Origin of the sequence: Acinetobacter sp. ANC 4648 (assembly GCF_002135345.1) — a bacterium.
GTDB lineage: Bacteria > Pseudomonadota > Gammaproteobacteria > Pseudomonadales > Moraxellaceae > Acinetobacter.
The window spans coordinates 576,717-626,119 of sequence record NZ_NEGI01000002.1 but is presented as its reverse complement, the minus strand read 5'-3'; the positions used below and the strand labels follow the sequence as shown (position 1 = coordinate 626,119).

The 49,403-nt window shown below is 38.2% G+C and carries 60 protein-coding genes and 1 rRNA gene (1 of these 61 only partly in view); 24 read left to right on the top strand and 37 right to left on the bottom strand.

The genetic code is table 11. The annotated features are described in order from the left end of the window. The first annotated feature begins 9 nt into the window (after nucleotides 1-9). Nucleotides 10-124 (top strand): 5S ribosomal RNA (gene rrf / locus B9T27_RS06060). A gap of 421 nt (nucleotides 125-545) precedes the next feature. Then, nucleotides 546-2,573, top strand: a complete 2,028-nt coding sequence (locus tag B9T27_RS06055; RefSeq protein ID WP_086205932.1) for an Ig-like domain-containing protein — start codon at nucleotides 546-548, stop codon at nucleotides 2,571-2,573. A 159-nt stretch (nucleotides 2,574-2,732) separates the two neighbouring features. On the opposite strand, the gene B9T27_RS06050 is transcribed toward B9T27_RS06055, so the two are convergent. Together B9T27_RS06050 and B9T27_RS06045 are read right to left on the bottom strand one after the other, a co-directional pair. Continuing rightward, nucleotides 2,733-3,155 carry a beta-lactamase hydrolase domain-containing protein gene (locus tag B9T27_RS06050; RefSeq protein WP_086205931.1) on the bottom strand — a complete coding sequence of 141 codons (423 nt, stop codon included), beginning with the start codon at nucleotides 3,153-3,155 and terminating at the stop codon, nucleotides 2,733-2,735. Beyond that, entirely contained in the window at nucleotides 3,148-3,483 is a 336-nt protein-coding gene (locus B9T27_RS06045; RefSeq protein WP_086205930.1) for a TIGR01244 family sulfur transferase, read from the bottom strand. Before B9T27_RS06045 ends, B9T27_RS06050 begins: the two co-directional genes overlap by 8 nt. A gap of 126 nt (nucleotides 3,484-3,609) precedes the next feature. Here B9T27_RS06045 and B9T27_RS06040 point away from each other — a divergent pair, with 126 nt between their 5' ends. Genes B9T27_RS06040 through B9T27_RS06030 form a run of 3 tightly spaced genes read left to right on the top strand, consistent with a single transcriptional unit; the run spans nucleotide 3,610 to nucleotide 5,382 of the window. Beyond that, nucleotides 3,610-4,506, top strand: coding sequence for an alpha/beta hydrolase (locus B9T27_RS06040; protein ID WP_086205929.1), 897 nt, complete (start codon nucleotides 3,610-3,612; stop codon nucleotides 4,504-4,506). Beyond that, nucleotides 4,507-4,938, top strand: coding sequence for a thioredoxin TrxC (gene trxC, locus B9T27_RS06035; RefSeq protein WP_086205928.1), 432 nt, complete (start codon nucleotides 4,507-4,509; stop codon nucleotides 4,936-4,938). A gap of 21 nt (nucleotides 4,939-4,959) precedes the next feature. Further along, nucleotides 4,960-5,382, top strand: coding sequence for an acyl-CoA thioesterase (locus B9T27_RS06030; RefSeq protein ID WP_086205927.1), 423 nt, complete (start codon nucleotides 4,960-4,962; stop codon nucleotides 5,380-5,382). A 96-nt stretch (nucleotides 5,383-5,478) separates the two neighbouring features. On the opposite strand, the gene B9T27_RS06025 is transcribed toward B9T27_RS06030, so the two are convergent. Next, entirely contained in the window at nucleotides 5,479-5,982 is a 504-nt protein-coding gene (locus tag B9T27_RS06025) for a DUF4442 domain-containing protein (protein WP_086205926.1), read from the bottom strand. Nucleotides 5,983-6,010: 28 nt separating this feature from the next. After that, nucleotides 6,011-6,499 carry a YajQ family cyclic di-GMP-binding protein gene (locus tag B9T27_RS06020; RefSeq protein WP_086205925.1) on the bottom strand — a complete coding sequence of 163 codons (489 nt, stop codon included), beginning with the start codon at nucleotides 6,497-6,499 and terminating at the stop codon, nucleotides 6,011-6,013. A gap of 90 nt (nucleotides 6,500-6,589) precedes the next feature. Between B9T27_RS06020 and B9T27_RS06015 the strand changes: the two genes are divergently transcribed. Then, nucleotides 6,590-6,904: a rhodanese-like domain-containing protein gene (locus tag B9T27_RS06015; RefSeq protein WP_086205924.1), complete on the top strand. Its 315-nt coding sequence runs from the start codon at nucleotides 6,590-6,592 to the stop codon at nucleotides 6,902-6,904. A 110-nt stretch (nucleotides 6,905-7,014) separates the two neighbouring features. Here the strand turns inward: B9T27_RS06015 and mnmC are convergent, their stop codons facing one another. Genes mnmC through B9T27_RS05995 form a run of 4 tightly spaced genes read right to left on the bottom strand, consistent with a single transcriptional unit; the run spans nucleotide 7,015 to nucleotide 10,446 of the window. Further along, entirely contained in the window at nucleotides 7,015-8,943 is a 1,929-nt protein-coding gene (gene mnmC, locus B9T27_RS06010) for an FAD-dependent 5-carboxymethylaminomethyl-2-thiouridine(34) oxidoreductase MnmC (protein WP_086205923.1), read from the bottom strand. 34 nt (nucleotides 8,944-8,977) lie between these two features. Next, nucleotides 8,978-9,484 (bottom strand): hypothetical protein, encoded by a 507-nt coding sequence (locus tag B9T27_RS06005; protein ID WP_086205922.1) that lies wholly within the window; start codon nucleotides 9,482-9,484, stop codon nucleotides 8,978-8,980. A 4-nt stretch (nucleotides 9,485-9,488) separates the two neighbouring features. Next, on the bottom strand, nucleotides 9,489-9,791 hold the full coding sequence (locus B9T27_RS06000) for a YciI family protein (RefSeq protein WP_086205921.1): 303 nt from the start codon (nucleotides 9,789-9,791) through the stop codon (nucleotides 9,489-9,491). A 31-nt stretch (nucleotides 9,792-9,822) separates the two neighbouring features. Next, nucleotides 9,823-10,446 (bottom strand): inner membrane-spanning protein YciB, encoded by a 624-nt coding sequence (locus B9T27_RS05995; protein ID WP_086205920.1) that lies wholly within the window; start codon nucleotides 10,444-10,446, stop codon nucleotides 9,823-9,825. 43 nt (nucleotides 10,447-10,489) lie between these two features. Here B9T27_RS05995 and B9T27_RS05990 point away from each other — a divergent pair, with 43 nt between their 5' ends. Then, nucleotides 10,490-11,341 (top strand): PHP domain-containing protein, encoded by an 852-nt coding sequence (locus B9T27_RS05990; RefSeq protein ID WP_086205919.1) that lies wholly within the window; start codon nucleotides 10,490-10,492, stop codon nucleotides 11,339-11,341. A gap of 84 nt (nucleotides 11,342-11,425) precedes the next feature. Here the strand turns inward: B9T27_RS05990 and B9T27_RS05985 are convergent, their stop codons facing one another. Together B9T27_RS05985 and radC are read right to left on the bottom strand one after the other, a co-directional pair. Further along, the gene (locus B9T27_RS05985) at nucleotides 11,426-12,337 is read right to left on the bottom strand and encodes a bestrophin family protein (RefSeq protein ID WP_086205918.1); all 912 of its coding nucleotides are present in this window, start codon (nucleotides 12,335-12,337) and stop codon (nucleotides 11,426-11,428) included. A gap of 52 nt (nucleotides 12,338-12,389) precedes the next feature. After that, nucleotides 12,390-13,100 carry a RadC family protein gene (radC, locus tag B9T27_RS05980; RefSeq protein ID WP_086205917.1) on the bottom strand — a complete coding sequence of 237 codons (711 nt, stop codon included), beginning with the start codon at nucleotides 13,098-13,100 and terminating at the stop codon, nucleotides 12,390-12,392. 112 nt (nucleotides 13,101-13,212) lie between these two features. Between radC and coaBC the strand changes: the two genes are divergently transcribed. Then, nucleotides 13,213-14,478, top strand: a complete 1,266-nt coding sequence (coaBC, locus tag B9T27_RS05975; protein ID WP_086205916.1) for a bifunctional phosphopantothenoylcysteine decarboxylase/phosphopantothenate--cysteine ligase CoaBC — start codon at nucleotides 13,213-13,215, stop codon at nucleotides 14,476-14,478. Nucleotides 14,479-14,627: 149 nt separating this feature from the next. Continuing rightward, nucleotides 14,628-15,005 (top strand): cytochrome b562, encoded by a 378-nt coding sequence (locus tag B9T27_RS05970; protein WP_086205915.1) that lies wholly within the window; start codon nucleotides 14,628-14,630, stop codon nucleotides 15,003-15,005. 68 nt (nucleotides 15,006-15,073) lie between these two features. Here the strand turns inward: B9T27_RS05970 and secB are convergent, their stop codons facing one another. The 4 genes from secB to rsgA all read right to left on the bottom strand — a co-directional run bounded on the left by secB (nucleotide 15,074) and on the right by rsgA (nucleotide 17,402). Next, nucleotides 15,074-15,526: a protein-export chaperone SecB gene (secB, locus tag B9T27_RS05965; protein ID WP_086203983.1), complete on the bottom strand. Its 453-nt coding sequence runs from the start codon at nucleotides 15,524-15,526 to the stop codon at nucleotides 15,074-15,076. 39 nt (nucleotides 15,527-15,565) lie between these two features. Beyond that, entirely contained in the window at nucleotides 15,566-15,829 is a 264-nt protein-coding gene (gene grxC / locus B9T27_RS05960; RefSeq protein ID WP_086205914.1) for a glutaredoxin 3, read from the bottom strand. A gap of 15 nt (nucleotides 15,830-15,844) precedes the next feature. Then, nucleotides 15,845-16,252, bottom strand: coding sequence for a rhodanese-like domain-containing protein (locus B9T27_RS05955; RefSeq protein WP_086205913.1), 408 nt, complete (start codon nucleotides 16,250-16,252; stop codon nucleotides 15,845-15,847). 91 nt (nucleotides 16,253-16,343) lie between these two features. Then, complete coding sequence (gene rsgA / locus B9T27_RS05950) at nucleotides 16,344-17,402, bottom strand: ribosome small subunit-dependent GTPase A (RefSeq protein WP_086205912.1); 1,059 nt, start codon at nucleotides 17,400-17,402, stop codon at nucleotides 16,344-16,346. A gap of 124 nt (nucleotides 17,403-17,526) precedes the next feature. Between rsgA and orn the strand changes: the two genes are divergently transcribed. From orn to B9T27_RS05925, 5 genes are all read left to right on the top strand, one after another. Then, complete coding sequence (gene orn / locus B9T27_RS05945) at nucleotides 17,527-18,087, top strand: oligoribonuclease (RefSeq protein WP_086205911.1); 561 nt, start codon at nucleotides 17,527-17,529, stop codon at nucleotides 18,085-18,087. Between the two features lie 194 nt (nucleotides 18,088-18,281). Further along, complete coding sequence (locus B9T27_RS05940; RefSeq protein ID WP_086205910.1) at nucleotides 18,282-19,016, top strand: Bax inhibitor-1/YccA family membrane protein; 735 nt, start codon at nucleotides 18,282-18,284, stop codon at nucleotides 19,014-19,016. A gap of 88 nt (nucleotides 19,017-19,104) precedes the next feature. Next, a complete protein-coding gene (locus tag B9T27_RS05935) occupies nucleotides 19,105-19,971 on the top strand; it encodes an enoyl-ACP reductase FabI (RefSeq protein WP_213033009.1) in 867 nt (288 codons plus the stop codon). Nucleotides 19,972-20,242: 271 nt separating this feature from the next. Further along, a complete protein-coding gene (locus tag B9T27_RS05930; protein WP_086205909.1) occupies nucleotides 20,243-20,746 on the top strand; it encodes a DUF6586 family protein in 504 nt (167 codons plus the stop codon). 109 nt (nucleotides 20,747-20,855) lie between these two features. Beyond that, a complete protein-coding gene (locus B9T27_RS05925) occupies nucleotides 20,856-21,134 on the top strand; it encodes a hypothetical protein (protein WP_086205908.1) in 279 nt (92 codons plus the stop codon). Between the two features lie 73 nt (nucleotides 21,135-21,207). On the opposite strand, the gene B9T27_RS05920 is transcribed toward B9T27_RS05925, so the two are convergent. The 5 genes from B9T27_RS05920 to B9T27_RS05900 form a co-directional block, all read right to left on the bottom strand. After that, a complete protein-coding gene (locus B9T27_RS05920) occupies nucleotides 21,208-21,432 on the bottom strand; it encodes a hypothetical protein (protein WP_086205907.1) in 225 nt (74 codons plus the stop codon). A gap of 172 nt (nucleotides 21,433-21,604) precedes the next feature. Then, the gene (locus tag B9T27_RS05915; protein ID WP_086205906.1) at nucleotides 21,605-23,323 is read right to left on the bottom strand and encodes a cation:proton antiporter; all 1,719 of its coding nucleotides are present in this window, start codon (nucleotides 23,321-23,323) and stop codon (nucleotides 21,605-21,607) included. Between the two features lie 148 nt (nucleotides 23,324-23,471). Continuing rightward, nucleotides 23,472-23,627 (bottom strand): 50S ribosomal protein L33, encoded by a 156-nt coding sequence (rpmG, locus tag B9T27_RS05910; RefSeq protein ID WP_001205031.1) that lies wholly within the window; start codon nucleotides 23,625-23,627, stop codon nucleotides 23,472-23,474. A 12-nt stretch (nucleotides 23,628-23,639) separates the two neighbouring features. Beyond that, a complete protein-coding gene (rpmB, locus tag B9T27_RS05905; protein WP_086203994.1) occupies nucleotides 23,640-23,876 on the bottom strand; it encodes a 50S ribosomal protein L28 in 237 nt (78 codons plus the stop codon). A gap of 164 nt (nucleotides 23,877-24,040) precedes the next feature. Beyond that, nucleotides 24,041-25,489: a coniferyl aldehyde dehydrogenase gene (locus tag B9T27_RS05900; RefSeq protein WP_086205905.1), complete on the bottom strand. Its 1,449-nt coding sequence runs from the start codon at nucleotides 25,487-25,489 to the stop codon at nucleotides 24,041-24,043. Between the two features lie 113 nt (nucleotides 25,490-25,602). Here B9T27_RS05900 and B9T27_RS05895 point away from each other — a divergent pair, with 113 nt between their 5' ends. The 5 genes from B9T27_RS05895 to B9T27_RS05875 all read left to right on the top strand — a co-directional run bounded on the left by B9T27_RS05895 (nucleotide 25,603) and on the right by B9T27_RS05875 (nucleotide 29,342). Beyond that, complete coding sequence (locus B9T27_RS05895; protein ID WP_086205959.1) at nucleotides 25,603-26,295, top strand: TetR/AcrR family transcriptional regulator; 693 nt, start codon at nucleotides 25,603-25,605, stop codon at nucleotides 26,293-26,295. Between the two features lie 97 nt (nucleotides 26,296-26,392). Beyond that, a complete protein-coding gene (purU, locus tag B9T27_RS05890) occupies nucleotides 26,393-27,259 on the top strand; it encodes a formyltetrahydrofolate deformylase (protein ID WP_086205904.1) in 867 nt (288 codons plus the stop codon). A gap of 208 nt (nucleotides 27,260-27,467) precedes the next feature. After that, complete coding sequence (locus B9T27_RS05885; protein WP_086205903.1) at nucleotides 27,468-28,292, top strand: energy transducer TonB; 825 nt, start codon at nucleotides 27,468-27,470, stop codon at nucleotides 28,290-28,292. Nucleotides 28,293-28,314: 22 nt separating this feature from the next. Then, nucleotides 28,315-28,938 carry a MotA/TolQ/ExbB proton channel family protein gene (locus tag B9T27_RS05880; RefSeq protein WP_086205902.1) on the top strand — a complete coding sequence of 208 codons (624 nt, stop codon included), beginning with the start codon at nucleotides 28,315-28,317 and terminating at the stop codon, nucleotides 28,936-28,938. Continuing rightward, the gene (locus tag B9T27_RS05875) at nucleotides 28,938-29,342 is read left to right on the top strand and encodes an ExbD/TolR family protein (protein WP_086205901.1); all 405 of its coding nucleotides are present in this window, start codon (nucleotides 28,938-28,940) and stop codon (nucleotides 29,340-29,342) included. The genes B9T27_RS05880 and B9T27_RS05875 overlap by 1 nt, the downstream gene beginning before the upstream one ends. 62 nt (nucleotides 29,343-29,404) lie before the next feature. Here the strand turns inward: B9T27_RS05875 and msrA are convergent, their stop codons facing one another. From msrA to thyA, 5 genes are all read right to left on the bottom strand, one after another. Beyond that, entirely contained in the window at nucleotides 29,405-29,923 is a 519-nt protein-coding gene (gene msrA, locus B9T27_RS05870) for a peptide-methionine (S)-S-oxide reductase MsrA (protein WP_086205900.1), read from the bottom strand. 121 nt (nucleotides 29,924-30,044) lie between these two features. After that, nucleotides 30,045-30,494 (bottom strand): META domain-containing protein, encoded by a 450-nt coding sequence (locus tag B9T27_RS05865; protein ID WP_086205899.1) that lies wholly within the window; start codon nucleotides 30,492-30,494, stop codon nucleotides 30,045-30,047. 103 nt (nucleotides 30,495-30,597) lie between these two features. Beyond that, nucleotides 30,598-31,656 (bottom strand): DUF4105 domain-containing protein, encoded by a 1,059-nt coding sequence (locus tag B9T27_RS05860; protein WP_086205898.1) that lies wholly within the window; start codon nucleotides 31,654-31,656, stop codon nucleotides 30,598-30,600. Between the two features lie 26 nt (nucleotides 31,657-31,682). Continuing rightward, nucleotides 31,683-32,201, bottom strand: a complete 519-nt coding sequence (locus tag B9T27_RS05855; RefSeq protein ID WP_086205897.1) for a dihydrofolate reductase — start codon at nucleotides 32,199-32,201, stop codon at nucleotides 31,683-31,685. 76 nt (nucleotides 32,202-32,277) lie between these two features. Then, complete coding sequence (gene thyA, locus B9T27_RS05850) at nucleotides 32,278-33,120, bottom strand: thymidylate synthase (protein WP_086205896.1); 843 nt, start codon at nucleotides 33,118-33,120, stop codon at nucleotides 32,278-32,280. A 171-nt stretch (nucleotides 33,121-33,291) separates the two neighbouring features. On the opposite strand from thyA, the gene B9T27_RS05845 reads away from it, so the two are divergent. Further along, complete coding sequence (locus B9T27_RS05845; RefSeq protein WP_086205958.1) at nucleotides 33,292-34,128, top strand: YwqG family protein; 837 nt, start codon at nucleotides 33,292-33,294, stop codon at nucleotides 34,126-34,128. A gap of 294 nt (nucleotides 34,129-34,422) precedes the next feature. After that, nucleotides 34,423-34,959 carry a CHAP domain-containing protein gene (locus B9T27_RS05840; protein WP_086205895.1) on the top strand — a complete coding sequence of 179 codons (537 nt, stop codon included), beginning with the start codon at nucleotides 34,423-34,425 and terminating at the stop codon, nucleotides 34,957-34,959. 76 nt (nucleotides 34,960-35,035) lie between these two features. Here B9T27_RS05840 and B9T27_RS05835 read toward each other — a convergent pair whose 3' ends face one another. The 3 genes from B9T27_RS05835 to lgt all read right to left on the bottom strand — a co-directional run bounded on the left by B9T27_RS05835 (nucleotide 35,036) and on the right by lgt (nucleotide 36,732). Next, complete coding sequence (locus tag B9T27_RS05835) at nucleotides 35,036-35,407, bottom strand: hypothetical protein (protein ID WP_086205894.1); 372 nt, start codon at nucleotides 35,405-35,407, stop codon at nucleotides 35,036-35,038. Nucleotides 35,408-35,416: 9 nt separating this feature from the next. Next, the gene (locus B9T27_RS05830) at nucleotides 35,417-35,791 is read right to left on the bottom strand and encodes a hypothetical protein (RefSeq protein WP_086205893.1); all 375 of its coding nucleotides are present in this window, start codon (nucleotides 35,789-35,791) and stop codon (nucleotides 35,417-35,419) included. Between the two features lie 116 nt (nucleotides 35,792-35,907). Next, on the bottom strand, nucleotides 35,908-36,732 hold the full coding sequence (lgt, locus tag B9T27_RS05825; RefSeq protein ID WP_086205892.1) for a prolipoprotein diacylglyceryl transferase: 825 nt from the start codon (nucleotides 36,730-36,732) through the stop codon (nucleotides 35,908-35,910). A 94-nt stretch (nucleotides 36,733-36,826) separates the two neighbouring features. Here lgt and B9T27_RS05820 point away from each other — a divergent pair, with 94 nt between their 5' ends. Further along, nucleotides 36,827-37,606, top strand: coding sequence for an NRDE family protein (locus B9T27_RS05820; protein ID WP_086205891.1), 780 nt, complete (start codon nucleotides 36,827-36,829; stop codon nucleotides 37,604-37,606). 112 nt (nucleotides 37,607-37,718) lie between these two features. On the opposite strand, the gene tatC is transcribed toward B9T27_RS05820, so the two are convergent. The 3 genes from tatC to tatA form a co-directional block, all read right to left on the bottom strand. After that, on the bottom strand, nucleotides 37,719-38,435 hold the full coding sequence (tatC, locus tag B9T27_RS05815) for a twin-arginine translocase subunit TatC (RefSeq protein WP_416224389.1): 717 nt from the start codon (nucleotides 38,433-38,435) through the stop codon (nucleotides 37,719-37,721). 68 nt (nucleotides 38,436-38,503) lie between these two features. Beyond that, entirely contained in the window at nucleotides 38,504-38,962 is a 459-nt protein-coding gene (gene tatB, locus B9T27_RS05810; RefSeq protein ID WP_086205889.1) for a Sec-independent protein translocase protein TatB, read from the bottom strand. 17 nt (nucleotides 38,963-38,979) lie between these two features. Further along, nucleotides 38,980-39,204 carry a Sec-independent protein translocase subunit TatA gene (gene tatA / locus B9T27_RS05805; RefSeq protein ID WP_086205888.1) on the bottom strand — a complete coding sequence of 75 codons (225 nt, stop codon included), beginning with the start codon at nucleotides 39,202-39,204 and terminating at the stop codon, nucleotides 38,980-38,982. Nucleotides 39,205-39,364: 160 nt separating this feature from the next. Here tatA and B9T27_RS05800 point away from each other — a divergent pair, with 160 nt between their 5' ends. Then, nucleotides 39,365-40,240 carry an AEC family transporter gene (locus B9T27_RS05800; protein ID WP_086205887.1) on the top strand — a complete coding sequence of 292 codons (876 nt, stop codon included), beginning with the start codon at nucleotides 39,365-39,367 and terminating at the stop codon, nucleotides 40,238-40,240. 79 nt (nucleotides 40,241-40,319) lie between these two features. Here B9T27_RS05800 and rdgB read toward each other — a convergent pair whose 3' ends face one another. The 7 genes from rdgB to B9T27_RS05765 form a co-directional block, all read right to left on the bottom strand. Beyond that, on the bottom strand, nucleotides 40,320-40,946 hold the full coding sequence (gene rdgB / locus B9T27_RS05795) for an RdgB/HAM1 family non-canonical purine NTP pyrophosphatase (protein WP_086205886.1): 627 nt from the start codon (nucleotides 40,944-40,946) through the stop codon (nucleotides 40,320-40,322). Between the two features lie 104 nt (nucleotides 40,947-41,050). Beyond that, nucleotides 41,051-41,644 carry a tetratricopeptide repeat protein gene (locus B9T27_RS05790; RefSeq protein WP_086205885.1) on the bottom strand — a complete coding sequence of 198 codons (594 nt, stop codon included), beginning with the start codon at nucleotides 41,642-41,644 and terminating at the stop codon, nucleotides 41,051-41,053. Next, entirely contained in the window at nucleotides 41,641-42,234 is a 594-nt protein-coding gene (gene metW / locus B9T27_RS05785) for a methionine biosynthesis protein MetW (protein ID WP_086205884.1), read from the bottom strand. Before metW ends, B9T27_RS05790 begins: the two co-directional genes overlap by 4 nt. Then, nucleotides 42,234-43,394 (bottom strand): homoserine O-succinyltransferase MetX, encoded by a 1,161-nt coding sequence (metX, locus tag B9T27_RS05780; RefSeq protein ID WP_086205883.1) that lies wholly within the window; start codon nucleotides 43,392-43,394, stop codon nucleotides 42,234-42,236. Before metX ends, metW begins: the two co-directional genes overlap by 1 nt. A gap of 102 nt (nucleotides 43,395-43,496) precedes the next feature. Beyond that, a complete protein-coding gene (leuA, locus tag B9T27_RS05775; RefSeq protein WP_086205882.1) occupies nucleotides 43,497-45,194 on the bottom strand; it encodes a 2-isopropylmalate synthase in 1,698 nt (565 codons plus the stop codon). 362 nt (nucleotides 45,195-45,556) lie between these two features. After that, nucleotides 45,557-46,240 carry a Fe2+-dependent dioxygenase gene (locus B9T27_RS05770; RefSeq protein WP_086205881.1) on the bottom strand — a complete coding sequence of 228 codons (684 nt, stop codon included), beginning with the start codon at nucleotides 46,238-46,240 and terminating at the stop codon, nucleotides 45,557-45,559. Between the two features lie 106 nt (nucleotides 46,241-46,346). Continuing rightward, on the bottom strand, nucleotides 46,347-48,578 hold the full coding sequence (locus tag B9T27_RS05765) for a TonB-dependent receptor (RefSeq protein ID WP_086205880.1): 2,232 nt from the start codon (nucleotides 48,576-48,578) through the stop codon (nucleotides 46,347-46,349). 413 nt (nucleotides 48,579-48,991) lie between these two features. On the opposite strand from B9T27_RS05765, the gene tig reads away from it, so the two are divergent. Further along, nucleotides 48,992-49,403: the beginning of a trigger factor gene (gene tig / locus B9T27_RS05760; protein ID WP_086205879.1), read on the top strand. Its footprint extends 920 nt past the window's final position; only the first 412 of its 1,332 coding nucleotides appear in the window; the start codon lies at nucleotides 48,992-48,994; its stop codon lies beyond the right edge, outside the window.

Sequence of the window (49,403 nt, the reverse complement as noted above, 5' to 3'; positions counted from 1 at the left end):
AACAGTTGTGCTGGCGACAATAGCAAGAGTGAACCACCTGATCCCTTCCCGAACTCAGAAGTGAAACCTCTTAGCGCTGATGGTAGTGTGGGGTTACCCATGTGAGAGTAAGTCATCGCCAGCTCATTATTCCTAAAAACACCCCTTACAATGTAAGGGGGTGTTTTTTTATGCGCGGAAGTTAAGAAAATTAAGAAATATGTAAACTTATCGAACTTATTTTAAATTTAGAAGCATCATTTTTGAATTTTATATATCAATGGTCTAATTGCTAAGTATTTTTAAGGTTAAGTTGGATAAATTGCTATTGTCTAGAAGCTAAAGTATAACAATTCTAGAACAGCTAATAGATAATAACTCACCGTGAATTGTGAATGTACTAGTAGTAGTGATACTAGATATAATGAATTTTATTATTTTAAGTAACATTTTTAAAACAGTTTTATATTGAATATTTACACAGAGATAGAACTGTGTTTTCATAGCGATTATTAATTAATCACTAAAACAAATTTATTGGAAAAAAATAAAGTTTGGGGACTTTTATGAAAAAAAATTTTACTCTTAAGTTATCTGCTATAGCAGTTTCTACGCTTTTAGCGAGTTGTGGTGGTGGTGATGGCTACTTTGGTCAAAAGGATAACTCATCAGGTTCAGGAAATCCTAGTACTGAAATACCACAGATTAGTGCTGAACTATTATCTATCGGGCAAAGTAAAAGTAGTTTAAATGCAGGTACTAAAGATAGTTTAACTCTAACAATCCGTACTCTTGACAAAAATGGTGGTATTGTTCCAAAGTCAAATGTAAAAGTTGAAATTGTAGATGCACAAAATTCTGGTGCTAGTTTAAGTACGCTTACTAATATGATTAGTGATGATAAAGGATTTGTATCGACAGACGTTAACTTGGCAGAAAATTCGAATTTAAATTCTAAACTGAATCGCACTATTACAATTATTGTAACTTCGGGTAAAGTTAAGCAGGAAATTTTGATTCCAATTAGTGGTACAGTCGTTGCAATTTCTTCTGATGTAACCTTGTTAGAGGAAGGGCAAAGTGCAACACTGACTGTGAAGGCAGTAGATGCAGCTGGTAAAGCATTGGAAGGTGCAAAAGCTTCTCTTGTAAATGCTGCTGGTGTAGAAGTTTTTGCCTTTGTTACAACGGATAAAGATGGCAATGCAGCTTTTAAGGTTCCTTACTCTCAGGTCAGAAATTCTGTAAATCAGAAACTTGAAGTAATTGGAAAAATTACAGTTGATGGATTGAACCAATCTGTAACAAATTTACTATCATCAGGTGGTATCACATTAGTTGCAAATGTTGCGAATAATGTAATTCAGACGATATCTGATTCGACTCCTGTTGGTGTTGGAATTAATAAAAATATAACGGTTAAGGTTTCCGCTAGTACACAGGCGGAATTAATAGGTCAGAGTGTTAATTTTGAAACAACAAATGGCACAGTGACTGCTTTCTCTCCAATTACTAATATTCGTCAAGAAAATGGTCAATGGGTAGGTGAGGCTAGTACTACACTTGTTGGTAAAATTGCTGCTGTAGCGACAGTATCTGCTCAGTTTGGTAATAACGTTGCATATATTTCACAGCAAATAAGTGCTGGGGCACCAAAAACTATTTCATTGCAATCAGATGCAAGTGTACTTGCTCCTGGTACAAATACTAAAGTGATTGCGCTTGTAAAAGATAAAAATGGTACGCCAATCCCAAATACTAAAGTAAATTTTACTATACTTAAAGATACCTCACTAAGTGGGCGAATCTCACAGCCTTCAGCAATGACTGACTCCGCAGGTCGTGCTACGGTTATTTATACAGCGGGTTCTGCACAAACATTAGGTGGTGGTGTTGAAATTCAGGCATCAGCAGGAGAAGCAACTGCTCCTGCACCAGTATATTCAGAAAATCTATTATTAACTGTATCTATGCAATCTGCATTTATTACCGTTGCGCAGAATCACGAAATTTTAAAAGTTGCTGGTGATGAAACGAATTACTATAAAGAGTTTTCAGCTTCTGTTGTAGATACCGCAGGAAATCCAATTGCAGGGCAAAAAATCAGTATTTCTTTGGATTTAGCAAGTTTTTATAAAGGTAAATTTAATTGGGTACGTGATTATAGTTATGGTCAGGATAGCAGTGGTTCTTGGGCTTGGCTAAGTAGTCTGCGATGGTCTCGCGATTATATGACTTATATTAATGGCGTTTCAAAGCCCGTAGTGACTTATGTAGAATGTCCGAGTAATGAATTTCCAAATCCAATTTCGATTTTGGGTTCAGATAATTCTATTCTTGGTACTCAAGGTAGTTTTGTGACAGATGCTCAGGGTAAATTCTCATTCAAAGTACGTTATGGACGTAATTACTCGAATTGGTTACGTGTTAATTTAAATGCCTCTACAAATGTGTCTACAAAAGACAATATGACAGCATTATCTTTCATGCCTCCAGTAGCATCAGATGATGTCGATGATACTGATGGTAAATGGCGTCCAGACCGTGAAAGTCCTTACGGTATGGATATTTCTACATGCCTGAATTATAAATAATTTGATGTAATAAAAAATCGCAGTTACAACTGCGATTTTTTTTATTATTTGAGTCTATTAAATTAAATAGCTGAGCTAATTGATACACCTACAGTCGGTCTAACATTCATTGAACTACAACCCGAAATGGAAAAACAACACACTAAAATCAACATTAATTTATTCATTCAATAGACCTTGAGATTTTGCATTATTAAAAAGCGTGGTTGATCGAGAACCTGTTTTACAGACCATCAAAATAGGCTTGGGTAGACTATTATAATATTTTGAAAATTCAATAATATCGGATTGAGAAATTTGACCACTGCTAATTGGTTGATAGATTAGGCTTATTTTTGATTTTTCAGCAATACTCCTAAGCTGATGCGCAGTAGTCACATTACCTTGTTCATCATCAGGACGATTGACAACAACAGACTTAAAACCCTGAATAATCAGTTTTTGAAATTTATCAGTTGTCATTTGGCCAGAAACACTGATATTTGTTGCTAGTACTTGGCTTAAATCGGCATCATCTGCATAAGTTAGATTGGTATAAATTAAACAACAACACAATACTAAGCCGAGGGTGCTTTTAGTCATCCAAAAGATCCATTTGTTTGGCCAGTTGGAATAAATTATTTGAACGATTACCTGTACGACAGAACATTAAAATAGGTTTTGGTAGTTGATTATAATGATTCGCAAATGTACGTACATCGATTTCTGAAATCTGACCCGCAATGATAGGTTGATATACGTAGTCTAATCCCGCAACTCGTGCTGCTTCTTCAATTTGAGCACTGGTGGGCTGTTCTGCACCACCTTCAAAATCTGGGCGGTTATTGATGATCGATTTAAAACCTTTTTCAACCACTTGAGAGATATGCTCAGGACTAATTTGACCAGCAAAACCTACATTTTCACTCATGTTGCCACTCCAAATACGATAAAAATATTCTATGCTAATATAATAACACTAAGCTTTGCCTTGGACTAAAATGACAGAGCATCTTTATAAGAGAAAACGAACAAATAATAATATAATGGAGCGCGTATGTACGTGTATACAGTAGAACCACTCTATATTCAAAGTGGTCAAGATGTCATCGCTGCTGATTTTTATCGACCTAAGAATATTAAAAAACCTGCAGTCATTGTAATGGCACATGGCTTCGCTGCTTTACGCCAGTTTAAATTGATTCAATATGCACAGCGTTTTGCTCAGGCAGGCTATGCCGTAGTTCTATTTGATTACCGTTTTTGGGGTGGGAGTACTGGACAACCTCGTGAACTGGTGTCGATTAAATACCAATTAGAAGATTGGAAAACCGTGATTTCACATCTTGCAGCAAAAAAAAATATAGATGCACGTAAAATAGTTCTTTGGGGTACTTCTTTAAGTGGTGGCTATGTCCTTAGTCTTGCTTCTGAACTAAAAAATATTCAGGCAGTGATGGTACAAGTACCTTTTGTAGATGGTGCAGAAAGTGCCAAAATCTATCCGTTACATCAGCTTCCTAAAGCATTAAAACTGTCGAGTCAGGACTATATGAGTGGTAAAATGGGACGGGTCAGCAAAACTTTTCCTGTTGTTCATCCTTTTGATCTGTGCTTTTTACCAACCAAAGATAGTTATAATGGTTACATGTCGATTGTAAATCCAGATTATTTTTGGAGTGGAGAAGTTCCTGCACGCGCCTTTTTTAACTTAATTCGTTATCGTCCTATACAAACAGTTCGGAATATCAATTTGCCCGTATTGTTTATTGCTGCGCAAAAAGATAGTTTTATTCCGATTGAATCGAGTCGAGAAACGGCAACCAATATTGCACCATTCGTACAATATCATGAATGGAATATGTCACATTTTGATATCTATCATGCACCATGGTTGGAAAAAGCCATTTTGACCCAGTTAGAATTTTTACATCAACATATTGGAGTGAGCTAGATGATTATTGTATGTCCATCTTGTAGCGCTAAAAACCGTATTCCTGAAGATAAATTAGATTCTCAGCCAAATTGTGGTCAATGTCATCAAGCCTTAATTCCATTGGCTCCGATTGAACTGAATGAACAAAATTTTAGTCATTTTATCAGTAATAGTGATTTACCCATTTTTATTGATTTGTGGGCAGAGTGGTGTGGGCCTTGTAAGATGATGGCACCACATTTTGCTGAGGTGGCCAAGCATAATCCACATGTTATTTTTGCTAAAATTGATACCGAAGCCAATCCGCGTTTGAGTAGTGCCTTTCATGTTCGCAGTATTCCAACCCTTGTTCTGCTGAATAAAACCAAGGAAGTTGCTAGAATAAGCGGTGCATTACGCGCTAACCAATTACAAGAATGGTTAGACCAACAATTGAATACCCCAGAATAAAAGTCTGGGTCTGGAGTTAATGTGTCAGATTCTCATGTAAAACCTGAAGGTACACTTTCTTTACAAACGATTGCTATGCCAGCAGATACAAACTGGAGTGGTGATGTTTTTGGTGGTTGGATTGTTTCACAAATGGACTTGGCAGGTGCGATTCATGCAGAGCGTTTTAGTAAAGGACGCTGTGCCACTATTTCAATTAATCAAATGACTTTTCTGGTACCAGTCAAAGTTGGTGATGTGATTAGTTGTTATACCAAAATTTTAAAAGTAGGTAATACTTCTATTCAGATGCAAATTGAAGTATGGGATAGTCATGATAGTTCTCGTGCACCGACGCGAGTCACAGAAGGAGTATTTACCTTCGTAGCTGTAGATGTGCAAGGCAGCAAGCGTCAAATTGCTGCAGATGTGAGACACAAGTATTTAGCTACACAAAGTGTTTAACATTGAAATATAAAAAATCCCAATAGTGCTTGGGATTTTTTATATGCGATTGAGAATTCAGCGTAGTGGATTAGCCTTTATATTGTGTTTAGAAATTTATTTGCTTTTTAAGCGATCTTTAGATACCCAAGCCCAAAGCATTTCACATTGTACCGGTTCTTGACCTGTTTCATCTGTAATCACGACCGTAACTAATGTTTCGCCTTTATCTGAATTTTGTATGAGCTGAATTTGTTCATCGGTTAATGTTGCAACTGCGCGCATATCGCCTTTAGACGGGCGTTTATAATCGATTTGTATGCTTTTAATTAGCACAATGGATGTGTCAGGAACATTCATGCCCGTGACAAAACCTGTAGCGGTTTCAGCAAGAAGTGCCATAGCCACAGCATGCAATTGACCGATATGGTTTTGCATTGCTCGATGATTTTTAATTTCAACAATCACCTGAGACGGACTGACTTCAATATATTTAATGTGGGCCGTACCGACCATAGGAACGACTCGACCAAAAGCCTTGCTCCAGAGCGTACTCCGAATCCCTTTCGGAAATTTTGCAGTCGCTTTCACTAGTTTTGCTAAACGATTGGTCTGAGTCATATTAAATCCTATGTGTGGCTAAAAGACCTTAGTCTTTAAAGTTATTAAATTGTAAAGGTACGCCAAATTGTTGTTCTTTCAGGAACGCCATGACTTGTTGCAAAGTATCGCGTTTTTTATCTGTAACACGAATTTTGTCGCCTTGAATAGAAGATTGCACTTTGATGCCGCTCTCTTTAATGGCTTTATTTATTTTTTTTGCGGTATCCGAGTCAAGTCCATCTTTAAGTTTGATGATTTGAATGACATTTTTACCTGATGCAGTCATTTTTTGTGGATCAAGCGCTTGAATATCGACTTTACGTTTAAAGAAATGGTTTTCTAACATGCTAAAAACCTGTTCACATTGGAAATCACTTTCTGCTGAAATTTTAATCTCTTTATTTTTTTCAGAAACTTCAATCGAAACGTCCTGACCACGGAAGTCAAAGCGCGTTGCAATTTCTTTTTGAGTGTTTTGAACTGCATGGTTCACTTCAAAAATCTCTAATTCTGAAACAATATCTAAAGATGGCATAGTTTAACCTTTACAAAGGGAAAGAATATCTGAGATGCTAGGGATGTTTTCTTCATTTGCCAAGTGCTGTTTACATCAAAGGAGTGTGCAATGATCCGTAAACAAGAAATTACAACATTTGAGTTCCCAGAAAATGCGGTTATTTGGGATGTTCGTGATGCAAAAGCCTATGCTGACGGTCATGTTAAAGGTGCTGTAAATCAGCCGATTGATGATTTGGATGCTCAAAGCTTGACTCAAGTAAATTCGGATCAGTCCATTTACATACTATGTGGTGGTGGGAGTAAAGCTCCTCGCGCAGCTGAAAAGTTAGAAGGCTTCGATAGCTCTCGTGATTATGTTGTTTTAATGGGTGGTACACGTGCAGTACGTGATGCAGGTATTCCTTTAGAACAAGGTTTTTAAAAAAAGCGCCGTAAGGCGCTTTTTTATGTCGTGAAGAATATAACATTTTATAAGGCCTCCATTTGCGAGGTTTTATTGTTACTGCTACAAGGTTACTTTCAGTATTTAGACTATGGTTTGACAATAACACCATTAAAATATGGCTTTTTAGGTTTCACTTTCTTTTGAAAACGTCTCAGACTTAATTTTTGTAACAAATTTTGTGGAATTGGGCATACTTCGCCTAAAACCAGTGCTGCTAAAATTTCACTGCATAGGGGAGCATAGAGAAATCCTTTCGAGCCTAATGCAGATAGCGTATAAATTTCGGTATCCTCCTGCATTTTTCCAAGTAAAGGAAAGTAATCAGGACTTTGGGTACGTACCGATGCCCGGCCTTGCCATTGCGCTATAGGTGCTAATGTTTCAGCATATTCAGGAAAAGCACTATGGATAAGATCATAGTTATGCACATGGTCTTCTGCCAGTACGTCATGATCATCACGATGTGGATAAAACGAAGCACCCATAATTAAATGTTGTGGGTCGAGTTGCATGCAATAACCAGTATAACTATAGGCTTGATTGGTTTGAAGTGGCTGTTTTTGATTATTGACCCAACTCACTTGGCCACGATTAGGTTTCAGTCGAGGATAGTGATCAATAAACTTTGGACTATTCATGGCTGCACAAACCATAACATGGTCAAACTCATCCAAGACATGACCTTGATTGAGTAATATGAGCTGACCATGTTCCTGTTTTTGAATGCTATCAACTTGTGCATGTTGGAAATGAATCAATGGATGTTTCAAAATGCTGGCTTGTAGTTGATGTGGATAAATTGCTGCAGCTGGTTTTAATTGTAGACTGGCAAATTGTGTTTTGAGTGCTAACGCATTGGCATCTTGTTTTGTAAAAACCTCATCTGAATATTGTTGTGCAAGACTTAAAAAATCTTCAGCATCTTTTTGTGCTAATTGATTGACATGCAGTGCACGAAAGCCATCAAATTGTTGATAATGCTGTAAAGCATATTGCCATGTGGCGGTGACTAAATGTTCTGCACTCTGTGCTGCAGAACTAAGTTTAGGATTTAGTAAGGCCAGAGGATTTCCAGATGCCCCAGCAAGTGGCGCTGTTTGGTCGTAAATCGTGACTTGATGCCCACGTTGAGCAAATGCCCATGCACAGCTTAAACCCGCTATTCCTGCGCCAATAACAGCGATTTTATGTTGTTTATATTGAGTTCTTGAGTGTGATGATGCTTTTTTAGAACTGTATGTTGGATTCTCAGAAGCAGAAACAAGATCTTGATTTAGTCTAGAAGGAAGTTCCCAAATGGCTTTTAACATTTCACGTTTATGGCCAAAACCCTTGGGACGAGAAATAGAAATTCCCTGTTGTTGAAAACCTTGTTTCAATACACCAGCCACACTGAAAGATGTAAAGGTCGTACCAATATCAGATAGACGGATAAGCTCTTTTAAGGTTGATTCATCCCAAATATCTGGATTGCATGAAGGTGCAAATCCATCTAAAAACCATGCATTTATAGCTTTAGTTTTATGCATGCTAGGCAAGACATCATGTACATCACCTAGCCAAAGATCTAAAGAAAAGCGTTCATTTGGAAAATTAAGACGATGGCAACCTGCAATGAGAATGGGATAGTGCTGAATCAGCTGATCTGCAAGGGGTTTTAGTTCAGGCCAGACATTGAGTGCACGAATGAGGTCATTTTTGTTTAATGGAAATTTTTCAATACTGACAGCATGTAAATGACTCTGATTAGCTGGACGAACTTGTTGCCAAAGTTGCCATAAAGCTAAAATATTTAAACCTGTACCAAAGCCAGTTTCACCAATACTAAAATATTCAAAGTCATGTAGATTTGCTAGACGGATCGGTAAGTCATTGCCCTGTAAAAAGACATGACGGCTTTCTAGGAGACCATTATCTCTGGAGAAGTACACATCAGCAAATTTTTTAGAAAATGGAATTTCAATTCCATCAACGCATTGCCAATCTAAATCAGCAGTTTGAATGGCCTTAGACACAGCAAATTAACCTTTAAAGTATAAAGTCAGGGAGTTACCACTGACGACGACGTTTGGTATAGATATAACTGGCAATGAAAAAACCAAGTAATACACCGATAGCAATAGTGGCAGCGCCATATAAAAACATTTGTGCGCTGGCTTCACTTTGTAACACTTGAACTTGTACACCTAAGCTATCATTTTTAAGTTGTAATTCTTGGTTTTGAGCTAAAGCATCTAAATTGGCTTTCTCTAGTTGCTGTAAACGAGTGGCTTGGTCTTTCACCATTGCTTTGACTTTGGCATCTTGTGAGGCTTTTTCTTTGGCAATTTGTTCAGCGGTGAGTACTTTGTTCTCTTTTTCTTGTGGAGATGGCTGTACGATAGTATTCGCACCTGCTACAGCGGAAAGAATACCGGGTTTTGGAGCGACTTGAGGGGGAAGAGGCGCGACAGTTGTGCCTTGTGTTATAGGAGTGGTCGTTTGCGGAGTAGGCTCAGCCCACGCCATAGAACAAATAAGAGATAAGCCGAGTAAGCTTTTGACCACAACGCGCATCATATTATCCTTTTGGAAATGCTTTATTGAACGGCTTAACATCTATGTGTGCGTAGATCCCTTCTTTTAAAAAAGGTTCTGCTTGCAGCCAAATATCTAAGGCTTCACGGCTTTCAAAATCAAGAATCATAGTACTGCCATAAAAACCAGCTTGTGGGTCTTCACGGTCTTTGGGCATTGCACCTGCAACGATGACACGGCCTTCAGCATCTAACTGTTCGAGGCGAGCTATATGTTGTGGGCGTACAGCTAGGCGTTTTTCTACGGTACCTGCATAATCGGTACAGGTAATGATAAATAGAGGCATCTTAATGTTCCAATATGCTGATCGTCAGCGCTTATTCTTGGGAGGATTTAAAGTGCTTACGCAATACAATAAACTGGATAATAATAAACGATAACATCACTAACATGTCACCAAAAGCGGTAAAATTTACCCAAACTGCATGGTCTTTTGATGGATCTGGATAAATAAAACCAAAGAAACAATGTAGAAATGCCATGAAGCAAAATAAGCCGACCCATGCTAAGTTAAGTTTAATCCAACCAGCTTTAGTTAATTCTAAAATGGGATCAAACATACGTTGAATCAGTGGTTTTTTCTCTTTACCTATCATTGGGCTAATTAGAAAGGCCAGACTAAAGGCAAGATTTAAAAAGATCGCTTTATAAATCATAAAGTCGCCATCACGTAGGGCGAGTGTTAAGCCACCAAAAATGATGGTACTTACAACCACTAAAATTTGTGCTTTTTCGAGTTTAAATTTTTGCGAAATAAATAAATATAAGTACACGACTAAGGTTGAAACCATCAACGCTAAAGTGGCAACTAAGATATTCCGATTATCTAGTGCACCTGTAATTCCAATGGCTTCCAATACAGCTTGACTCTGTTCTGGCTTTATTAATTTATATACTGCAAAGAATATGATTATTGGTAAATAATCTAAAAATGCTTTCATGTTAAAATATCAAACTGTTCAGGTGAATAATGTAGTATAGAAGATGCAAGGCGTAGATTTACATACACATAGTAATATTTCTGATGGAACTTTGTCTCCAGAACTATTGGTGCTGTCAGCGCTTGAAAAAGGTATTCATACCCTTGCACTGACCGATCACGATACCATGGATGGCTTAAAACTAGCTGAAGAAGTTGCAAAAAATCAACCGATTCAAATTATTTCTGGGGTTGAAATATCGAGTCAATGGTCACGACCTGCGACCCAAAAAAGTTATGGGGTGCATATTGTTGCTTTGAATATGCAAAATCCTGAGCCATTACAACAGCTTCTTATACAACAAAAAAAAATTCGTGCAATCCGTGCCAAGCAAATTTGTGATTTACTCATCCCATTGATTGGGCAAGATATTTACGCTGATGTTTTAGCAAAAGTAGCAGATGAGCCTGACCGTGTAACGCGTACGCATATTGCAAAAGTCTTGGTGGAAAAAGGCATTGTTGCTCGTCCACAACAGGCATTTGATAAATACATTAAAGAAGGCAAAAAAGCCTATGTGAAATTTGATGGTTTAGGTTTGGCGGAAACGATTGAGGTCATTCATCAAAGTCTGGGTTTTGCTGTTTTAGCACACCCAACCCGTTATGATTTATCGGCAACCAATATTCGTTATTTAATTGAAATTTTTGCGCAGCATGGTGGTGATGCCATTGAATTACCGCCAGCCATTGAGCCTTTATCGACTCGGCAAATGGTGGATCGAATGATTGCAGAGTTTAATTTAAAAGTTTCGGTCGGCAGTGATTTTCATGGTGATAATATGCCGTGGATTAAATTGGGCAATATTCCAAGAGTCAAAGAAGGACAAGTTGGGATTTGGGAGAGTTTTAGCTAAATTTTTATCTAAACGCTCAATGTTGCTATCCCACCGTCTTGAAAGAGGGAGTCTAAAAGTCTCCTCTCTGTCAAATGAGTAGGATTATAAAAGATTATGATCCTGTGCTTGAATTGGAGGCGGGGTGGGTTTGCCTAATGTGCCTAGTAATTCAATTTCAATCGTACGAACCATCGAGTCTAAGGGAAGATCATTACTTTGGGTCCCAAAGGGTTCTTCAATTTCACTACTTAAAGCATCTAAGCCTAAAAATGTATAAGCTAAAATTCCAACCAATAATGGTGTTGCTAATCCCAATAAAGAGCCTAAGCTAAATGGCAACATAAAACAGAAAAAGTACACGGTACGGTTTAATAAAACTGAATATGCAAAGGGTAACGGCGTTGTAGCGATACGGTCACAGCCGGTTTGTACTAAACTTAGCTCGTTTACATGTTCATTTAACTGGGCATAAATAATGTCAGAAATTTCACCCTCTTTGAGCGCCTGCATCAATTCCCATTGAATTAAACTGAGCGTGTATTGTGGTGCATTATTTTGCTGATAGAGCTGTGCTAGAGCCTGTTGGCTCATGCCACTGGTTTCGATGAGCGAGATTGGGTTTGCAGTTTGATGACGTAGGCGGTCTCGTAGGACATTGGCAAATACAATCACGTGATGAATAATTCGTTCCCGACGACCTTGTGGGAACATACGACAATCACGGTCAAAATGACGCGCATTCGCAATCAACATACCCCATAACTTACGTGCTTCCCACCAGCGGTCATAACATGCGGTATTTTTAAAGCCCAAGAAAATGGACAGTACGACACCAATCAGGGTAAAACCAACTAAAGGTAATTCTGGGAATCGATAGAGATCAGTATATTCAACTCCGCCGACGATTGCGGAAATGAGCATCACTACACCTAAGGGCGGCAAAACTTTAGGTAAAATTGTGCCACGCCAAGAGAATAATAGTTTTAAGGTGTCGTTTTGTTCACGAACAATCATATTATTTGAATCAACATATTTTAAGTTGATCCTACTAGTTCAAAAGGCTTTGTCAATATGAATTCAGCATTCTCTGTGGACTTTTGAGTAGATCATGCTCTACAAAAGAAAAAGAAGATTCAGGTGCAATAATAATGTGATCGAGTACTTTAATTTCGACTAAATGACATGCGTGCAAAATTTCTTGAGTTAACTGCAAATCTTCAGCGGAAGGTTGGGCAATTCCTTTGGGATGATTATGTGCAATCACAATTCCAGTAGCATGAGATTGTATGGCATGTCTAAGTAATTGGTTGATTGAAATAGCACAATAATTTATTGAGCCAAAGAACAGTTTTTTAAAATTTATTTTCCGCAGTTGCGCATCTAAACAGAGTACTGCAAAGACTTCTTGTGATTCTCCAATTAATTCATAGCGTAGGTAATCCTGGATTAAATCGGAGCGACTTAGGTCTATACCTTGATAAAGTTGTTGTTTAATATAGCGTCGTCCCAGTTCTTTGACAGCCATAAGTTGCGAATATTTGGTTTCAGCAATGCCATGGAATTGACTTAACTGTTCTAATGAGGCATCGAATACTGGATTTAATCCATCAAAATGTTGAATCAGTAGGCGTGCGAGTTCCACCGCAGAATGCTGTTTGGAGCCAGATCTAAGAAAAATCGCCAAAAGTTCAGCATCAGAAAGACTTTCAGCGCCTTGTTGGAGTAAGCGCTCTCGTGGACGTTCTTGTTGTGGCCATTGTTTAATTGAGTGATTCATTATTATTCGCTTCGTTGATTTATTTTACTTTTATTTTCCCCAGCGAATTGCTTGGGTCACTGAATATTTAATGATATTGTGAGCGCCACTGCAACAGAAAGGTGACATGAGCGTGAGTTTTGATCTCAGTGTGATTTCCAATAAAAAAATTATTCTTGCTGTAACAGGGGGGATTGCTGCTTATAAAAGTGCGATCTTGGTACGTAGACTCAAAGATTTTGGTTTTGATGTTCGTGTCGTAATGACTAAAGGGGCACAAGCATTTGTTACCCCTTTAACATTTCAAGCACTCTCAGGTAATCCAGTCCATACTGAATTATTAGATCCTGAAGCTGAAGCAGGTATGGGGCATATTGAATTGGCACGTTGGGCAGATTTAGTTTTGGTTGCTCCCGCCAGTTGCGATACGATTGCTAAGTTTTCTGCTGGTTTAGCAGATGATTTACTCAGTACCTTGTATTTAGCGACTAAAGCACCAGTTTGGGTTGCACCTGCAATGAATCAACAAATGTGGGCAGCAAAAGCGACGCAACGCAATCTGAATACTTTGGTGGAAGATGGTGTACATGTCATTATGCCAGAGGCAGGTTCTCAAGCATGTGGTGATGTGGGCTTAGGGCGTATGCCTGAACCTGAAGATTTGGCTCAACAAGTCATGGATTACTTTCATCGTGCGCAACGTGCCATTGCAGAAAAATTTGGCATGTTAGCAGGGAAACGAGTTGTTGTGACTGCTGGCCCAACTCGTGAAGCAATTGATCCAGTCCGCTATATTTCCAACCATAGTACTGGAAAGATGGGCTTTGCAATTGCAGCTGCCTGTTATGCTGCTGGCGCAAAAGTAACGTTACTTGCGGGGCCAGTTAGTTTGGATACACCCAATGGTGTCCACCGTATTAATGTATCATCTGCGATAAAAATGTTAGATGAAAGTATGCATCAACTTGAAGAAGGGTGCGATATCTTCATTGCCACCGCAGCTGTGGCTGATTATCGAGTTGCTGAAATTGCGGAGCATAAAATTAAAAAAGCAGGCGATGAGCTGCATGTCAGTTTAGTGAAAAATCCAGACATTGTTGCAACTATTGCACAGCAAGAAAAACGTCCATTTATGGTGGGTTTTGCAGCAGAAACACGCAATGTTGAAGAATATGCCGCAGGAAAATTAGTTGCTAAAAAGCTGGATATGATTGCGTGTAATGACGTATCTCGTGCAGATATTGGTTTTGCTTCTGATGAAAATGCCATGGTTGTCTTTTTTGCTGATCAATACCACTTAGAAAAGCGTGATTTAGAGAAAGCCTCGAAACAGGACATTGCACAACAGTTGGTTGAAGCGATTCATGATGCGCAGCACCATGAAATTGAACCAGTTTAATATGAATTAGCGATAAGGTTTTATGAAAATGCAACGATGTCGTTGCATTTTTTATGTATGCTGAGTGGGTTGTACAACCAAAAGCTTATCTGTACATTAGGCCATGCTTAAATGCTAAGAATAACTACATTTTGAAAAGGATAGTCAATATGATCAAAAAAACCTTCGCTACACTGATGATGATTACAAGCTTGAGTATTAGCAGTATGACTTTTGCTGCTGATCTTGAACAGAATATGAAAACCCTTGGCAAGAATTACAAAGCCTTTAATCAATCTAGTAATTCAACTGATGCAATGCAAGCTTTAAATAATATGCGTATTGCAGCATTGGATGCAAAAAAAGCTAAATTAGTGCCCCAAGGTGGGCAAGTTGCACAACCTTCATCGGCTGCTTTATTTGATCAATTGGTGGCTGAAATTGATAAAACTAAAGGGTTTGTTCAGGCTGGTCAGTTGGATCATGCCAAAATGGAAGGTAAAAAACTAGGTGAAATTCGCGATCAAGGACATAAAATTTATCGTTAATTAAACTTGAATATGCCATAAAAAAAGACCGCTTAAAGCGGTCTTTTTTTATAATCAGACTTAAATACTTAAGCTTGACCTTCAGCAGCAGTTTCTTGAGCACGTTGCATATTGGCTTCAAATTCTGCATCAAAATTGATTGGAGTAAGAAGCAATTGTGGGAAACTACCTTTAGTTACAAGATCATTCACTGCTTCACGAAGAAATGGGAACAAAATATTTGGGCAATAAGCACCAAGAATGTATGGAAGACGATCTTCTTCAATGCCATCAATCAAGAAAATACCAGCTTGAGTAACATCAACGATAAATGCAGTTTCACCAGCATTATTTGCTTGTACAACTACTTTTAGAGACACTTCAAAGTGAGTTGGATCAACTTTTTCAGCAGCAGATGATAAGTTGATGTTTAACTCAGGCTGCCATTCTTTAGTAAAAACGCTTGCCCCAGGCACTTCAAAAGATAAATCTTTAGTGTAAATACGTTCTAAAGCAAGTTGCGGTTGTTGTTCTTCACTCATTCTTGATTTCCTTAATAATATGAGGTAGTGATTGACGAATTAAACTGCGGCCAACAATGAGTCAAGTTTACCTTCTTTTTCTAAAGCATAAAGTTGGTCAAACCCACCAATAAATTGGTCGTTAATAAAAATTTGAGGTACTGTACGATGTTTGGTATTTTGAATTAACTCCATACGTACTTCAGGTGCTTCATTGGACAAATTAATTTCTGTGAATGCTACGCCCTTACGCTCAAGCAGCTGTTTTGCACGTACACAATACGGGCAGACAGTGGTTGAATAAACTTTTACATCAGCTGTCATAATGACTCCTTAAGCTTATTTTGCTTTAACTAGGGGTAAGCCTTGGGCTTTCCAATTACTGATACCGCCATCTAGACGATAACTATCAGAATGACCGACTTGTTGTAGTGCAGTACCTGCGATTTGACCCATATTGCAAATGAATACAAGTGGACGGTCAGATGCTTTTAACTCTTCAATATGACTTGAAATTTTGCTATATGGAATGTTACGGCTACCACTGATGTGACCTTCGCGGAAATCTTTGGCATCACGTAAGTCAATCAACATCGCATTTTTAGCTTTTACTAAAATTCCAAGTGATTGTGCTGAAATTTTACGACCACTACGTTGTCCTTCAAAAACGAAGAACAAGACAATAAGTGCCCCTAAAATACCAAATAAAAAGGGGTGATTCCCCATAAATTCGAACCAACGTTCCACAAGTCACCTAATTACAAATCAAAACTGGGTAGAGTATAGCCTATATATATGGTGATCAAAATCACTGCTTCAAGGCTGGCATAAAAGAAAACTAATTTTTTTGTTGCGCCTCAGTAATTTCATTAATCAGACGTAAATAACTGTCCAAACGGCGCGGTAAAATTTCACCAGCTTCAGCTGCTTGTTTTAAAGCACACTGTTTTTCATGGGTATGTGTGCAATTACGATACTGACAATGTCCGATTAAATTAAAAATTTCTGGGAAGCCATTTTCAATTTTATCTAAATTTAAATGCCACAGTCCAAATTCACGAATTCCTGGAGAATCGATCAGTGAACCATTTTCCCCAAAACTAATTAAACGGGTAGATGTAGTGGTGTGCTGTCCCAGTGCCGAGTTTTCAGAAATAATATTGGTTTTCTGTGCCGCATTCGGAACAATGGTATTGATGAGTGAGCTTTTACCAACACCAGATTGCCCCACAAAGGCAACCGTTTCACCATCTATACGTTGCATTAATTCAGTTAAATCACCAGCAGACTGGGTCAGTAAAACTTCATAGCCCAAAGCTTGATATTCGGCTACCAGTTTTAATAGAGGATCATTTTCTTTAAGTAAATCAGTTTTATTTAGGACCAACAGTGCGGGAATATCTGCATCTGCACATGCAACCAGATAACGATCAATTAGTGTTGGGGCTGGATCAGGGATGACTGCAAATACAATCACAATAAGACTGATATTGGCCGCAACGGGTTTCACTTTATGATAACGATCAGGACGAGTCAGTAATGAATCACGCGGGTGAATGGCGGAAATAATTCCTAAACCAGTATTTGGATCGGCCTGCCATTTAACTTTATCGCCAGTCACTAAAAGTTCTAGATTAGTTCGTGTATGACAACGCCAAACACTGCCTAACTCTATTGACTTCCAAAAGGCTTCGGGTTCACCTTCTTTAGTTTTGGGTTGTATTGGCGGCTCATCGGGTACCGAAAGGGCTTGTACTTCGAGTTGTCGTCCATAATGTTGGACCACGAGACCTTCTAACTCATTGGAAGTGTCTACATCTTCTTGACGTGTTTTTTGTTGCTTCTGAATCCGGCGTTGCTGCTGTTCAGTTAAACGACGTTTACGAATTAAAGCCATTCATAACCTGAGTAAACCATAATAATAAGAAGGCAAAAATAGCATGATGGGGGCAGTATTTACAGCGAAGATGTAAGAAATTTGCTAGTATTATGGTTTTTTAGCCTAATAAGATTGCACATTTATGAGCAGCACCCCAGACACCCGCTTGATTTGGATTGACCTTGAAATGACGGGTCTCGATACTGACAATGACCAAATTATTGAAGTTGCTACAATTGTGACTGATGATAATTTGAATATTCTTGCGGAAGGTCCAGTACTTGCTGTGCATCAGTCTGATATTGTGCTTAATGCAATGGATGAGTGGAATACTCGCCAACATGGTCAATCGGGTTTAGTCAGCCGTGTACGTCGCAGTAAACTTACGGCACGTGATGCTGAGCTCCAAACATTAGACTTTCTTAAAAAATGGGTTAATCCTAAAACATCTCCGATGTGTGGTAACTCAATTTGCCAAGACCGCCGTTTCTTACATCGTTTAATGCCAGAAATGGAACAATTTTTCCATTATCGTAACTTAGATGTATCTTCGGTCAAAGAGTTAGCTAAACGCTGGCGTCCAGAAATTATGAGCGGTTTAAAAAAGAATGCCTCACATTTAGCTATGGATGATATTCGCGATTCGATTGTTGAATTAAAATATTATCGTCAATATTTTTTTATTATGAATCAACCTGATTAATCTAAAAGTAGTCATTAAAAAAGAGGCTTAAATTGCCTCTTTTTTACGCATTTTGCATTTTAAAATTTTAAGTTATACTGGTTTTGAGCTAAATAAATTGATGTGGTTACAAAAAGAAGCAGGCACTACATCAGTTTGCAAATAAACCACTTTACAATCCTTTTATATTTTTAATTATTACAATGAGTTGAATTATGCAAAGTAATAACCCGATTTTAACCCGCGCGGAAACCTATGCAGATTATGACCAGCCGATGACGGTACAAGGCGCAATTCAAAAGTCAGTATTGCTGACTGTAATTGCAGCAGTACTCGGTTTAGGGATCTTTTTTTATAGCTTTAGTAGTCTAAATGTTGGTCTAGCTTATGCGGCTGCTATGGTTGGTGCAATTGGTGGTTTGATTTTAGCGTTAATCACTACATTTAAACCAAATACAGCACGTGTACTTGCAATTCCGTATGCCTGTTTTGAAGGTGCATTTCTTGGTGGTATCTCTGTTATTTTTCAAATCAAGTTTCCTGGTATTCCGCTACAGGCATTATTAGCCACTTTTGTCACCACTTTAGTGATGTTTGGTTTATATAAATTCCAAATTATTCGCGCCACTGAAAAATTCAAAGCAGTGGTTATGTCTGCAACTATCGCGATTGCATTGGTGTTTGTTGTGCAATTGGTCATGCGTTTAGCATTTGGTTCAAGTATTCCTTTTATTTTTGAAAGCAATTGGCTAGGCATTGGTTTTGCAGCTTTTATTGCAGTGATTGCCTCTTTGAACCTGATTTTAGATTTTGATTTAATTGAAACTGCGGCAGCTCAACGTGCGCCAAAAGCCTTTGAATGGTTGTGTGGTATTGCGTTATTGGCAACCTTGGTCTGGATGTATTATTCATTTATGCGTTTATTGAGTCTGTTGCAAGGTGATGATTAATCTTGAGGTGATCTTCAAAATAAAAAAATCGCTCTAATTTAGGGCGATTTTTTATTCAATTTACGAAACATTGTAAAAAAGATGCATTATGCAATTTCGAAATGCATTGAGAATTGGCATTATGCATACAAACTATTTCGAGTGGAAATTCATGTCACAAGGACTTTTGGCGGGAAAACGCTTTTTAATCGCGGGTGTCGCAAGTAAATTATCGATTGCCTTTGGTATTGCACAAGCCTTACATCGTGAAGGGGCAGAACTTGCATTTACTTATCCGAACGAAAAATTAAAAAAACGTGTTGATGATTTTGCTGAGCAATTTGGTTCTAAGCTGGTTTTTCCTTGTGATGTTACGAATGATGCAGACATTGACAATGCATTTGTAGAGCTTGCAAAACACTGGGATGGTTTGGATGGTGTGGTACATTCAATCGGCTTTGCACCAGCACATACATTAGATGGTGATTTTACTGATGTAACGGATCGTGAAGGTTTTAAAATCGCACATGATATCAGTGCATATAGCTTTATTGCGATGGCTCGTGCTGCTAAGCCATTATTGTTAGTGCGCCAAGGCTGTCTATTAACTTTGACTTATCAAGGTTCAGAACGAGTGATGCCAAACTACAATGTAATGGGGATGGCAAAAGCCTCTTTAGAAGCAGGTGTACGTTACTTAGCGTCGAGTTTGGGTGCAGAGGGAATTCGTGTAAATGCGATTTCAGCGGGTCCGATTCGCACACTCGCAGCTTCAGGAATTAAATCTTTCCGTAAAATGTTAGATGCGAATGAAAAAATCTCACCGCTAAAACGTAATGTCACCATTGAAGATGTGGGTAATGCTGCGTTATTCCTATGCTCACCGTGGGCAAATGGAATTACTGGTGAAATTCTATATGTAGATTCAGGCTTTAACACCGTGGGGATGAGCCCAGAAATGATGGCTGCTGACTAAATTTTGCGATTTAAAGTAAAACCGATCAGGTGAAATGATCTTGTCGGGTAAAACGGCCTAGGTTTAGGTGATTTAATGAGAAAGATCCTTTCTAATTTGATCATCCTAACTTGGGCTTTTTTATGGAACATAAGCTTTAAAGCGTAAGATATGAGAAATATTTGATCGAATGACTCTGCTGTCAAAAAATAAAAAATAGATATTCAAAAAGTGATAGCGCGGTTACTCTAAGATCATACTTGTTGTCATGCTGTGTATAAAGGAAAAAACCATGTCTCGTGTTGCTCGCTATCATGCTGATCGTACCAATCAAAAACTCTATTTTGCGCGTTTAGCGTGTCAGCAAGCGGAACAAACGGAGCATGTACAACAAGTTCAAGCGCACCGAGAAGCAGCTGTATTCCATTTACATGGTGCTGTACTGGCTTTTTTACAGGAATTGGTGCGTTATTATGGACTCAACGACTTTACCCCAACCTTGCAGTCTATTGAAGTTCATATGGCAGCCAAAGGGCAGGTATCACCAGAAGTTTTAGTGATGCAAAAATTGGCCAAAGATGGCTTTATTGCAGAACTAAACCGTGCATACCGTTTGTGTCAATATACACCTGAACCAAGTGTACCTGAGCCTGAAAATGAGACCTCTTCAAATTTAATTATTAAGGTCACACAAACGCCACAGGCATGGTTACCAGATGCAAAAATTTTACGCGAATGGCATCATGACTTAACCCAATTGATTGATGGTTTTCGTAATGAGATGGTTGAATTCTAATCTTTTTTAGAAAATCATCTTGAAATTTAATGTTTGAGTACTTATATAAGATACTTAGCAGTTGCAAAGTGCATGCGGTACTTTGCCCCATGTTGAGCATGGAGGATGTATGTCTATAGAACAGTTAAAACAGCTATTTGGTAATCAGGAAGCCGTTCTTGAGCTGGTTCAACTTGAAAATGGTGAGTTGGCTTTGCGAAACTCAGGCTCTGAACAAGAACCTTTGGTCACTATTCAGTTTAATGAAGAAGTGAAAGCATTGCTTGGCGATCAAACTCCTGTCGTTGCTCAGCATATGTTTCAAGCAGCCTTATTTGCATTACTTGAAAAACAAGCCAACGAATGGCAAGCCGAAGTAGTTGATGAGCAACCCAAATATAGAAGTTAATTTAAAACCTTTTTATCCTGAAAACGCACTATAAAGTGCGTTTTTTATAGTTAGAATAAAATATATTTTGCTACTAAGGTGATACAAATATTGATCCCAAAAAGACAATGCCAAGGCCAACTAGCTGTAAGAAAAAAGGATTTTTGGCATCATTCCAATGAAAAATTAAGAACACAATAGAAATAGGATAGAATAATAAACAGCCCAGTCCCCATAAAATACTTGTTTTAAAGGCTGCAATTAAAAAACCAATACCACCAATAATAATGATCGCTAAGCCAAGATAGATAAGTAGCATGCTTTCCCTTTATAATTTGAATATTTCACATCATTTTTCTTATTAAGAGGTCTTTAGTCTTAGGACTATTTTGTGAAATTAGGTTGTTTTAGTAAATAAATCAATAGCTTTTCATCAGAATATAAAAGGCTGTCTATTGAAATAACAGCCTGATATCTAAATTGATAAAATTTTAATGGGTTGGATTGTGATGATGCGCAATTTGAATTTGATTTAAAATATGATTGCTCATATTTGTTGCCATTTCCTCTTTGGCATAATAGACCTCACCAATATGATCCGCACGAATCACTTCGGCTTCCTCTTTACTTTCTGCGCACACTAAAACTTGAATTTGTGGATTGAGTAATTTTGCTGTATCAACAATTTTATGAATATCTAAAATATCCATAGGTGAAATCACTAAAAGACGTGCATGTTGAATGTGGGCTTGAATGAGTACACTTGGCTCAGTTGCGCGACCAGAGACAGCGGCAATCCCTTTTTCACGTAAATTTTCAACTTTCTCACGATTTTCTTCAGCAATAACTACTTTTATGTCATTTTCCATCAACGTTTTGGTCATACGGCGTCCGACTTCACCATAACCAACAATCACCACTTGATCACGTAAATAGTCTTGATCGACTTCATCAGGCAGCATGGCAAGTGGGTCACCACTGCGTTCCAGTAAACGGGCTAAATGTGAACGTTCACGAATCCAGTTTTGCACAGGTTCAATGGCCGAGAAAAGGAAGGAGTTTAGGGTGATTGAGAATAGCGCACCTGCAAGAATTAGATTCTGTGCATCAGGGGTAAGTAAGCCAAGAGATAAACCCAAAGTGGCTAAAATGAATGAAAACTCACCAATTTGTGCCAGACTTGCACCTACGGTTAGCGCAGTATTTAATGGATAGCGGAAGAACAGTACCAGTGCCATGGCCGCAATAGTTTTACCAATCATAATGATGGCGATAACAGCAAGAATATGTAGTGGTTGTTCAATAATGATTCGAGGATCAAACAGCATTCCGACAGAAACAAAGAATAGAATTGAAAAAACTTCACGTAAAGGTAGCGTTTCTTCTTCTGCACGGTGACTGAAATCCGATTCTTTGACCACCATTCCTGCAAAGAATGCACCCAATGCCATAGAAACGCCAAAGACTGCGTATGAGCCATAGGCAATTGAAATGGCCGCTGCAACGACGGTAAGTGTAAACAGCTCTCTAGAGCCTAAACGTGCAACATGTTGCATGATCATGGGTACAAGACGTTTACCAATAATGAGCATAAAGGCAATAAAGCCGATCACCTTTAACAAGGTAATACTCAGCGTGAGCCAAATATTGTCATTATTCACATGGCCTTCTGCAGCATGACCACCGAGTAACACTGCAGTAGCAGGAAGTAACACCAGCACTAAGACCATCACCAAGTCTTCGACCAGCAACCAACCCACGGCAATTTTACCATTCACTGAATTGAGTAAACCTTTGTCACCTAAGGCTTTAAGTAAGACTACGGTACTTGCACAAGATAGACTAAGGCCGAAAACGAGGGCAGAACCCAAGCTCCATCCCCAAAAGATGGAAACCGCCATGCCGAGTAATGTTGCCACTGCAATTTGTAAAATTGCACCAGGAAGGGCAATGCGTCGAACTTGTAAAAGATCATTCAGTGAAAAATGCATACCAACACCGAACATTAAGAACATGACGCCCAGTTCAGCCAGTTGATTTGCAAGTGCTAGATCACCAACAATCCCAGGGGTGTTGGGGCTAATAATAATACCGGCAATGAGATAGCCAATGAGGGGGGGTAGACGTAACCGTGCAGCGATATAGCCAAAAATGAGGGCAATACCAAAACCGACTGCAAGTAAAATAATCAAATCTACATCATGAGGCACTAAAAATTCCTTAAATTAAGCAGGTGTAATTATGAAAACAAAGAAAAAGAAAAAAGAAAGCGAAAACGCTGGCTAAAGTTTAGCAAGCTGAGTAAAAAAAATGCAAAAAAAACGACCCATTTGGGTCGTTTTTTTTAGAAAACTAAAATTATTTAATTTTAGCTTCTTTGAAAATTACGTGTTGACGGATTTTTGGATCAAATTTTTTGATTTCCATTTTTTCCGGCATAGTACGTTTGTTCTTAGTAGTGGTATAGAAATAACCTGTACCAGCTGAAGAAACTAGACGAATTTTATCACGCATGGTTCAGACTCCTTAGACCTTTTGACCTTGAGCACGAATGTCCGCAAGAACCTTTTCGATACCCAATTTGTCGATAATACGCATACCCTTAGTGGTTAGACGAAGACGCACAAAACGTTTTTCGCTTTCTACCCAGAAACGGTGGTGATGCAGGTTCGGCTCGAACCGGCGTTTGGTTTTGTTATTGGCGTGCGAGACGTTGTTACCAACGACTGGACGCTTGCCGGTAACTTGGCAAACCTTAGACATGGTGTAACTCCATTGATTTAGCCAACAGCAAAACTGTATGGCCAGTCAAAAATAAACGGATGAATTCCTTCAAGGGGCGTTTTATACCAAAATTCCGCTTAAAAGACAAGCGGAATTGATTAAAACTCGACAGGATCAAGTGCGATAGATCATGCCTTGATCAGTTATCGTAGAAAGGTTTTCTCTAGAATTTTAACAAAAGGCTTGTTAAAAGGTGGCAAAATGAACTTAATGCTAAACAGCTTGGGAATAGACATTACTGAGCGTTCATGTGACAAACTAAAGAAACCTTCTGGACCATGATATTTCCCCATACCTGAAGCACCTACGCCACCAAATGGTAAATCGTCTTGTGCGACATGGGTTAATACAGCATTTTGACCAAAGTGCCCCGAATGCGTACGTTGCGAGACATAATCCGCACGTGCATTATCAAAGTCGAAATAGTATAAAGCAAGAGGACGCGGACCGCTATTGATAAAGTCAATAACATCGTCAATTTTCTCATATTCCATGATCGGTAAAATTGGACCAAAGATTTCATTTTTCATGATCTGCATATCTGGCGTAATGTCTGTCAATAATGTCGGTGCAATTTTACGCACATGAGTTAAGTCTTCATTCTGCGGATTTAGCTCTATATAGGTTGCACCTCGTATTCGTGCATCTTCCAAATAGCCTTGTATACGGTTGTATTGTTTGTCGTTGATGATCGATGTGTAGTCTTGGTTGTTTGCCAAAGTTGGATACATCTCATTAACCACTGTTTTATAACACTTAACAAATTCGGCTGTTTTACCTTTGGGTAGGAACATATAGTCTGGTGCAACACAGGTTTGCCCTGCATTCCATAGCTTTCCAAAAGCAATTCGTTGAGCGACTTCTTTAAGATCACTGGATGGATGAACTACAACAGGAGATTTTCCTCCAAGCTCTAAAATCACAGGAACTAAGTTTTCAGCCGCAGCGGCCATGACGGTTTTACCGACATTGGTTGAGCCGGTGAAAATCATCTTGTCGAAAGCTAAGTGACAGAAAGCATCAGACAATGCTCCACCACCAGTGACCACTGCAACCAATTCTTGTGGGAATGCTTCAGAAAGTGCATTTTCAAGAACATGGCCAAAATTCATCGATGAACTTGAAATTTTGATCATGGCATGGTTGCCCGCCGCCAAAGCACAAATTAGTGGTCCAAGCGAAAGTAGCAAGGGGTAATTCCAAGGTGTGATAATCCCAACTACACCTAAAGGTTGATATTGCACCCAAGCTTTCGCCGGTTGATGAATAATCCCAACATGACGTTTAGAAGGCTTCATCCAATGGGTTAAATGCTTGCTATAATACTTGATGTGTTCTAAACAGGTGAGTAATTCACCTATTTTAGTTTCAGTGACTGAACGGTTACCATAATCTTGATTAATTGCATCTGCAATTTGATCTTGATATTTTACTAAGACCTTTTTTAGACGTGCCAAACGTTCTATGCGTTCCTTAGCTGTAGGAACAGGATAGCGTTGATAAGCCGACTTTTGCTGAGCTAAAATATCATGCAAATGTTGGACTTCTGGCGAATAGGGAGTCATAGAATTTGTTTTTGTTTGACTGTTCATGACAAACACCATTTACGAAAAGATTAATTTAATCTATTTTTTAGAGTAAATACTCTAAATAGTCAAGTCACTTTATGTGTTAGCGTATGCTAACGGTTAAAAATGGTATTACGATGTCGAGCTCTAAAACATTGAAAACGAAAGATCGGATATTGCAGATTAGCTTGCAACTTTTTAATGAGCGTGGCGAGCGTTCGGTGACGACCAATCATATTGCAGCTGAGTTGGGGATTAGTCCTGGCAATCTGTACTATCACTTTCGTAATAAACAAGAAATCATTAAAGAGTTAATGGAGCAGTACCAAAAAGAAACTTTGGATATGCTGGCATTGCCCGATGACCGACCAGTCAATGCAAATGATAAAATTCGCTATTTCCAAGTGCTGAGCAGCCAACTGTGGGAATATCGTTTTCTACATCGTGATGTTTATCATTTAGTCGAAAATAATGCTGATTTTAGAAAAATTTATCCACGATTTGCGGGTAAGGTGATGCAACAAGGGCAAAAAATTTATCATGCCTTTGTAGAGGCTGGTTTAATGCAAATGACCTCTTCTGAAATTGAAGCATTGATCATTAATATTTGGATTGTACTGACCAACTGGACTAACTTCCTATATATGTCTGGGCATTTGAGTGATTCCAACCATCTCGATGAAAAATGGATTTGGTTAGCATTACGTCAAATGGTGTTTTTAGAAGGAGCTTATTTGCGTGGTGAAAGCCGTGAAACCTATGAGCGGTTACTAGAATCATTCGGTTCTTCCGAATTATTTGAAAGTTTATCGACCTCAAAAATTGAATGAAGTGCATTTTAAAACGAGGTGATTTTGAATCGCCTCTCAAAAAGGGTTAGAATGTTCGGCTGTTTTTAAATTTAACTTAGAAGTGATATACATCAACATGAACATGACTACTGCCAACACAGCACGTTTACTGATTACTTGTGAAGACAAGCCCGGTATTGTGCAAGCTGTATCGAGCTTTTTGTATCATCAAGGCGCAAATATTACGGCGCTTGATCAATATGCAACAGAAGCTCAGGGTGGGCGTTATTTCATGCGTGTTGAGTTTGAATTGGATCATTTACAAGCACGTAAAGATGCATTACTACAAACATTTGAGAATAATGTTGCTGGGCGTTATGCCATGCAATGGCGTATGGCGCTGGTTAGTGATGTGAAAAAAGTTGGTATTCTTGTGTCTCGAGTTGACCATGCTTTACTTGAGCTTTTATGGCGTCATGCACGTGGGGGATTACCTTGTGAAATTACACAAGTAATATCTAACCATGAGGATTTACGTGAGTCAGTCGAAAATTTTGGTATTCCTTTTATCGTTGTTCCTGTGAACAAAGACAATAAAGAAGAAGCATATGCCAAAATTGATGAATTGATGCAAGGTAATGATTTACTTGTACTTGCCCGCTATATGCAAATTTTGAGTGAAAGTTTTGTACAAAAATGGCAAATGAAAGTCATTAATATTCATCATTCTTTTTTACCTGCTTTTGTTGGAGCGAATCCGTACAAACAAGCACATGAAAAAGGTGTGAAATTGATTGGCGCAACTGCACACTATGTGACAGCCGAGCTGGATCAAGGTCCGATTATTGAACAAGATGTTGAGCGCGTAAATCATGACTTTACTGTCGAGCAATTGCGTGAACTTGGCCAAGACGTTGAACGAAATGTACTGGCACGTGCTGTGAAATGGCATTTGGAAGACCGAATCATTGTTGATGGCAATAAGACAGTGATATTTCAATAAGTTATAATTTTTTATATTCAAGAAGGGATGTTTTTATACATCCCTTTTATATTTTCAATTTAGAAAATCGATTAAAAGTATAGAAAAAGTAGTTGTAAATGAAAACACTTCTCATTTATACTTATCGCACTTTAATTGTTCGATCCGATGAGTTCGATTTACAAATTCATTTTTGTAGTCTATCTCTGGTTTAGGTATACAGATTCATATGAGTCAATCTTCCACAGCAAGTCTTGAATTTCCTCCTTCGATGAAAAAAACAGTGCTCACGGCATTGTTGGCCGTCGTGATCGGTCATATGGGTGTGCTCTGGGCAGTGAGCAATATGAAAGCACCTGAGTTAAAACCGATCGAAAAAACGCCGTTAAAAGTTAAATTTCTTAAAATTGTGGAAGATATTCCACCACCACCTGCTCCTGCTGAGCCGATTAAACCCAAAGTACAGCCACCCAAGCCTAAAGTTGAACCCGTACTGCCAAAGCCAGTGCTGAAACCCAAAGTGATTGCAAATAAAGCAGTGGCGGTCGAAAAAAAGATCATTCAGCAAGATGATACGCAAGAAAAGATTAAGCTAGAGAAGAAAAAAATTGAAAACCAACGTCTTGATGAGCAAAAACGCTTAGATCAGCTTAAAAAAGATCAAGCTCTGAAAGATCAACAGGCGAGAGAGCAAGCGGCTAAAGATCAAGCAGCACGCGATCAGGCAGCTAAAGATCAAGCAGCACGTGATAAAGCTGAAAGTGATGCTAAAAATGCACCGCGTAAGTTTAGTGCAGGAGATGTATCGTGGGCCAAAAAACCACGTCTCTCTTTTACCAATAAAGATTTGGAAAATGTTAAAAGAACAGTTGTAGTTAATATTATCGCTACAGCTGATGGAAAAATTACGAATGTAAAAGTGACTAAGTCGAGTGGTTTACCTGCTTTAGATGATAAAGTTTTACGTGCAGTTCGTGGTGCTAAATTTGTAGCTTCTAAAGATGGTCGCGCAATTTATGGCGATTTACCTTTTGAATTAGAGTTAACCAGCTAACATATTAATTAGGAGTTCGAGTATGAACTTTTCAGTTTATTGGCAACATGCAGATGCAGTCAGTAAAACACTGTACTTCGTGCTTTTGATCATGTCTATTGCGACTTGGACGGTATTTATTCTTCGTTTGATGGGAACCCGTCAATTGAAGCAGCAAGCCCAAGTACATCTTGCTCAAGCGGTGAGTAAATTAAAAGCAAAACTTGCGCCATTAGCATTTGAACAGCGTAAAGCGGTGGCAGAACAAGCACTACTTCGTCAAATTTCGGTAGAAAAATCTTCTGCTGAGAATGGTGTCGCAGTGTTAGGAACAATTGCTTCGATTGCACCATTTGTTGGTTTATTTGGTACTGTGTGGGGAATTTTTCATGCCCTTGTTGCTGTCGGTAAAAGTGGACAAGCTGGTTTAGCACAAGTAGCAACACCTGTTGGTGAAGCACTGATTATGACAGGTCTTGGTTTAGCTGTGGCGATTCCAGCTGTTTTAGCCTACAACATTTGTGTGCGTTTTAATCGAACTTTATCGAATGAGTTACAAGATCAAGCCCATGGTTTATTGATTGATACAATGCTGCAACAAGATTCATCTCCCCAGAAAGCGGAAGTGAATACTGCTGAAAATGTTCTAGTTGGAGGTCAAGCTTAATGGCATTTCAATTGGGGGAAGATAATGATTCTGGTATGAATGAGATGAACCTCATTCCGCTGATCGATATTATGTTGGTATTGATGATCATCTTTTTGGTGACAGCAACCGTTGCGAACCCATCAATACCATTAACCTTACCAAAAACCACAGCTGAAGTCATAGCACCACCACCAGAAGCCATTACCATTAGTATTAATGAAAAAGGTGAAGTGGCTTGGAATAGTCAAATTATTAGTTTGGATGAGCTGCAACAGCGCTTTGATGAAGAAGGGCAAAAAGCAACGAAACCAGCAGTCCAGTTGAGAGCTGATAAAGACTCACGCTATGATACTGTGGCACAAGTCATGTCTCGTGCCAGCAAGGCAGGTTTAAATGATCTGGCATTTCTGAGTGATAACTAAGCTTTCTTGATAAAGCGACATAAAAAAGCGATCTCATTGGATCGCTTTTTTATGTCTTAATATTACTTAAGCAATTCTTGAAATTTACTACTTAACTTTAATAGTTTGGGTGGAATAGAAAAATTACAATATCCCTGAGATGGATTACGTGCGTAAAAATTTTGATGATAATCTTCTGCAGGATAGAAGGTCGGAGCAGGGCTCAGCTCAGTCACAATATTTAAACCCTCTGCTTTTAATTGATTGATATACACTTCTGCTTCGGCTTGTTGCTGAGCATTAAAGTAATAAATCACTGAGCGATATTGTGTTCCAACATCGTTACCTTGGCGATTTAAAGTAGTGGGGTCGTGAGTTGCAAAAAAGACATCAAGTAGTTGTTTAAAGTTAATTTGGCTTTCATCAAAATCAATCAAAATCACTTCGGCATGACCAGTATTACCTGTACAAATATCATCATAGCTTGGATTTAAAGTGTGGCCACCAGCATAACCACTGGTGACTTTTTCTATGCCTTTAAGTTGTAAAAAAACTGATTCAGTACACCAAAAACATCCACCACCGAATAGTGCTTGTTGCATGATAAAAATCCTTATTCTTTTGATCAGTCAATACTATATAAACTGATCATGAAGTCATTATGTAATTTTATTTTTTATATGTAAAAAGAGCCTGAAATTCAGACTCTTTTTTTATGCTAAATTAGCGTGGTTGAACTGTACTTTTGTATTTCAACACGACATTTCCATGACGATCTAAAAGTTTTAAAGTCTGGCCATAGACTTGATAGCCTGCAACTTTACTTAGTGCTTCATTATATTTGTTGGATAATTCCATTGTTTCCATACACATCATTTTGGTTGCAGCCATTGGGCTTAAATTAATTTGGTTGCCTTTGATGACATAAGAACCCATTAAACGATTACAACCATCTGTACCACTGACACGCATATCATTGGAATTAAATTGAAGACTCGGTACATGGTTTGGATCGGTTTTATATTCAACAGCGCCGATGTGTGTCATGACCCATGTTTTATTTTGTAGAAGTGCTAAATTCTGTTCTTGCTGTATTGTGCTCGGCATAGATGTACAACCTACAACGGCTAAAGTTGATGAAATAAGTACAGTGGCAATAAGTTTTTTTAACATGAGTTATCCTTATATCGAATCCATTTATACTATCTAAACAAAAAAATGAGTAAATCGCTATGTTTAGAATGTATCTCTGTATAAATTTTATTCTGATTAAAGATTAATGTTGCGCTAATGGCAAGCCAGTTCGAATTATTTCTGAATAGCTTAAATGATCTGTATATGGAGAATGCTTTAAATTTTGTGTTTTAGGATTCACATGTGAATATTGATACCATTCTTTCATAGACCATTGATGGCTAATTGCACCTAAATCATAGAGATAGTTAGGTAAATATCCAGAGGCTAGCAGCCGATAATCTGTCGGTAATTGTTGTGGTGAAATGGCTTGTATCATATCGAAAACTAAAGTGGTGCAATTGCTGGTGAGGGTGTTGTACCACTGTGGCTGGGCACGCAACTCATCTGATTTTTTTAAATATTCTAAGAATAATGCCTGCATTTCAGCTTTTGGCATTTTAATGGGAAAAAAGTAAACTTGTTCACCACGAATATTGCTCCGCGTATAAACAATATCTTGTTCATCTGCTGCCACTAAACTGAGTTCAAATTGACGAAAAAACCCGCCAATGGCTGAAAAACTCTCTGATTTTTCTTTACGAATTTCGATCGAGAAGACCAAGGGTTTTTGATCGGTGAAATCAAAACTGACTAAGGTATGGGCAATTTGAGGACCCATCCAATAGGACGTGATGATATTGATGCCACTGATATGCTCTAAGTTATAGCGACGAGTATCCCAATGCTCATCGAATTGATCTTTGCTATACCATGTGAAATCTCGAATATTATGTAAGGTGACGATATTTCCTTGTTTTTCATAACTCAGTATACGCGCTACCTCAGGACTCCAATCTCTATTTTGCTGTGCTGGAATATTAAAATACCAAAATAAACTGCCGATAAAAGCGAGGATGTAAATAATGAGATCTTTACGTCTACTTAATACCTTTTGATGAATGTATATACCTAAAATACTAAGTGAAAATAAGCTCCAAATTACAATTATGATCCGACTCAACAGCCATCCGCCGGGTTGTTGAATCCATATTGCGATACAGAGCCAAATTGAAGAAAGAATGATAAATAAACTAAATAGGGAGTGTAGTAACCCCACTCCTAAAGCATGAACGAATTCTTTTTTTCCAATGTTATGCATATTTAGTTATTTTTAATGAATAAGTTTTAGGTTTGTTTTTGATATGTTGCAAACTCAAAAGCAATAGCTGTTTTGTCATCACGGTGTGATTCACTGGCTATTTTTTTAAATTCTTTCGGGATTTCAGGATAATGAGCATCACCTTGAACATCAAGTTCTACATGTGTCAATTCTAGACGATCCGTGATCGCAATTGTTTGTTTAAAGATTTCACCACCGCCAATAATAAAAATAGACTCAGGTTTTTCTGAGGCTTTAACATCTGGAATAGCTTGTTCTAATGCTTCTTCAATACTGTGTGCAACTTTAACACTTTCAAATGTCCAGTTAGGGTCTCGAGTAATCACCCAATTGATACGTTTCGGTAAGGCACGGCCCATCGATTCAAGGGTTTTTCGCCCCATCACCACCACACCACCTTGCGTGATTTCTTTAAAGTGTTTGAGATCTGCTGAAATATGCCAAGGTAAATCATTACCTTTACCAATACAGCGTTGTTGATCCATTGCTACGACATGCACAATTTCGAAATTTTGATAAGCCATAAAGAACTCTTTTAAATTCCTCCCAATAGGCAGATAGAGCTGAGTAAGGGAGGAGGATGAATATTTAAATCAATCTTTAAACTGCTACTGGAGCTTTAATTGCTGGATGTGATTCATAGCCGATGACCTCAATATCTTCAAATTTAAAATCAAAAAGATCGGTGATTTCGGGATTAAGTTTTAATTGGCTCAACGCTAAAGGTTCGCGGCTTAATTGTAATTGTGCTTGCTCAAAATGATTCACATATAGATGTGTGTCACCGCCCGTCCAAACAAAATCACCTACAGCCAGACCACAGACTTGTGCAATCATATGGGTAAGTAAGGCATAACTAGCAATATTAAAAGGTACACCTAAGAATACATCTGCGCTACGTTGATAGAGCTGACAAGAGAGCTTGCCATCTTGAACAAAAAATTGGAATAAGGTATGGCAGGGTGGCAATGCCACTTGTCCTGCTTCTTGAGGATTCCAACCAGACACAATTAAACGGCGTGAATTGGGATTGGTTTTAATTTCATTGACTAACCATTGGATTTGATCAAAACCATCTTGTTCATATAAACCATTTTCTTTTTTGCTTGCACCAAAATTACGCCATTGATGACCATAAACAGGGCCCAGCTCTCCTTCTGGACGACCAAAACGAGCAGTTTGTTCAGCGGTAGACCATTCATTCCAAATCGTTACTTTATTGTCCTTTAAATATTGGACATTGGTATCACCTTTTAAAAACCACAATAGTTCAATGACGATAGAGCGAAAATGAACTTTCTTGGTTGTGAGGAGTGGAAAACCTTTAGAAAGATCAAAACGCATCTGATGACCAAATACAGAACGTGTACCTGTACCTGTACGGTCGCCTTTATCGCCGCCGTTGTCGAGGATGTGTTGTAGAAGGTCTAAATACGCTTTCATAAATTTCCCAGTCTGAGGATCATAAATGACAACACAGGTGACAGTTTGTGTCGTTCAACGATGATTCCGTAATATTTCTAAATAGTCATAGAGTTTATACTAAATAGACATGGTTTTTAAGACAGATTATTTTGATCCTAATTTTAAAATAGACAACAAGAGAGAACAATGATGAATATGAGTTGGAGTGATATTCCTGAAACGATTCAACCCTATAAAGAGAAAATTTTGATCACGGCTACACCAAGTTTAGAAATGACGTTGGTTTCTGATGACAATTTGGCTTTGTGGCAAAGTAAAGTAGGCGGCGCGCCCTATGTACCTGTAAATCATCAATATCCTATTGATTCAAACAGTATTCCACTTAAATTGCTGGCACAAATTAATTTTTCAGAGATACCTTTACATCCAGACCTACCTGCAACAGGAATTTTACAATTTTTTATTGGTGGTGATGATTTATACGGTGCTAATTTTGAAAAGGGGCAACAACAGAATGGATTTCGAGTTTTATTTTTTGATGATGTGATTTTAGATAAAACTCAACTTCAGCAAGACTTTAGCTCCTATTTAACTCAATTTAAAGATGAAGAATACTATTCACCAATTTCAGGTCAATACCGTATCGAGTTTAAACCTGTGGTTCAATATATTAGTGTTGATGATTTTTCTTTTGGGCAGAAAGTATTAGCAGTAGAACAGCTTTATGATTTTGAAGAACAGTTTGAGGGTGAAGATTTCTATGAAGAATGGTTGGAACCCTATTGTGAAAAATTTTCTGCAAATGGGCATCGTTTGATGGGTTATCCTTTTTTCACACAGTCTGATCCACGAGAGTATGAAAAAAATATTCAAGACTATGTCTTGTTATTGCAAATTGATAGTGATGCAAGTGAGGGGAACGATATTATGTGGGGCGATGTCGGTGTCGGTAATTTTTTTATTCATCCCGATGATTTAAAAAAACGTGATTTTTCAAAGGTTTTATACAATTGGGATTGCAGTTAATTATATTGTAAAGCACTGTTTATTCTAAAAATAGACAGTTAAATTTTAAAAAATAATTCAAGTTGGTTTTAATTTGAGCGGTACTAAAACATGAGTACCGCTTTTTTACAAAAAATTAGTTTTTAAAATCTAATGATAAAGAGTGAGTTAAAGTATTCTTATTTACAATGATAAATTTGCTTACATTTTATGGTGTGAAAATTTAAGATTCGATGCTTACTATCCCTGCTTCACGAAATGAAGTCGCCGTTTTGCAACGGGACTAATTCTTTGAGAGACGTTAGAGGTTAAAGCATGATTTATGACCAACATGTTGATGTGTATGATAATGTTGCGCCTGCAAGTCATATTGTAATTCGATCCACAGCATCACAGAAGCATCGACCTGAAATAAAATCTCATTCAGGTTCTAGAAACAAAAAAGTTGAAAATGTCGGTTTCAGAAGTTTTAATTTTGAAAATTCAGACTCCATTGATGTGAGTAAGTTCACTCAAAAGTTAGCAGGTGTTTCGAGCAGAAGAAGCTCAGCAATGTGCGCAAAAAGTATTCGTATTGCGTTAGAAACCGCAGGTGCGCGCTTTGTAAAACACCCTGTTGCTGCAGCAGATTGGGGGAATACCCTGACCAAGATTGGATATCGACAAATTCAACCAGCATTTGATCATCCTAAAAAAGGCGATATCTACATCATCAATAGAACCAATAGACATCGATTTGGGCATATTGCTGGGTTTACTGGTTTAGAGTGGGTGTCAGACTTTAAACAGCGTAGCTATAATGTCTATAAAGATGCAGAAGTTACTTATGAATATTATCGAATAAATTTATAAAAATATTCAAAAGAGTTATTAGAGTGGATTGCTTGAATGTAAAAGGGAGCGAATGTGTATTAGAACTTCCTTTTATTTATTCAAAACGTTTTGCTCGATTTTCATAAATTGACACAATAAATAAGCCTATTGCAGTAAAAGCAATGCATTGAATCGCTAAATAGATTTTATTTTGTGCAGGTAATAGGTTAATTAACGTGATTAAGCTAATGATTGGAAGTATTGAAAATAAAATCTGAAAACCTTGTTTATATGGATGGTCAGTTGAAATTTTTAGACTCACATTTCGGAGCATATGAATCATCAGACCAATGCTTAGACTGATACCTGTAAACAGTGGTGTTAGTTGTTGTATTGATGAACAAGCATAGATAATCGTGCAGGTGACGATGCAGATGATGAGTTTAATCTGTCGCGTACATTGATTTGAATACCAAAAGTTAAACATGATTCAGCATTACTCAGGTTTGTTTTTATGTAATAAAGACAGCGGGGAAAATAGACAGACAGCTAAAGCCATAAAGCCAATACCTTGTGCGCCGGGAATCAGAATTTCGCCATTTTGCATGTTCTTAAAAATAAGTGCAATTAATAGCGCAATTGGAATCCACGTCAATAATCGGTATATCAAAGTTGTTGAATTTTGAGCAGCAAAATGTGTTTTGCAATAGCGGCAAATTAGAAAAATAATGCCTGTACCTAAAAACATCAAAATTGCATCAATAGGGAGTGGTCGAATTTTATAAAGAATCGCTGTTGTTATTGCGATTACGATAAGAATCAATAATTTTTTTGCCAGTGATGTTTGAGGGTTAAACCAAAATTCAAGCATAGTTCATCAAGATCAAAAGTATTGGGATAACTTTAGCATATGAAAAAAAATGAAGCACGGCTTCATTTTTTTTCAAGATAATTAAACGTCTACCCGTATTATTTACTATGTTCAGCTTACTTTTGGGTATTTTTCTGTGGACCCCAATCAAAAATTTTCTTTTGGTAAGCGTACCAAATCATCCACAGACCAATCAAAATCATGGGTAAAGATAGTATTTGACCTTTAGTCATCCAGCCAAACAAGATATAGCCTTGATCGGCATCAGGTTCACGAAAGAACTCCATAAAGAAGCGTGCACAGCCATATCCCATGAGGAACACTGCTGAAACTGCCATGCGAGGGCGCGGTTTAGCACTATAGAACCAAAGAATAATAAACAGTAATAAGCCTTCACAAAGCGCTTGATAAATTTGTGAGGGATGACGCACCAACTGCAGTGGATCTGTAGGAAAAATCATACCAAAAATAAAGTTAGGATCAGATACTTGGCGGCCATATAATTCACCCCCAATGAAGTTGCCAATACGTCCGAACATTAAACCTGTGGGTACACACGGTGCAATAAAGTCCAGCGTTTCGAACCAAGTTTTCTTATATTTATGACACCATACTAACATGGCAATCATGACACCCAAAAAGCCGCCATGGAAGCTCATGCCACCCGTCCAGACTTTGAATAACCAAATGGGATCAACTAAGAATTTATCAAATTCATAGAAAATCACATAACCAATACGTCCACCAATGACCACCCCTAAAGCACCATAAAATACTAAATCAGAGACCATGTCAGATGACCATTGATCACGTTGTTTAGCACGATAGGTTGCAAGTCCCCAAGCACATAGAAATGCCAGTAAATACATTAGTCCATACCAATGTACTTGTAGGGGACCCAGTGCAACTGCAACGGGGTCAATATTCGGGTAGGTCAGCATTCCAGTTCCTTGATCTTGTGTTTTGCACAGATTTTAGCTGAAACATATAAAAAATGTTGTACATTCAATGTGTAAAACTAAAAGAGAATAACTTATGTGTATTGTGGCACTGGCTTGGCAGGTTTTAGATGACCAGTCCTTATGTTTACTTTCCAATCGAGATGAATTTTATCATCGGCCGAGTGCTCAATTACATGCTTGGGAACATAGCCCAATTATTGCGGGACAAGATTTACAGTCGGGTGGAACATGGATGGGAGTGACTGCACAAGGTCGGTGGGCAATTGTGACCAATTATCGTAATGGTGCTGATAAAACGACGTATGCAACCTCAAGAGGACAACTCATTCAAGATTTTTTAGAGTCTGAACAAACACCGATACGCTTTGCACAGGCACTTGAAAAAATACAACGTGATTACGCTGGTTTTAATTTATTTATTGGCGATCGCGTACAAGCGGTGTATATGAGTAATCGAGGTGAAGCACCGCAAGTATTATCGAGAGGCGTGTATGTGGTTTCCAATGGTCTGTTATCGGATGATTGGGAAAAGACCAAGCATTTGCGCAAACGTTTTACTCAAGAGTTTCTACCAATGATGCAATTGTCTTCGCTGCCTGAAGCGAACCTGCAATATACAGCATGGGATATTTTGGAAGATGAGCGGAAAATTTTTCCTGATTTATTACCTGAAACGGGTATTCATCCAGAAATGGAGCAATTACTTTCCTCTACTTTTATTCAAAGTCCAATTTATGGAACCCGTTGTTCTAACTTTTTACGAATTACTCAGCAAAAAATAGATTGGATTGAAAAAACTCAACAAGGTGAACATGCTGGAGAGCTTATTCAACAGGTGCTGGAGCCCAGTTGATTTATGCAGAAGTATAGTTCGAAAGACATATATTTTATTTTACAAATATTGAAGATAAATAGAGCTAAATAGCGTCATAAAAGCCGAATTGACTTACTTTTATGACGCTATTTTAGGTTGCTGCTACTTTACGCTTTTCAATGATTTTGCCTAATAGCAGACCCATTTCAAAGAGTAACCACATTGGAATGGCTAGCATAATCATAGAAATAGCATCGGGTGGTGTCATAAACATAGCAATGAAAAAACAACCGACAATAATAAAGCGTCGCTTTTCAGCCAATGTTTTTGTGCTAACAAAACCAATTAAAATAAGGACTAGGGTGATAATTGGGATTTCAAAAGTGACCCCAAAGACTAAAAATAACTTTAAGCAAAATGCCAAGTAGCTATTAATATCAGTCATTGGCGCCACTGTATCTGGTGATACACTCATGAAGAAATGCAAGATAGAAGGTAAAGCGACAAAGTAGGCAAATGCAATTCCAGAATAAAATAGAAAAATGCTGCCAAATAATAAAGGAAATGCTAAATTCTTTTCTTTTTCATACAATGCTGGTTTTAGAAAGGCCCAAATTTGATAAATCACAAATGGCATAGCCAACATTAATGCGATAAAAAAATTCAGCTTAAAGGGTGCCATAAATGTTGCAGTAACATCTGTTGCAATCATGGTTGAGTTAAGTGGTAATTGGGCTCTTAATGGTTCAGATAAGGTCGAATAAGTTTTATTGGCAAACGGTAGTAAGCAAAAAAAGATAACGATGAAAATGCCGACTATTTTGAATAGATGCTGACGCAATACCATTAAGTGCTTGGTGATGGGCATTGCTTCAAGTTGAGTCGGCTCTTCAGCTGAACTCGATGGATTTTGAAGTTGTGGCGAAAGAGAAGTTGTCATACCGCCACCTGTAATTGCGCTTGGTATACTGTTTTAACGGGCGGAATATACACATAAGAGCACTGTTGTTGCTTTATCCACGTTTCTAACAAATAAAATGAAGGAACTGTCGGTTGTATAAAGTGATAGGTTAAAGATAAATTTTTATTGGACGATGATGCTGTGGGTAATTCTTTTTCTGCAGCAGTAATAGATTGTTGTTGTAATTCTTGCATCTGAGCCTGCACTTTCTGTTCCAGTTCTTGAATGCGTTGCATTTCATTTTGCATTTGTTCGCGAAACTCGGATAGACGTAATTCACGATCGATATCATTTTGAACATTACTGATCACACGTTTGAATTTGCTATACCATTTTGCAGCAAAGCGCGCAGCTTCAGGAAGTTTATCAGGACCTAAAACCAATAGAGCGATAATGCCAAAAACCAGAAGTTCAGAAAAACCTACATCTAACATGATTTACATCTCCCAGTTTAGTGTTTCACTGTAGAGTTCACATCAGTATGATTATTTTGATGTTCTAAAGTGCGTGGTTCAGTCAGAGAAGCAGCGCTTGCTTCTTCTTCTTTAATTGATTTTTTAAAATCTTTTACGGCACCACCAACATCTTTACCTAAGTTTTTGAGTTTTGATGTACCAAATAATAAAATCACCACGATTGCGAAAATGAGTACATGCCAAATTGATAAGCCAGCCATAGTTTTAACTCCTATTTTATTAAGCCTATATCAACAGTTATATGTGACAAAAAAGTGACGTAGATATTTCAATTTCAAGACAATCAATGATCTATAGTTTTCAGAAAAATAGTCAAAGCGTGTTAGCATTTAAATATTGCTTAATTTTGGATGTGAACGAGTGGCGTTATTATTTCCGCTGTTGTCTTTTATATGTGGATTAATACTGGCGTCAAGCACGTTATCGACTCAGCTTAAATCTTTACTATCTTCTGCGTTAGCCCGACTATTTATTCCGATTGTCATCATCTACAACATGGTGTTTTATCGGGAGGGCAGTTTAAGTTTAATGTTATTTAGTTTCTTTGCTGCATTCCTAATGTTCTTTGCTTTTTTAGCCATTTCTAAAGATCGCTTAGCATCACTCTGTTTTAGTTATACCAATATGGCGTGGTTAGGGTTCCCGATTGCGATAGCACTGTTTGGCTCAGAAATTAGCTCAGCGATGATTGCCTTATATATTGGTATTTCTATTTTTGGTAATACTTGGGCGGTCACTTCTGTTAGCTCAGAAGCACAATCATTTAAAGAGATTATAAAAAAGGTGATGCAGTCACCACCAGTCATTGCACTATTCATCGCACTTATATTTAGGGGGCTAGACTTTCAAAGTCTGCACAACCATCAATGGATTGATAGAATCTATAGCATCGCAAAATGGGGCATGAGTTTTGCTGGTATGTGTGTCTTGGGAATGTGGTTGCGTAATACTCGTGTTGATCGATATGATCTTTTACAAAGTTTTAAAGTTGCAGGCTTAAAATTATTATGTGGTGTCATTTTGTGTGGCTTAGCATATCAATTTTTACCGATTCCATATATTCATGAATATATCGGAGTCATGTTTTTATTGTTTTGTTTACCTCCAGCGGCCAATATTGTGGCATTAGAAACGCATTATCAGGGAACAGGAATTTCAGCTAAATATATTGCCTCAGGAACGATCGTGAGCTGTGGCATATGTTTTCTATATGGTTTAATTTTATATTTGATTTAGTTTTTAAAAAGTAAAACCCTTCACGCTAGCAGAGGGGATTTACTTTCTAATACTGAATCATATCTTGGAAAAGAATAGATTAGCTGACTAAACTTTTACGGAATAACTGCATCGCTTGACCACGATGACTAATCTTATTCTTTTCTTCTTTTGACATTTCAGCACTCGAAATACCCAGTTCAGGCAACCAGAACAGTGGGTCATAGCCAAAACCATTTTCGCCACGGGCTTGTTCTAAAACTTCACCTTGCCAAATGCCTTGGAATATTTGAGGAAGAGGATCATCTGTATGTTGAACAAGTGCCAATACGCACACAAACATGCCTTGAATCGCTTCGTTGCTCTGACGTAATGGTTTGAGATCTTGTAAAAGTTTAAGGTTGTTGGCCGCATCATCCCCATGTTCCCCTGCATAGCGAGCAGAATAAATGCCTGGGGCACCACCCAATATCGGTACACAGATACCAGAATCATCTGCTATCGCAGGTTTACCTGAAATACGAGCAGCATGACGGGCTTTAATAATGGCATTTTCGATAAAACTTAAACCATCTTCAATTGCATCTTCAATATTTAGCTGACCTTGAGGAATAACATCTACAGGTAGGTTTAATTCGGCAAACATTTTGGTAAATTCAGCAATTTTACCTTTGTTGTTACTGGCGAGTACCAGAGTTCCTTGTGATAACCAATCTTGTGTCGACATTATAAAAAGCTTCCATCTTGAATAGTCATCATTTTAGCTGATTTTATAATGAATATGATGCTAATAAAAAAGCACCCGAAGGTGCTTGAGATTGTAGGGCAAAATTATTGCGCTTGAATCCATTTATCGGCACGATCACGTGCGGTACGAATTTGATCAGGGGTTAAGTTTGCAGCCAATGCCGTCTTCTTGGTTTCAGACATATTAATGACTTTATTGTCTAACATGCCATCACGGGTAGAAAGTTCATACCATTGGTATGCACCCATGTAGTTTTTCTTTTGTTCTTCCATGACCGCTAAGTTAAAGCTGGCACGGTTGTCACCATGGCTGGCTGCTTTTTCAAAGTATTGGCGAGCGAGCGTTTCATTTGTAGATGTACCCATGCCATCGGCATACATCCGTCCAACATTTAATTGTGCAGATGAAATTCCTTGATCAGCCGCAGCCTTAAACCAAGTGAATGCTTGTTTCAAATCTTTACTAATTTCATTACCCGATTGATATCGGGTTGCTAGATAGAATTGAGCCGCAGGTTGTCCAGCTTTTGCTGCTTTCTGTAAGTCAGCAACACTCATATGCGCATATTGTGCTGCCATTGCAGAAGTAGATTGCTGTTGCTGTGGAATATAGTCTGCATGGGCTTGAACATTGAGCAGCCCAAAAAATAATGTACTGCTTAATAATATTTTTTTCATAGAGCACTCACTCGATAAATAGCGACTTCGCCGAACAAATTAGGCAAATGCTTACTCAACATACTACCTTGTTGGTTCCCATTCACTGCGAGTCGATTAATAATCTTAATCTGATTTTCTGCACATAATGCTTCAAAATCACGGAAGGTACATAAGTGGATATTTGGCGTATTGTACCACATATAGGGTAGTGCTTCGGAAACAGGCATTCTTCCCTTGATTGCTAAGAAAGAACGTGTCTTCCAATGTGCAAAGTTTGGAAAGGTGATAATTGCTTGTTTCCCTACGCGCACCATATCTCTTAACAAAACATCAGGTGCATCAACAGCTTGCAATGCTTGTGCCATAACGACATAGTCAAAAGACTGATCAGCAAAGCGTCCCAAACCGAGATTTAAGTCTTGTTGAATAATATTTAACCCTCGACTGACCGCAATTGCAATCTTTTCTTGATCAATTTCTAAACCGTATGCACGGATTTGCTGTTTTTTGCTCATTTGTGACAATAATTCGCCATCCCCACAGCCTAAATCAAGCACACTGGCACCTGGGGTAATCCATTTTTCAGCGAGTTGTTGATCTATACGCATTACACAGTCTCCTGAGGTGTTGCTTCAAGGTGCTCAGGGCCACCTAAAAATGCACGTAATGTTTTTACATACAGCGGAATAGGGAATAGAAATGAATCATGCCCTTGTTCTGCATCAATATCGATATAACTGACAGGTTTATGACTGCTAATCAGTGCATCCACAATTTCTTGTGAGCGTTGCGGACTAAAACGCCAATCTGTAGTAAATGACACGACTAAAAAGCGGCATTGGGTCTTCAACATCGCTTGCGTTAACGATAAGTCATATTCACGTGCTGGATCAAAATAATCCAAAGCTTTGGTCATAATGAGATAAGTATTGGCGTCAAAGTTACGACTGAATTGTTCACCTTGATAACGAAGATAGCTTTCAACTTGGAACTCAACATCAAAGCCGTACATAAAGTTGCCAGATTTTAAGTCACGCCCAAATTTTTGTTTCATGGCTTCTTCAGACAAATAGGTAATATGTCCGACCATACGTGCCAAAATTAAACCACGCTTAGGGTAACTGTCTTGTTCTAAATAGCGGCCGTTATGAAAATCTGGATCAGACAAAATCGACTGACGTGCTACTTCATTAAAGGCAATATTTTGTGCTGAAAGCTTGGGAGCGCTGGCAATAATCACGCAATTTTGTAGACGATCTGGATAGTCAACTGACCACTGTAAGGCTTGCATGCCACCGAGTGAACCACCAATAATGGCATACCACACTTCAATATTTAAACGATCAGATAGCATGGCTTGGGTCTTGACCCAATCACGAACTGTAACTAAAGGAAAGTCAGGGCCATAAGGCAGATTATCATTTTCAGGATTGGGTGATGTTGGTCCAGTGGAGCCGCTACAACCGCCAATATTATTCAGTGCCACCACAAAAAATTTAGAGGTATCAATGGCTTTTCCAGGTCCAATACAAGCATCCCACCAGCCTGGTTTTTTATCATCGGCATGATGGTAACCTGCGGCATGATGATGTCCTGATAATGCATGACACAGTAAAATGGCATTGGATTTATCTGCATTGAGTTTACCGTAGGTTTCAACCATGATGTCAAAACGTGGCAATATACGGCCACATTCAAGCTCTAAAGGTTCTTCAAATTGGAATTTTTGCGGGCTAACGATGCCCACCGAGTCAGCTGGAAAAGACACAGGAATAATTCGCCTTAAAATCTTTAGGATGAATAACAAAAGGATACCACCGAGGATATCCTTTCAAAAGTAATTTATAGTGCTATTACATATCGTTATTGCTTATACCGCAGCAGCAATTACTTGTTTAGTACTTAACACACCTTGTTCTATCAAGCGGTTGGTACATGCAATAATCGCTTCGATTGAAGAGGTCACAATATTGTCGTGTACGCCTGCACCAAATGCAGATTTACCTGTACCTTTGACTTGAAGTTCAATCAAGGCTAAGGCTTTAGCATGCGCACCAGAGCTAATGCTACGCTCTTCATAACTCAATACGTCAATAGGTAACTGTAAGGCATTTAAGATGGCAGAAATAGGACCGTTACCTTCACCGCGTAAGTGCTGAGTTTCACCATCGACCACCAAATCAAGCTCAATCACTTGATTGCCGTTATCATCCGATAATCTGTAATTTTTCGCAGAATAATGTGCATCTTTGACTGCCACATAGGTCTCTTGGAATAAGTTCCAAATTTCTTGCGAGGTAATTTCAGTGCCTTGTTCATCGGTATGTTGCTGAACTTTTTGAGAGAATTCAATCTGTAAACGACGTGGTAATACCACGTTGTAATTAGATTCTAATAAATATGCGATCCCACCTTTACCTGACTGACTATTGACACGAATAACGGCATCATAATCACGACCTAAATCTTTTGGATCGATAGGTAAGTATGGCATATCCCAAATTTCTTCACCTTTTTGGAATTCGAAGCCTTTTTTAATCGCGTCTTGATGTGAGCCAGAGAAAGCAGTAAAGACTAAATCACCTGCATACGGATGACGTGGGTGTACAGGTAAACCAGTACATTCTTCAACCGTGGCAATAATTTCATTGATATTAGAAAAATCCAATTCTGGTGCAACACCTTGGGTATACATATTCAAGGCAATGGCAGCAACATCTACATTACCGGTACGTTCACCATTACCAAAGACGCAACCTTCAACACGATCTGCGCCAGCCATAATGGCTAACTCTGATGCTGCAATCCCACAACCACGGTCATTGTGACAATGTACAGAGATAATCACCCCATCACGACGTTGTAAGTTACGGTGCATCCACTCAATTTGATCGGCATACACGTGCGGGCCAGAAACTTCAACGGTTGCAGGTAAGTTCAAAATTACTTTATTGTTTGGTGATGCTTCCCAAATTTCGGTCACTGCATCACAAACATCTTTGGCAACCTCTAATTCAGTTGCAGAAAAACATTCAGGGCTATATTGGAAGATCCAATCTGTAGCGGGGTATTGTGCTGCATATTCTTTAACTTTTTCAGCTGCATTCATAGCCAATTTTTTGGCACCAGCCACATCAACATTTAATACTTTTTGACGAAAGGTCGGAGAGTTTGAGTTGTAAATATGGACGATGGCGCGTTTAGCACCGTCTAAAGCTTCAAAAGTACGCTGAATCAAATGATCGCGTGCTTGAACTAAAACTTCGATATAAACATCATCAGGAATATGACCTTCTTCGATCAACTTACGTGTGAAATCAAAATCAATTTGAGAGGCAGAAGGGAAGCCAATTTCAATATGTTTAAAACCAATTTTGACCAACATTTGAAACATTTTAAATTTTTGTTCAATGTTCATTGGCTCAAAGATCGCTTGATTACCGTCGCGTAAGTCGGTACTCATCCAAATAGGCGCTTTATTGATTTCGTTATTTGGCCATTGACGGTCTGGTAAGTCCACACGTTGGTACATGCGACGATATTTTTTACTTGGATCTGCCAACATCATGTGAAACTCCTTGTGTAGTATCGGTTGCTCTAATCTTGGGTAAAGGCAACTTACTACGCGTATAGATTATGTCTATTCTAGCGATTTACAAGTATATTTCGGAGTCCTATCGCCTAAAGTGGCATAAAATTATGCGTGGATGTAACACGGCATAAAGTAAAACTCAGTTATCTTGTAAATGGATTAACTTGAGATTAATTTTAAAAGAGTTGGTTCGGAAATAATTCCCTTAATTTATGAGGAAAACTTAAAATAAGAGAAAAATTTCCTGAAAATTTTATAATTTTGAAAAATATATTCTATATTGATTTATTTTGTGGAAGATACTCTCGTTAAAATAGGCCTGAGCGTCTACAAAACAACTAAATTTCAGCCCATTTACGCATTAAATTATGATACATATTGGTCAATTTAATAACTTCTTTATGTTGATCACCCAGCTCTAGCCGTAAATTTTGCACAGTTTGATCTAAGTTAAACAGCATATAGCGATCAGCATCATCACGAATCATACTTTGTACCCAGAAAAATGAAGCAATACGGCAACCCGATGTGATTGCAGTGACTTCATGTAGGCTGGTAGAGGGGTAAAGGATCATATCGCCCGCAGGAAGTTTAACTTCATGGTAGCCGTAAGTATCTTCAATCACCAGTTCACCGCCTTCATATTCATCTGGTTCAGTTAAGAAAACGGTACAAGACAAGTCGGTTCTTAAGCGATCATTGGTACCACGGATGCGTCGAATCGAGTTATCAACATGAAAACCAAAAGATTCATTATTTTCGTAACGGTTGAACAGGGGCGGGATGATATCCAGTGGAATGGCAGCAGAAAGGAATAAGGGATGTTGACCTAAAGCCTCTAAAATAATGTTACTTAAATGATGAGTGAGTGGATTGTCTTCTGGCAGTTGTTGATTTTGTTTGACGGTTGCTGAAAGTGTGCCTGCGGTCACTTTGCCATTTACCCATTCAACTTGATTCATTTCTGTGCGGAAATATTGAACTTGTTCTTTGCTGAGTACGTTTGGAATATGATGAATCACGGCAATACACCTTTAAATATATAAATACTTGATTTATAAAAATAGCCTCTACGAATAGAGGCTATTTTACATTAAATCCATAAAATATTTATGGGATTTTTAGATTTTAATACTTGAAGTTCACAGACAATACTGCACTACGGCCTTCAGCTTCAGATGCATAATGAGATGCATAGGCTTTGGTAAAGTAACGTTTGTCAGAAAGGTTGTTTAAGTTGAGTTGTAAGTCAACATTCTTGTTTACGTTATAACGTGCCATAGCATCGTAGCGTACATAACCTGGAACCCATTTAGTATTAGCAGCATCACCATAGACTTTATCCATTGCAATTGCGCCAACGCCTAAATTAAGTTGTGGAAGTACTTGATAGGTTGTCCAAAGAGTTGCTGAGTTCTTAGGCACATTTTGCATTTGTTTACCCTTAGCAGGGTTGTCAGCAGTACATACGCCTGCACGGTTACAAGATGGACCAGGGTTTACATTTTCACTGTCGAGGTATGTATAACCAGCAGAAATAGCCCACTTATCAGTAACTTTACCATTTAAGCCAAGTTCTAAGCCATCAACTTTAGTTTCGCCGCCATTGGTATATGTACCTGCATCTATTTGAATACGGGTATTTTGTTTTTCAGTACGGAAAATCGCTGCAGTTAAGTTTAAGCGATCATTGAGTAAATCCCATTTTGTACCAATTTCAAAAGTGCGGCTTTCTTCAGGGTCTAGATCCATATAGGCTTGACCAATCGCCTCAGAACCATCACCAGCATCTACACCCACTGGGTTTGCAGAAGTTGCAATACTTGCATAAATTGAACCATTTTCAACAGGTTTAAATGTTAAACCAGCCTGATAAGTGAAAAAGTCACTATCATTTTTAATTTTAGCACCTGTAGCATTGGTGGTTTGTTCAGTTTCAAATTTATCCCAACGTAAACCAAGATCAAGTAACCATTTAGGTGTGAACTCAATATTATCCAGTAAATAAACTGAAGTAATATTAGTTTTGGTCGTTGTAACGTTCTTATCCGCGACTGATGTACCTAACCAAGGTTGCTTAGGATTTGGATTTGTTAGTGACGTACACCACGCATCATTAATCTTACAATTACTATTAAATCCACCAGTTGTTGAACCAGCATAACCAGGATAAGTCGTTAAATAGCCACCCTTGTCAGATTGCTGGTCGCTATATTCAGCACCTACATTAAACTTGTGCTTTAACATGCCTGTATTGAACTTGCCTGTTAACGCAAGTTGATCTGTAAAGATTTCAGTATCAGTAATACGTGAATTTATACGGCGCCATACTTTGTCATTGAGCACATTACCTTTGGAATCGTCAGGCTGAGTCCACAGGTAATCATTGGTTGCTTTGTTGTATACAGCTGTATTACTAATGGTTAGGTTATCTGTTAAATCATGTTCTAACTTAATGGTGCCAATTTGATTTTCTTGCTTTTGAAAGTCACGTTGTTGCAATCCATAGTAAATACCTTGTTTAACATCAACAGGTTTTCCTTCAGTTGCTTTTTTAGCAGCATTATAGCTATATGGAACACCTGAATCGGGTGTATCGTCAGATTTCAAATAGTAATAACTTAAAGTTGCACGTGTTGGAGTATCAATACCAAAGGTAATACTAGGTGCAATACCTGCACGTTTGTATTCAGCACCATCTTTTTGACCGGCTTTTTCATTATGATGACCCATTACTGCTACACGAGCTGCAATACCATTACCAAAATCTTTGTTGCCATCTAAAGTGATACGCTGATAGTTATCTGTACCGCCTGCAACAGAACCTTCTAAAAAGTCACCTTTTTTAGCAACTTTAGAAATCATGTTGATGCTACCACCGGTAGAACCTGCACCACCGAGAACAGAAGCCGAACCTTTGGTTACTTCGACTTGTTCAATGGCAAACATTTCACGATTTTGTGAGGTTGAGTTACGTATGCCATCTACATAGATTGAACTTTCAGAGTTATAACCACGAATAAATGGACGGTCGCCATTCGGGTTACCACCTTCACCTGCACCTAGGGTGATCCCTGAGACAGTACGTAATGCATCACTTAATGTTGTAACTTGCGTATCTTCAATCAGTTGTTTAGAAATAATAGAAACTGATTTTGGTGTATCTAGCAGAGGGGCAACAAATTTAGTATTTGCAGATTGGTCAACTTTAAAACTTTGTTGTTGTACGGCACTTGCCTGTGCATGAATCGTTGGGAGTTGTGTTACATCATCTTGCGCCATTGCTGTAACCGCAACGACAGATAAAGAAGATGCGATCGCAGAAGACACAATCTTTTTACGTGTTTTGATGAAAGACATGGTGAGACTCAAAATTAGAAATGTAAATTTGTATGCGAATAATAATGATTACTATTTATTATTGCATCAGTTTTGGATTGAAATTACCGATTGAATTTTTAATTTAAATTAACTACTACAATTGAAAATGAAGCTTAATCATTACATCTATTTATTATCTATATATTTTATATAAAAACCTAATGTGTCGGACTGTAACAAAATAGGAGAGATCGTGAGTAAATACTTATAAAACTGTAAAGTATGAAAATATTTGCAATAACCATAAATAAACCGCATTGATTAAAACGTTAAAAACTTGAAATTAAAATTTAAATTGCATGATTTTCACAGGTATTTTGTATATCTTCGCATGTTGTCATATAATGTGACACTTTAAAAATTGCAACTACTATTTCTATATCGAGGAAGCCATGCAAGTAACTTCTGAAGCGGTTTCGGGCGTTGCCCGTCGTTTAAATGTATCTGTACCGACGAGCCGTGTAAACGAGCAATTTGAAGCTCGCTTAAAACGCACTGCCAAAACTGCGAAGATTAACGGCTTCCGTCCAGGTAAAGTGCCTTTGGACGTTGTACGTCGTGAATATGGCGCGGGTATCTATCAAGAAGTGATTAACGATGTTATTCGTGACACTGTCTTTGAAGCAATTCAACAAGAAAAAATCAATGCTGTAGGCATGCCAAACATTGATAAAGTTGAAAATACAGCTGATGCTTTAGTTTATGAAGCAACTGTTGAAGTTTACCCAGAAGTAGATGTTAAGTTTGAAGGCTTAGAAATTGAGCGTAAAGCAACTGAAATCAACGACAAAGATGTTGATGCAA

What these genes read in the sequence shown, in the direction of transcription:
- B9T27_RS06055 (WP_086205932.1), top strand. Translation starts at nt 546, where the DNA reads ATGAAAAAAAATTTTACTCTTAAGTTATCTGCTATAGCAGTTTCTACG.
- B9T27_RS06050 (WP_086205931.1), bottom strand. Translation starts at nt 3,155, where the DNA reads ATGACTAAAAGCACCCTCGGCTTAGTATTGTGTTGTTGTTTAATTTAT.
- B9T27_RS06045 (WP_086205930.1), bottom strand. Translation starts at nt 3,483, where the DNA reads ATGAGTGAAAATGTAGGTTTTGCTGGTCAAATTAGTCCTGAGCATATC.
- B9T27_RS06040 (WP_086205929.1), top strand. Translation starts at nt 3,610, where the DNA reads ATGTACGTGTATACAGTAGAACCACTCTATATTCAAAGTGGTCAAGAT.
- trxC (WP_086205928.1), top strand. Translation starts at nt 4,507, where the DNA reads ATGATTATTGTATGTCCATCTTGTAGCGCTAAAAACCGTATTCCTGAA.
- B9T27_RS06025 (WP_086205926.1), bottom strand. Translation starts at nt 5,982, where the DNA reads ATGACTCAGACCAATCGTTTAGCAAAACTAGTGAAAGCGACTGCAAAA.
- B9T27_RS06020 (WP_086205925.1), bottom strand. Translation starts at nt 6,499, where the DNA reads ATGCCATCTTTAGATATTGTTTCAGAATTAGAGATTTTTGAAGTGAAC.
- B9T27_RS06015 (WP_086205924.1), top strand. Translation starts at nt 6,590, where the DNA reads ATGATCCGTAAACAAGAAATTACAACATTTGAGTTCCCAGAAAATGCG.
- B9T27_RS06005 (WP_086205922.1), bottom strand. Translation starts at nt 9,484, where the DNA reads ATGCGCGTTGTGGTCAAAAGCTTACTCGGCTTATCTCTTATTTGTTCT.
- B9T27_RS06000 (WP_086205921.1), bottom strand. Translation starts at nt 9,791, where the DNA reads ATGCCTCTATTTATCATTACCTGTACCGATTATGCAGGTACCGTAGAA.
- B9T27_RS05995 (WP_086205920.1), bottom strand. Translation starts at nt 10,446, where the DNA reads ATGAAAGCATTTTTAGATTATTTACCAATAATCATATTCTTTGCAGTA.
- B9T27_RS05990 (WP_086205919.1), top strand. Translation starts at nt 10,490, where the DNA reads ATGCAAGGCGTAGATTTACATACACATAGTAATATTTCTGATGGAACT.
- B9T27_RS05985 (WP_086205918.1), bottom strand. Translation starts at nt 12,337, where the DNA reads ATGATTGTTCGTGAACAAAACGACACCTTAAAACTATTATTCTCTTGG.
- radC (WP_086205917.1), bottom strand. Translation starts at nt 13,100, where the DNA reads ATGAATCACTCAATTAAACAATGGCCACAACAAGAACGTCCACGAGAG.
- B9T27_RS05970 (WP_086205915.1), top strand. Translation starts at nt 14,628, where the DNA reads ATGATCAAAAAAACCTTCGCTACACTGATGATGATTACAAGCTTGAGT.
- secB (WP_086203983.1), bottom strand. Translation starts at nt 15,526, where the DNA reads ATGAGTGAAGAACAACAACCGCAACTTGCTTTAGAACGTATTTACACT.
- grxC (WP_086205914.1), bottom strand. Translation starts at nt 15,829, where the DNA reads ATGACAGCTGATGTAAAAGTTTATTCAACCACTGTCTGCCCGTATTGT.
- rsgA (WP_086205912.1), bottom strand. Translation starts at nt 17,402, where the DNA reads ATGGCTTTAATTCGTAAACGTCGTTTAACTGAACAGCAGCAACGCCGG.
- orn (WP_086205911.1), top strand. Translation starts at nt 17,527, where the DNA reads ATGAGCAGCACCCCAGACACCCGCTTGATTTGGATTGACCTTGAAATG.
- B9T27_RS05940 (WP_086205910.1), top strand. Translation starts at nt 18,282, where the DNA reads ATGCAAAGTAATAACCCGATTTTAACCCGCGCGGAAACCTATGCAGAT.
- B9T27_RS05935 (WP_213033009.1), top strand. Translation starts at nt 19,105, where the DNA reads ATGCAATTTCGAAATGCATTGAGAATTGGCATTATGCATACAAACTAT.
- B9T27_RS05930 (WP_086205909.1), top strand. Translation starts at nt 20,243, where the DNA reads ATGTCTCGTGTTGCTCGCTATCATGCTGATCGTACCAATCAAAAACTC.
- B9T27_RS05925 (WP_086205908.1), top strand. Translation starts at nt 20,856, where the DNA reads ATGTCTATAGAACAGTTAAAACAGCTATTTGGTAATCAGGAAGCCGTT.
- B9T27_RS05920 (WP_086205907.1), bottom strand. Translation starts at nt 21,432, where the DNA reads ATGCTACTTATCTATCTTGGCTTAGCGATCATTATTATTGGTGGTATT.
- rpmG (WP_001205031.1), bottom strand. Translation starts at nt 23,627, where the DNA reads ATGCGTGATAAAATTCGTCTAGTTTCTTCAGCTGGTACAGGTTATTTC.
- rpmB (WP_086203994.1), bottom strand. Translation starts at nt 23,876, where the DNA reads ATGTCTAAGGTTTGCCAAGTTACCGGCAAGCGTCCAGTCGTTGGTAAC.
- B9T27_RS05900 (WP_086205905.1), bottom strand. Translation starts at nt 25,489, where the DNA reads ATGAACAGTCAAACAAAAACAAATTCTATGACTCCCTATTCGCCAGAA.
- B9T27_RS05895 (WP_086205959.1), top strand. Translation starts at nt 25,603, where the DNA reads ATGTCGAGCTCTAAAACATTGAAAACGAAAGATCGGATATTGCAGATT.
- purU (WP_086205904.1), top strand. Translation starts at nt 26,393, where the DNA reads ATGAACATGACTACTGCCAACACAGCACGTTTACTGATTACTTGTGAA.
- B9T27_RS05885 (WP_086205903.1), top strand. Translation starts at nt 27,468, where the DNA reads ATGAGTCAATCTTCCACAGCAAGTCTTGAATTTCCTCCTTCGATGAAA.
- B9T27_RS05880 (WP_086205902.1), top strand. Translation starts at nt 28,315, where the DNA reads ATGAACTTTTCAGTTTATTGGCAACATGCAGATGCAGTCAGTAAAACA.
- B9T27_RS05875 (WP_086205901.1), top strand. Translation starts at nt 28,938, where the DNA reads ATGGCATTTCAATTGGGGGAAGATAATGATTCTGGTATGAATGAGATG.
- msrA (WP_086205900.1), bottom strand. Translation starts at nt 29,923, where the DNA reads ATGCAACAAGCACTATTCGGTGGTGGATGTTTTTGGTGTACTGAATCA.
- B9T27_RS05865 (WP_086205899.1), bottom strand. Translation starts at nt 30,494, where the DNA reads ATGTTAAAAAAACTTATTGCCACTGTACTTATTTCATCAACTTTAGCC.
- B9T27_RS05860 (WP_086205898.1), bottom strand. Translation starts at nt 31,656, where the DNA reads ATGCATAACATTGGAAAAAAAGAATTCGTTCATGCTTTAGGAGTGGGG.
- B9T27_RS05855 (WP_086205897.1), bottom strand. Translation starts at nt 32,201, where the DNA reads ATGGCTTATCAAAATTTCGAAATTGTGCATGTCGTAGCAATGGATCAA.
- thyA (WP_086205896.1), bottom strand. Translation starts at nt 33,120, where the DNA reads ATGAAAGCGTATTTAGACCTTCTACAACACATCCTCGACAACGGCGGC.
- B9T27_RS05845 (WP_086205958.1), top strand. Translation starts at nt 33,292, where the DNA reads ATGAATATGAGTTGGAGTGATATTCCTGAAACGATTCAACCCTATAAA.
- B9T27_RS05840 (WP_086205895.1), top strand. Translation starts at nt 34,423, where the DNA reads ATGATTTATGACCAACATGTTGATGTGTATGATAATGTTGCGCCTGCA.
- B9T27_RS05835 (WP_086205894.1), bottom strand. Translation starts at nt 35,407, where the DNA reads ATGTTTAACTTTTGGTATTCAAATCAATGTACGCGACAGATTAAACTC.
- B9T27_RS05830 (WP_086205893.1), bottom strand. Translation starts at nt 35,791, where the DNA reads ATGCTTGAATTTTGGTTTAACCCTCAAACATCACTGGCAAAAAAATTA.
- lgt (WP_086205892.1), bottom strand. Translation starts at nt 36,732, where the DNA reads ATGCTGACCTACCCGAATATTGACCCCGTTGCAGTTGCACTGGGTCCC.
- B9T27_RS05820 (WP_086205891.1), top strand. Translation starts at nt 36,827, where the DNA reads ATGTGTATTGTGGCACTGGCTTGGCAGGTTTTAGATGACCAGTCCTTA.
- tatC (WP_416224389.1), bottom strand. Translation starts at nt 38,435, where the DNA reads ATGCCCATCACCAAGCACTTAATGGTATTGCGTCAGCATCTATTCAAA.
- tatB (WP_086205889.1), bottom strand. Translation starts at nt 38,962, where the DNA reads ATGTTAGATGTAGGTTTTTCTGAACTTCTGGTTTTTGGCATTATCGCT.
- tatA (WP_086205888.1), bottom strand. Translation starts at nt 39,204, where the DNA reads ATGGCTGGCTTATCAATTTGGCATGTACTCATTTTCGCAATCGTGGTG.
- rdgB (WP_086205886.1), bottom strand. Translation starts at nt 40,946, where the DNA reads ATGTCGACACAAGATTGGTTATCACAAGGAACTCTGGTACTCGCCAGT.
- B9T27_RS05790 (WP_086205885.1), bottom strand. Translation starts at nt 41,644, where the DNA reads ATGAAAAAAATATTATTAAGCAGTACATTATTTTTTGGGCTGCTCAAT.
- metW (WP_086205884.1), bottom strand. Translation starts at nt 42,234, where the DNA reads ATGCGTATAGATCAACAACTCGCTGAAAAATGGATTACCCCAGGTGCC.
- leuA (WP_086205882.1), bottom strand. Translation starts at nt 45,194, where the DNA reads ATGATGTTGGCAGATCCAAGTAAAAAATATCGTCGCATGTACCAACGT.
- B9T27_RS05765 (WP_086205880.1), bottom strand. Translation starts at nt 48,578, where the DNA reads ATGTCTTTCATCAAAACACGTAAAAAGATTGTGTCTTCTGCGATCGCA.